This window comes from Marinococcus luteus (assembly GCF_034497705.1).
Classification (GTDB): domain Bacteria; phylum Bacillota; class Bacilli; order Bacillales; family Marinococcaceae; genus Marinococcus; species Marinococcus luteus_A.
This window is the reverse complement of the sequence record NZ_JAXRUV010000004.1, coordinates 56,074-113,468: the sequence shown is the minus strand read 5'-3', so window position 1 is coordinate 113,468 and position 57,395 is coordinate 56,074. Positions and strand designations below refer to the sequence as shown.

General features: G+C 45.7%; 55 protein-coding genes and 1 tRNA gene (2 of these 56 only partly in view). 36 read left to right on the top strand and 20 right to left on the bottom strand.

Translation table 11 applies throughout. The features are described from left to right. The 13 genes from Q9M42_RS08460 to Q9M42_RS08400 form a co-directional block, all read left to right on the top strand. Positions 1-1,118, top strand: the 3' portion of a protein-coding gene (locus tag Q9M42_RS08460; protein ID WP_322526050.1) for a carboxylesterase/lipase family protein. 427 nt of this gene lie to the left of the window's left edge; the window shows 1,118 of its 1,545 coding nt (coding positions 428-1,545); its start codon lies beyond the left edge, outside the window; its stop codon occupies positions 1,116-1,118. A 102-nt stretch (positions 1,119-1,220) separates the two neighbouring features. Continuing rightward, on the top strand, positions 1,221-4,175 hold the full coding sequence (locus Q9M42_RS08455; protein WP_322526049.1) for a CDP-glycerol glycerophosphotransferase family protein: 2,955 nt from the start codon (positions 1,221-1,223) through the stop codon (positions 4,173-4,175). 293 nt (positions 4,176-4,468) lie between these two features. Next, complete coding sequence (gene tagD / locus Q9M42_RS08450; protein WP_022793663.1) at positions 4,469-4,864, top strand: glycerol-3-phosphate cytidylyltransferase; 396 nt, start codon at positions 4,469-4,471, stop codon at positions 4,862-4,864. Positions 4,865-5,091: 227 nt separating this feature from the next. Next, positions 5,092-6,354, top strand: coding sequence for a CDP-glycerol glycerophosphotransferase family protein (locus Q9M42_RS08445; protein WP_322526048.1), 1,263 nt, complete (start codon positions 5,092-5,094; stop codon positions 6,352-6,354). Positions 6,355-6,387: 33 nt separating this feature from the next. Beyond that, entirely contained in the window at positions 6,388-7,197 is an 810-nt protein-coding gene (locus Q9M42_RS08440) for an ABC transporter permease (protein ID WP_322526047.1), read from the top strand. 60 nt (positions 7,198-7,257) lie between these two features. Next, positions 7,258-8,064 carry a teichoic acids export ABC transporter ATP-binding subunit TagH gene (gene tagH / locus Q9M42_RS08435; RefSeq protein WP_322526046.1) on the top strand — a complete coding sequence of 269 codons (807 nt, stop codon included), beginning with the start codon at positions 7,258-7,260 and terminating at the stop codon, positions 8,062-8,064. A gap of 93 nt (positions 8,065-8,157) precedes the next feature. Next, positions 8,158-8,745, top strand: a complete 588-nt coding sequence (locus tag Q9M42_RS08430; protein ID WP_322526045.1) for a GNAT family N-acetyltransferase — start codon at positions 8,158-8,160, stop codon at positions 8,743-8,745. Position 8,746: 1 nt separating this feature from the next. Beyond that, on the top strand, positions 8,747-9,178 hold the full coding sequence (locus tag Q9M42_RS08425; protein ID WP_322526044.1) for a UPF0158 family protein: 432 nt from the start codon (positions 8,747-8,749) through the stop codon (positions 9,176-9,178). 14 nt (positions 9,179-9,192) lie between these two features. Beyond that, positions 9,193-10,128: an alpha/beta hydrolase gene (locus tag Q9M42_RS08420; RefSeq protein ID WP_322526043.1), complete on the top strand. Its 936-nt coding sequence runs from the start codon at positions 9,193-9,195 to the stop codon at positions 10,126-10,128. A gap of 170 nt (positions 10,129-10,298) precedes the next feature. Then, positions 10,299-10,862: a hypothetical protein gene (locus Q9M42_RS08415; protein ID WP_322526042.1), complete on the top strand. Its 564-nt coding sequence runs from the start codon at positions 10,299-10,301 to the stop codon at positions 10,860-10,862. A 117-nt stretch (positions 10,863-10,979) separates the two neighbouring features. Next, positions 10,980-11,915 (top strand): NADP-dependent oxidoreductase, encoded by a 936-nt coding sequence (locus Q9M42_RS08410; RefSeq protein ID WP_322526041.1) that lies wholly within the window; start codon positions 10,980-10,982, stop codon positions 11,913-11,915. A 171-nt stretch (positions 11,916-12,086) separates the two neighbouring features. Further along, positions 12,087-14,900 carry an EAL domain-containing protein gene (locus Q9M42_RS08405; RefSeq protein WP_322526040.1) on the top strand — a complete coding sequence of 938 codons (2,814 nt, stop codon included), beginning with the start codon at positions 12,087-12,089 and terminating at the stop codon, positions 14,898-14,900. Between the two features lie 17 nt (positions 14,901-14,917). Continuing rightward, positions 14,918-16,558: a thiamine pyrophosphate-binding protein gene (locus Q9M42_RS08400; protein WP_322526039.1), complete on the top strand. Its 1,641-nt coding sequence runs from the start codon at positions 14,918-14,920 to the stop codon at positions 16,556-16,558. Between the two features lie 29 nt (positions 16,559-16,587). Here Q9M42_RS08400 and Q9M42_RS08395 read toward each other — a convergent pair whose 3' ends face one another. Beyond that, positions 16,588-17,661 carry an FUSC family protein gene (locus Q9M42_RS08395; RefSeq protein ID WP_322526038.1) on the bottom strand — a complete coding sequence of 358 codons (1,074 nt, stop codon included), beginning with the start codon at positions 17,659-17,661 and terminating at the stop codon, positions 16,588-16,590. 123 nt (positions 17,662-17,784) lie between these two features. Further along, positions 17,785-19,221, bottom strand: a complete 1,437-nt coding sequence (locus Q9M42_RS08390; protein WP_322526037.1) for a carbon starvation CstA family protein — start codon at positions 19,219-19,221, stop codon at positions 17,785-17,787. A 246-nt stretch (positions 19,222-19,467) separates the two neighbouring features. On the opposite strand from Q9M42_RS08390, the gene Q9M42_RS08385 reads away from it, so the two are divergent. From Q9M42_RS08385 to Q9M42_RS08375, 3 genes are all read left to right on the top strand, one after another. Next, positions 19,468-20,193 (top strand): FadR/GntR family transcriptional regulator, encoded by a 726-nt coding sequence (locus tag Q9M42_RS08385; protein WP_322526036.1) that lies wholly within the window; start codon positions 19,468-19,470, stop codon positions 20,191-20,193. Positions 20,194-20,303: 110 nt separating this feature from the next. Beyond that, complete coding sequence (locus tag Q9M42_RS08380; RefSeq protein ID WP_322526035.1) at positions 20,304-20,756, top strand: MarR family winged helix-turn-helix transcriptional regulator; 453 nt, start codon at positions 20,304-20,306, stop codon at positions 20,754-20,756. Continuing rightward, positions 20,753-23,416: an MMPL family transporter gene (locus Q9M42_RS08375; RefSeq protein WP_322526034.1), complete on the top strand. Its 2,664-nt coding sequence runs from the start codon at positions 20,753-20,755 to the stop codon at positions 23,414-23,416. The genes Q9M42_RS08380 and Q9M42_RS08375 overlap by 4 nt, the downstream gene beginning before the upstream one ends. A gap of 40 nt (positions 23,417-23,456) precedes the next feature. Here the strand turns inward: Q9M42_RS08375 and Q9M42_RS08370 are convergent, their stop codons facing one another. The 3 genes from Q9M42_RS08370 to Q9M42_RS08360 form a co-directional block, all read right to left on the bottom strand. Further along, positions 23,457-23,876, bottom strand: a complete 420-nt coding sequence (locus Q9M42_RS08370; RefSeq protein ID WP_322526033.1) for a GNAT family N-acetyltransferase — start codon at positions 23,874-23,876, stop codon at positions 23,457-23,459. A 65-nt stretch (positions 23,877-23,941) separates the two neighbouring features. Then, on the bottom strand, positions 23,942-26,218 hold the full coding sequence (metE, locus tag Q9M42_RS08365) for a 5-methyltetrahydropteroyltriglutamate--homocysteine S-methyltransferase (RefSeq protein WP_322526032.1): 2,277 nt from the start codon (positions 26,216-26,218) through the stop codon (positions 23,942-23,944). 190 nt (positions 26,219-26,408) lie between these two features. Continuing rightward, complete coding sequence (locus Q9M42_RS08360; RefSeq protein WP_322526031.1) at positions 26,409-27,881, bottom strand: MDR family MFS transporter; 1,473 nt, start codon at positions 27,879-27,881, stop codon at positions 26,409-26,411. A 57-nt stretch (positions 27,882-27,938) separates the two neighbouring features. On the opposite strand from Q9M42_RS08360, the gene Q9M42_RS08355 reads away from it, so the two are divergent. Beyond that, on the top strand, positions 27,939-28,106 hold the full coding sequence (locus tag Q9M42_RS08355; protein WP_322526030.1) for a hypothetical protein: 168 nt from the start codon (positions 27,939-27,941) through the stop codon (positions 28,104-28,106). 23 nt (positions 28,107-28,129) lie between these two features. On the opposite strand, the gene Q9M42_RS08350 is transcribed toward Q9M42_RS08355, so the two are convergent. Beyond that, positions 28,130-29,005, bottom strand: a complete 876-nt coding sequence (locus Q9M42_RS08350; protein WP_322526029.1) for a TetR/AcrR family transcriptional regulator — start codon at positions 29,003-29,005, stop codon at positions 28,130-28,132. Between the two features lie 166 nt (positions 29,006-29,171). On the opposite strand from Q9M42_RS08350, the gene Q9M42_RS08345 reads away from it, so the two are divergent. Next, positions 29,172-30,422, top strand: a complete 1,251-nt coding sequence (locus tag Q9M42_RS08345; RefSeq protein WP_322526028.1) for a YeeE/YedE family protein — start codon at positions 29,172-29,174, stop codon at positions 30,420-30,422. A gap of 55 nt (positions 30,423-30,477) precedes the next feature. Here the strand turns inward: Q9M42_RS08345 and Q9M42_RS08340 are convergent, their stop codons facing one another. Beyond that, positions 30,478-31,038: a nitroreductase family protein gene (locus tag Q9M42_RS08340; RefSeq protein WP_322526027.1), complete on the bottom strand. Its 561-nt coding sequence runs from the start codon at positions 31,036-31,038 to the stop codon at positions 30,478-30,480. Positions 31,039-31,156: 118 nt separating this feature from the next. Here Q9M42_RS08340 and Q9M42_RS08335 point away from each other — a divergent pair, with 118 nt between their 5' ends. Beyond that, complete coding sequence (locus Q9M42_RS08335) at positions 31,157-31,627, top strand: flavodoxin (protein WP_322526026.1); 471 nt, start codon at positions 31,157-31,159, stop codon at positions 31,625-31,627. Positions 31,628-31,664: 37 nt separating this feature from the next. Here Q9M42_RS08335 and Q9M42_RS08330 read toward each other — a convergent pair whose 3' ends face one another. Together Q9M42_RS08330 and Q9M42_RS08325 are read right to left on the bottom strand one after the other, a co-directional pair. Continuing rightward, positions 31,665-32,384: an NAD-dependent deacylase gene (locus Q9M42_RS08330; RefSeq protein ID WP_322526025.1), complete on the bottom strand. Its 720-nt coding sequence runs from the start codon at positions 32,382-32,384 to the stop codon at positions 31,665-31,667. A gap of 178 nt (positions 32,385-32,562) precedes the next feature. Continuing rightward, positions 32,563-32,649: transfer RNA gene (locus tag Q9M42_RS08325), tRNA-Leu, on the bottom strand. 124 nt (positions 32,650-32,773) lie between these two features. Here Q9M42_RS08325 and Q9M42_RS08320 point away from each other — a divergent pair. Continuing rightward, the gene (locus Q9M42_RS08320; protein ID WP_322526024.1) at positions 32,774-33,412 is read left to right on the top strand and encodes a hypothetical protein; all 639 of its coding nucleotides are present in this window, start codon (positions 32,774-32,776) and stop codon (positions 33,410-33,412) included. A 130-nt stretch (positions 33,413-33,542) separates the two neighbouring features. After that, a complete protein-coding gene (locus tag Q9M42_RS08315) occupies positions 33,543-33,677 on the top strand; it encodes a hypothetical protein (RefSeq protein ID WP_322526023.1) in 135 nt (44 codons plus the stop codon). A gap of 125 nt (positions 33,678-33,802) precedes the next feature. Here the strand turns inward: Q9M42_RS08315 and Q9M42_RS08310 are convergent, their stop codons facing one another. From Q9M42_RS08310 to Q9M42_RS08300, 3 genes are all read right to left on the bottom strand, one after another. Next, entirely contained in the window at positions 33,803-34,003 is a 201-nt protein-coding gene (locus Q9M42_RS08310; protein ID WP_027847408.1) for a cold-shock protein, read from the bottom strand. A 242-nt stretch (positions 34,004-34,245) separates the two neighbouring features. Continuing rightward, positions 34,246-34,446 carry a cold-shock protein gene (locus tag Q9M42_RS08305; RefSeq protein WP_027847408.1) on the bottom strand — a complete coding sequence of 67 codons (201 nt, stop codon included), beginning with the start codon at positions 34,444-34,446 and terminating at the stop codon, positions 34,246-34,248. Between the two features lie 185 nt (positions 34,447-34,631). After that, entirely contained in the window at positions 34,632-35,423 is a 792-nt protein-coding gene (locus Q9M42_RS08300; protein ID WP_322526022.1) for a PAS domain-containing protein, read from the bottom strand. A 254-nt stretch (positions 35,424-35,677) separates the two neighbouring features. On the opposite strand from Q9M42_RS08300, the gene Q9M42_RS08295 reads away from it, so the two are divergent. After that, positions 35,678-36,097 carry an organic hydroperoxide resistance protein gene (locus Q9M42_RS08295; RefSeq protein WP_298788255.1) on the top strand — a complete coding sequence of 140 codons (420 nt, stop codon included), beginning with the start codon at positions 35,678-35,680 and terminating at the stop codon, positions 36,095-36,097. Positions 36,098-36,173: 76 nt separating this feature from the next. Here the strand turns inward: Q9M42_RS08295 and Q9M42_RS08290 are convergent, their stop codons facing one another. After that, positions 36,174-36,398, bottom strand: coding sequence for a hypothetical protein (locus Q9M42_RS08290; RefSeq protein ID WP_322526021.1), 225 nt, complete (start codon positions 36,396-36,398; stop codon positions 36,174-36,176). A gap of 246 nt (positions 36,399-36,644) precedes the next feature. Here Q9M42_RS08290 and Q9M42_RS08285 point away from each other — a divergent pair, with 246 nt between their 5' ends. From Q9M42_RS08285 to Q9M42_RS08265, 5 genes are all read left to right on the top strand, one after another. Then, positions 36,645-38,090 (top strand): DEAD/DEAH box helicase, encoded by a 1,446-nt coding sequence (locus Q9M42_RS08285; protein WP_322526020.1) that lies wholly within the window; start codon positions 36,645-36,647, stop codon positions 38,088-38,090. 143 nt (positions 38,091-38,233) lie between these two features. Continuing rightward, positions 38,234-40,123: an ABC-F family ATP-binding cassette domain-containing protein gene (locus Q9M42_RS08280; protein ID WP_322526019.1), complete on the top strand. Its 1,890-nt coding sequence runs from the start codon at positions 38,234-38,236 to the stop codon at positions 40,121-40,123. A gap of 164 nt (positions 40,124-40,287) precedes the next feature. Next, positions 40,288-40,641: a winged helix-turn-helix transcriptional regulator gene (locus tag Q9M42_RS08275; RefSeq protein WP_022794628.1), complete on the top strand. Its 354-nt coding sequence runs from the start codon at positions 40,288-40,290 to the stop codon at positions 40,639-40,641. Further along, on the top strand, positions 40,641-41,195 hold the full coding sequence (locus Q9M42_RS08270; RefSeq protein ID WP_322526018.1) for a 3-dehydroquinate synthase II: 555 nt from the start codon (positions 40,641-40,643) through the stop codon (positions 41,193-41,195). Before Q9M42_RS08275 ends, Q9M42_RS08270 begins: the two co-directional genes overlap by 1 nt. 192 nt (positions 41,196-41,387) lie before the next feature. Then, positions 41,388-43,268: a cation:proton antiporter gene (locus Q9M42_RS08265; protein WP_322526017.1), complete on the top strand. Its 1,881-nt coding sequence runs from the start codon at positions 41,388-41,390 to the stop codon at positions 43,266-43,268. Between the two features lie 94 nt (positions 43,269-43,362). Here the strand turns inward: Q9M42_RS08265 and Q9M42_RS08260 are convergent, their stop codons facing one another. Both Q9M42_RS08260 and Q9M42_RS08255 read right to left on the bottom strand, forming a co-directional pair. Beyond that, positions 43,363-44,364 carry an NADP-dependent oxidoreductase gene (locus tag Q9M42_RS08260; RefSeq protein ID WP_322526016.1) on the bottom strand — a complete coding sequence of 334 codons (1,002 nt, stop codon included), beginning with the start codon at positions 44,362-44,364 and terminating at the stop codon, positions 43,363-43,365. Between the two features lie 21 nt (positions 44,365-44,385). Further along, positions 44,386-44,901 carry a cupin domain-containing protein gene (locus tag Q9M42_RS08255; protein WP_322526015.1) on the bottom strand — a complete coding sequence of 172 codons (516 nt, stop codon included), beginning with the start codon at positions 44,899-44,901 and terminating at the stop codon, positions 44,386-44,388. Positions 44,902-45,066: 165 nt separating this feature from the next. On the opposite strand from Q9M42_RS08255, the gene Q9M42_RS08250 reads away from it, so the two are divergent. The 3 genes from Q9M42_RS08250 to Q9M42_RS08240 all read left to right on the top strand — a co-directional run bounded on the left by Q9M42_RS08250 (position 45,067) and on the right by Q9M42_RS08240 (position 46,859). After that, positions 45,067-45,387, top strand: a complete 321-nt coding sequence (locus Q9M42_RS08250) for a DUF2325 domain-containing protein (RefSeq protein WP_091616031.1) — start codon at positions 45,067-45,069, stop codon at positions 45,385-45,387. Positions 45,388-45,405: 18 nt separating this feature from the next. Continuing rightward, a complete protein-coding gene (locus tag Q9M42_RS08245; protein WP_322526014.1) occupies positions 45,406-45,858 on the top strand; it encodes a hypothetical protein in 453 nt (150 codons plus the stop codon). Positions 45,859-45,959: 101 nt separating this feature from the next. Next, positions 45,960-46,859, top strand: coding sequence for a diacylglycerol/lipid kinase family protein (locus Q9M42_RS08240; protein WP_322526013.1), 900 nt, complete (start codon positions 45,960-45,962; stop codon positions 46,857-46,859). A gap of 28 nt (positions 46,860-46,887) precedes the next feature. Here the strand turns inward: Q9M42_RS08240 and Q9M42_RS08235 are convergent, their stop codons facing one another. Then, on the bottom strand, positions 46,888-48,006 hold the full coding sequence (locus tag Q9M42_RS08235) for an NADH:flavin oxidoreductase (RefSeq protein WP_322526012.1): 1,119 nt from the start codon (positions 48,004-48,006) through the stop codon (positions 46,888-46,890). Between the two features lie 218 nt (positions 48,007-48,224). Between Q9M42_RS08235 and Q9M42_RS08230 the strand changes: the two genes are divergently transcribed. The 4 genes from Q9M42_RS08230 to Q9M42_RS08215 all read left to right on the top strand — a co-directional run bounded on the left by Q9M42_RS08230 (position 48,225) and on the right by Q9M42_RS08215 (position 51,907). Continuing rightward, a complete protein-coding gene (locus Q9M42_RS08230; protein WP_091616040.1) occupies positions 48,225-48,545 on the top strand; it encodes a DUF3870 domain-containing protein in 321 nt (106 codons plus the stop codon). Positions 48,546-48,643: 98 nt separating this feature from the next. Beyond that, positions 48,644-49,804, top strand: coding sequence for a DUF819 family protein (locus tag Q9M42_RS08225; protein ID WP_322526011.1), 1,161 nt, complete (start codon positions 48,644-48,646; stop codon positions 49,802-49,804). Between the two features lie 16 nt (positions 49,805-49,820). After that, complete coding sequence (locus Q9M42_RS08220) at positions 49,821-50,906, top strand: dipeptide epimerase (protein WP_322526010.1); 1,086 nt, start codon at positions 49,821-49,823, stop codon at positions 50,904-50,906. Beyond that, the gene (locus Q9M42_RS08215) at positions 50,903-51,907 is read left to right on the top strand and encodes a C40 family peptidase (RefSeq protein WP_322526009.1); all 1,005 of its coding nucleotides are present in this window, start codon (positions 50,903-50,905) and stop codon (positions 51,905-51,907) included. The genes Q9M42_RS08220 and Q9M42_RS08215 overlap by 4 nt, the downstream gene beginning before the upstream one ends. A 37-nt stretch (positions 51,908-51,944) precedes the next feature. Here Q9M42_RS08215 and Q9M42_RS08210 read toward each other — a convergent pair whose 3' ends face one another. After that, positions 51,945-52,127, bottom strand: a complete 183-nt coding sequence (locus Q9M42_RS08210) for an SE1832 family protein (protein WP_322526008.1) — start codon at positions 52,125-52,127, stop codon at positions 51,945-51,947. A gap of 145 nt (positions 52,128-52,272) precedes the next feature. On the opposite strand from Q9M42_RS08210, the gene Q9M42_RS08205 reads away from it, so the two are divergent. Then, entirely contained in the window at positions 52,273-53,097 is an 825-nt protein-coding gene (locus Q9M42_RS08205) for an ABC transporter ATP-binding protein (RefSeq protein ID WP_322526007.1), read from the top strand. A 57-nt stretch (positions 53,098-53,154) separates the two neighbouring features. Here Q9M42_RS08205 and Q9M42_RS08200 read toward each other — a convergent pair whose 3' ends face one another. From Q9M42_RS08200 to Q9M42_RS08190, 3 genes are all read right to left on the bottom strand, one after another. Further along, the gene (locus Q9M42_RS08200; RefSeq protein WP_322526006.1) at positions 53,155-55,182 is read right to left on the bottom strand and encodes an iron ABC transporter permease; all 2,028 of its coding nucleotides are present in this window, start codon (positions 55,180-55,182) and stop codon (positions 53,155-53,157) included. A gap of 2 nt (positions 55,183-55,184) precedes the next feature. After that, positions 55,185-56,207 (bottom strand): ABC transporter substrate-binding protein, encoded by a 1,023-nt coding sequence (locus tag Q9M42_RS08195; protein WP_322526005.1) that lies wholly within the window; start codon positions 56,205-56,207, stop codon positions 55,185-55,187. A 102-nt stretch (positions 56,208-56,309) separates the two neighbouring features. After that, entirely contained in the window at positions 56,310-56,669 is a 360-nt protein-coding gene (locus tag Q9M42_RS08190) for a DUF1499 domain-containing protein (protein WP_322526004.1), read from the bottom strand. Positions 56,670-56,826: 157 nt separating this feature from the next. Here Q9M42_RS08190 and Q9M42_RS08185 point away from each other — a divergent pair, with 157 nt between their 5' ends. Further along, positions 56,827-57,395: the 5' portion of an MBL fold metallo-hydrolase gene (locus Q9M42_RS08185; RefSeq protein WP_322526003.1), read on the top strand. It continues 103 nt past the right edge of the window; the window shows 569 of its 672 coding nt (coding positions 1-569); the start codon lies at positions 56,827-56,829; its stop codon lies off the right edge, out of view.

The window sequence follows — 57,395 nt, the reverse complement described above, 5'->3', positions numbered from 1 at the left end:
AAAACATTTGCGGACCGGAACAGGCCTATATGAAAAATCTCGGCCTGTTGGACCAAATGGAAGCACTCCGCTGGGTCCAGGAAAATATTGAAAGCTTTGGCGGAGACCCAGACAACGTCACCATCTTTGGAGAGTCAGCCGGCAGCATCAGTGTAACGGCCCTGCTCGCGGCCCCTGCCGCCCGTGGGCTTTTTCAGAAGGTCATCGCCCAAAGCGGAGTGATCACCGGACTTGCGCGTTCGGTGGAGGATGCGGTGAATATTTCGGATCAGCTTATTTACAAGCTCGGCCTTCATTCCATGAATGACATCTGCACCACTCCGGCAGAAAACCTTGTAAAAACCACGGTGTCGTTCGTGAACAAAAATTTCACCTCCAACGGACCGTATAACGGCTCCAGAGTGTTTGCGCCCACACCAGATGGAGAAATTATTCCGTTTGACGTAGGTCGGGCGATTCAGGAAAGCGCGGGAAAGGTGCAGCTGCTTCACGGCTCCAATGACAACGAAATGCATTTTTTCAAGCTGCTGATTCCAGAGCTGCGCCAGAAAAAATCGGTGGATACGTATGTACTGTTTTATCTTCGGAAATACGAACATATGTCGGAAGAAACAACGATGGCTGTTTATCATGACTATAAGAAAAGATACCCGAAATGGAGCCGCTCGCAGATTTTTATGCAGATGTTTACAGACCGGGCGTTTCGTCTATATCATACAGAACTCAGCGAGCTGTATTCCCGGGCAGGAGGGAAAGTGTATCAATACCGTTTCAGTGTGGAAGCCCGCTGGCTGAAGGCCTGCCACGGACTGGAGCTCGGGTATTTGTTTAATACGGTTAAAACAGCTTTTTCGCTCCGGAACCGGACGCTTTTGGGCATAAATGAAAGCCCGGGCCTCACCCGCCGGATGCAGGATGCCTGGGTTCGGTTTGCCAGGGAAGGAGATCCCGGGCATGGAAACATACCGGAATGGAAACAGTATACAAAGGAACGGCCGGAAACGATGATTATCGGGAAAAAATGGCTCCCAAGGCGCCATGACCATGCGGAGGATGATTTTGCCTGGAGAGCCCGACTGGCCGAAACATACACGCGTCCATTCTCGTATAGAAGCTGATAATACGCATATGCTATACTAATATGAAACGTAATGCGGACCTTTCAGAGCGTCCGCATTTTACATAGTGAAAAGAGTTTGACAACAGAGGAGAGCGTCGAGATGAAGGCACCAGCGATAAAAACGCATTACCGGACACCGGTGCAGCAGTTAAAGAAAAGACAGTCCCCGTGGAAGGAAAAACAGTACAGCTGCCGGACGAAGGAATGGCTTGGAGACGACCATGGTATAACAATCCGCATTGAAATTGGAAATGACCGGCTGCCAAAGCGAATTGAAGAGGAGTACTCTTTTATCGAATGGGCAGGAGGACCGGAATGGGAAAACCGGATCAGGGTGCCGCTTCGTTTTTTTGCGTCTGACACGAGAAACGGGCGAAGCTTTTCAACATTTGAAGGCTATGTGCCCTACGTACTGCTTGAAAAGCTGGCAGCTGATATTCCTTTTAAAGCGGTCGGCTATGCGGTGCTTGCGAACCGGCGGGAAGGAATTCGTTATCGTCTGAAAACTGGAAGGAGCGGGACGACCTGGCTGCAGAAGGGGACAATTAGTGTAAATGAAAAAGGCTGTTTGTTCAGGCCGGTGATTAATAAATTTAACAACCTGGAACTGAAAGTTACCAGGCCGTCGGGAAAAAAAGTGAAGCTCTTCCCTGCATATCTGATGGATGTAGAAGCAGTGGATCACGGCTGGATACTACTTGGCACGGCTTCAAAGCATCTGCTTGAAGCAAACGGCTGGCCGTCAAAGCTTCAATTGATTCTGAAAAAGCGTGGAGAGCCAAAAAAATATTACTATCCCGTGGAATGGAAGAATCATAAATGGTGGTCGTCGACTGTAAAGCTTGAGGCTTCAAGTCATTTTACAGGTGTATGGGATTTTTATATCGCAGATGCCAGTGAGAAGCCGTTATGGCGTCATCGTCTTCATATGCCGGCCAAGGATATGGCGAAAGCATCCAAATGGTATGCTCCTCATTATGAAAAAGGGGCTGTCAGCTTCCGGCTTTACCGTACCCAGAATTTTTCCGCTTCGGTTATGATTCAGACAGAAAACGTCAAATTGTATACGGTCCGGGCAAGCTATGAACAGGGAACCATTCATTTCCGGGGCACGCTTTACTGGAATCGCTACGTTCCGGACACCTGGGAGCTTGTATGGAAAAACAGAGACACCAATGAAGAAGCCTCCGTGCCGGTTCACGTGTATAAGCTGCATTCCAAACAGGCGCAATACGTTTTTCACGGAGAAGTGAGAGATTTATTTAAAAATAAAGCCGGGAGAGGAAATCACCCCTACCGGCTCGGGCGTTCGGATCTTTACCTGCGTGTCACCAGAAATGGAGAGGAGATTGATTACCGGCTGCGTTCCAACAGCAGGAACCTGGTGAAAAACACGAAGCTCGAATGGTACCACCAGGACAAGATCTACCGTCACCAGTTTTATCGGACGACAAGTAAACGGGTAGCCTTCTCTATAGATGAAATCGACATTGCCAAGGACATTACATCAATGAAGGTAAAAAACGGGAAATTCATTATTGAAGGGCAGGCCCGTTTTACAACATTGACACGTAACCTGCGGCCAAGACAGCGGATTACTGTAGTGGTAAAAAACCGGGAAACGGAAGACGAGCATCACTTTTCCATCAAAAACCAGTACCTGAAAGATAACTGGGTGCAATTCGAAGCGGAAGCGGCCTTTGAAGATCTCCGCTCGCTTCACGGTGATAAGGCAGTGCTGGATATGCATATCCGTCTGCATGCTGGTGAATTCATGCACGAACGAAAGCTTGGAAAAAAAGATTTTATCTATTATAAAGATGAAATCCTGCATTCCTGGGTGCTTGAAGAAGGAGATCGAGCGGTTTCCTGGTATGTGACCTACACGCCGCGCGGAAATGTGAAAATAGAGACAACAACGTATCCACGTAAGCATTTCCTAAAGCTCCGGGAAGAAAACGCTAGAATGCAAAGAGCCGGGAAAAAGCCTGCTGTGTGGGTTGTCGGGGAACGTCCGGATACGGCGCAGGATACAGGGTATCATTTTTTCAAATACTGCCGGACCGTTCACCCGGAAATGGCGGTGTACTATGCGATCGAGGAAGATTCCATGGACCGTGAAGCCGTGGAAAAGCTTGGGAACGTTCTGATTATTGGAAGCGATGAGCACGTGGATGTTTGTCTGCGAGCGACAGCCTTTTTCGGTTCGCATGACATTGATTATTTTCTTCCGTTTAAGGGACCGTTAATGGAATCCTACCGGAGCGGCCTGCGTGTCTTTCTGCAGCACGGCGTGCTTGGACGAAAGCGTGTGGAATACAACCGGGAATACTATAAATATCCGTTTCATTTGTTTTGCGTCAGCTCGAAAAGTGAAAAGAAAATGGTTATGAAAAAGATGCACTATGATGAAGAGACCGTACAGGTGACGGGACTTTCACGGTTTGATAATCTACTTGAGGGGCCGCCTCCGGAGCGGAAAATTATTTTTATTCCGACCTGGAGGGAGTGGCTGCATTCCAAAGAAACCTTTTTGGAATCGGAATATTACCGCCGGTACAAAAGCTTTCTGGAAAATCCGAAGCTGCACCGGTTTTTAGAGAAAAATGACGTGGTGCTGCAGTTTTATCCGCACTACCGGATGCAGCAGTACACGGACGCTTTCGATAAAATTAACAGTGATAAAATCGAAGTAGTCAAACTGGGTAAAAAAGCGGTCCAGCAGCTGTTGAAGGAAAGTATGCTGATGATCACTGATTACTCGAGCGTCTCATTTGATTTTACGTATATGCAGAAGCCGGTCATCTATTATCATTTCGATACGAAACGATTTTTCCAGGGTGGGAGTCTCCGGCCGCTTGAAGAGACTTTTCTTGGAGATGTTGTTCATTCGGAAGAAGAGCTTTTGAAAAGCCTGCGGCGTCATTTGAAGCGCGGCTGGACTGAAAAGAAAGCAGTAAGCGAAAACAGGGAAATGATTTTCAGCCATTCAGATAAGCAGAATGCTGCGCGCATTTTCCGGGCTGCAGCAGAGCTTGAAGAAGAAAACAAATGACGGGGCAGGACCATTCTGCTCCGTTTTTTGTGGTATGCAGCAGCCCATAAACTATATTGAAATATCTTTAAATGTGTGAAAAGATGTGAAGCTTGTCACAGTTATCACATAGTTTTATAGAAAGTTCATCCCACTTCCCATGATTAGACGACATGTTTGGCAGGGTATATGTGTTACAATTAACGCGTCAAGTTGATAAATGTAAATTTTTAATGAAGAATTTGTTGAGAAAATTATTTGTGTAGAAGAATAAAATACAGAGTAAAATTAACGGAATATAGGGGGGCACTACTATGAAAAAAGTATTGACTTACGGAACGTTCGACTTGCTGCATTGGGGGCACATTAATCTTCTTCGCAGAGCTAAAGAGCTTGGAGATTATCTGGTGGTAGCAATATCGACAGACGAATTCAATGACTTGAAATCCAAAAAAGCATACTACACGTATGAACAGCGTAAGCTGATTTTGGAAGCGGTTCGCTATGTAGATGAAGTCATCCCGGAAGAAAACTGGGAGCAGAAAATCGACGACGTACTCGATCACGATATTACTACCTTTGTAATGGGTGACGACTGGCACGGAAAATTCGATTTCCTCCGCCCATACTGTGAAGTGGTTTATCTGCCGCGTACTGCTGACATCTCGACGACGAAAATCAAAAAAGAATTACTGCTCGTAAACTATTAATCTTCACTCAAAGAGGCTTCGCCTGCCTAAGCGGAGAACCTGAGCAGCCGGGGAGGGAGAGATGTTCTCTCCCTTTTTTTGTTGCCATCAAAATTAACAATGATTTACAAAAACTTAAACCTGTTTTGTAAGTTTGTCGTTTTTGTTAAGCTCTTTTTTGATAGAATGGAACAAGATGCGCTGCAAAGCATCCAAAATACGAACTTTTAAAAAATTGAGGGACGATAATGGCAAAAAAGAAATGGACGAAAAAATACAAAAAGAAATTTAAGCGCTCATGGAAAAATGCGAAAAAACGGGTAACGAAACGATGGAAAAAAATTAAAAGGCTGCGTAACGGCAAAAACTTCTATAAAGCGGTCCTTTCAGTGCTCGGAAAGCTTCCAAAAAATGAAAACATTATTGTTTTTGAAAGCTTTTTTGGTAAACAGTATAGCTGTAACCCGCGTGCGATTTATGAACAAATGCAGCAGGATTATCCCAAGCTGCGGTTTTACTGGAGCATTGACCACCGGTATAAGGAGCTTTTTGATGAACGGGGCCTGAAGACAATCAAACGCTTCTCTTTCCGTTGGTTTATTGTTTTGATGCGCGCCAGGTACTGGGTGTTTAACAGCCGGCTGCCGAAATGGATTCCGAAGCCGGACAAAACAGTGTATATTCAAACGTGGCACGGCACGCCGCTTAAAAAACTCGCCAAAGATATGAATGAAGTGACGATGCCGGGCACGACGACGGAAAAATATAAAAGGAACTTCCTGTATGAAGCCGGGCGCTGGGACTATCTTGTAGCCCCGAATCCTTATTCCGCCCAGATTTTCCGGAGGGCATTCGAATTCAAGCATAATCTGCTTGAAACCGGTTATCCGAGAAACGATTATCTTCATCATTATTCACATTCAGACGCCTTGCAGGTCAAGGAAGCTCTCGGTATTCCGGAAGACAAAAAGGTTATCCTGTATGCTCCAACGTGGCGGGACAATGAATACTATTTTATTGGGAAATACAAGTTTACCCTTTCGATGGATCTGGAGGAAATGCGCAGGCGCCTCGGAGATGAATACGTACTGCTTCTGCGTCTGCACTACCTCGTGTCTGATCATCTGGATGTTACCGGGTACGAGGATTTTGCGATTGATGCTTCTGCGTATGAGGACATCCGGGACCTTTACGTGGTCAGCGATGTGCTGATTACAGATTATTCCTCTGTGATGTTTGATTATGGCATTTTAAAGCGTCCGATGATATTTTATACGTATGACATCGACAGCTACCGGGATAAGCTGCGCGGGTTCTATTTTGACTTTGAGCAGGAAGCCCCGGGCCCGCTTGTGATGAACACTGAAGAAATCATCGAAGAAGTGAAAAACAGCGATACCATTCGGGAACGTTATCATAAAGAGGTTGCTGATTTTGAAGAACAGTTCAATCAGTGGGAAGACGGCTACGCAGCCAAGCGTGTGGTGGAAAAAGTGTTCAACGCAAATTAATTAGTTGGGCAGAGGATAAAAGAGGGAAACAATATGAATGCAGTACGAACCGTAGCGAAAGAATTATGGACGAGCATTCCGCTGATCAACCGGCTGGCGGTATATGAAACAAAAATTAAAAACAAAAGTAATTACCTTGGCTCCTTCTGGGAAATTATCAGTCCGCTTCTGTTTATCGCCATTTATTGGTTTGCTTTTGGCTATGGGATCCGCCAGCGGAGCGACGTAGATGGCATTCCTTTTCTGACCTGGATGCTTGCGGGCATTATTCTGTGGTTTTTTATCCAGCCCGGGGTAACCAACGGGTCAAAAGCTATTTTTTCAAAGATAAAAATGATTTCCAAAATGAATTTTCCGACGAGCATTATTCCAGCCTACGTGGTGATCTCAAGGCTCTTTCCACATTTGGCGCTGCTTGCGATTACGATTGTTTACATGCAGTTTGCCGGACATCCGATCAGCTTGTATTATCTTCAAATTCCGTATTTTCTGCTGGCAGCTATTCTGCTTGTGCTCAGTGTGGTTATGATCACCTCTACGCTTACGGTAATTGTCCGGGATTTTCAAGTATTTATTCAATCTTCCATCCGGGTGTTTTTGTATTTGACTCCGATACTGTGGCCGATGGATAACCGGCTGCCCGACTGGCTGATTCCTGTGATGAAAATCAACCCGATGTACTACCTGGTGGAAGGGTACCGGGCAAGCTTTTTTTACGGGGAATGGTACTTCATTACAAATGCCAGCTACACCCTTTATTTCTGGGCGTTGGTTTTTGTGCTTTTCAGTATTGGAGCTGTATTGCACGTGCGCTTCCGCCGGCACTTTGTGGATTTTCTGTAAACCGGCTAGTGCGGATAGTTTTATAAATCACACAATGAGGATAGAGACGGGGGAGAACAAATGAAAAAATCCGTCGTAGTCAAAAATGTTTCAAAAAAATATAAGCTGTATGATACGCATGCTGAACGGCTGAAGGACCTGCTTCTGCCAAAAAGCTACGGGGAAGAGTTTTATGCTCTGCATAATGTTTCGTTTAAAGCTGACAAAGGGGATATCATTGGACTCGTAGGAGTCAACGGTTCCGGAAAATCAACTCTTTCCAATATTATTTCCGGGACCATTCCGCCAACGAAGGGATCGGTAAAGACGAATGGGGAAGCTGCGATGATCTCTGTTTCCACGGGACTGAATGGAAAGCTCTCCGGACGGGAAAATATCGAGCTGAAATGCTTGATGCTCGGATTTTCCAAGCGAAAGATCCGGGAAATGGAGCCGGATATAATCGAGTTTTCCGAGCTTGAGCAGTTCATTGACCAGCCGGTAAAGTCATATTCGAGCGGTATGAAGTCAAGGCTTGGCTTCGCAATATCGATCACAGTAAATCCGGATATTTTTATTGTAGATGAAGCTTTATCCGTAGGGGACAAAGCCTTTGCGCAAAAATGCCTGGATAAAATGCACGAATTTAAGCAGCGCGGGAAAACGATGTTTTTTGTCAGCCATTCGCTGACGCAGATGAAAGAATTCTGCAACAAAATACTATGGCTTGAATTTGGAGAAGTGAAAGCTGAAGGAGAAGCCTCCGAAATTTTAAAACAATATGAAGCTTTCCTTAAAGAATACAATGCTTTTACCCCGAAAGAGAAAAAAGCATTCCGGAACCGGGGCTTTGAAAAGCAGAGTGCTGTCCGGGCAGTAACACAGTAAGCAGCATCCCGGGAGGTGCTGCTTTTTACTTTTGGCTTAAGGCCTGGAGTGATATGATAAACACATCCGATTAGAGGAAATGGAGCTAATACATTGCGGTTAACAGGAGAGCAGTTTGATTTGGAATTGCTGGAGGAAAAACATACAGACTCATTGTTTGAAATCGCCTCAGAGCCTTCCAATTGGACATACATGACGAGAAAGATGCATAATAAACACGATATGAAAATGATCGTCGAAGAAGCTCTGGAGCTGTATCAGCAGGGAGATACGGTGCCGTTTGTTGTGAAGCGCAAAAGAGACGGCGCCATTGTCGGATCGACCAGGCTTTACGATATTTCCCCGCAGCGGAAAACAGCAGAGATTGGATCTACGTATTATAGTGAAAGGGTGCGTTCCACCGGCGTAAATACGGAGTGCAAATATTTACTTCTCACATATGCGTTTGAAACCCTGGGGGTTGTTCGTGTACAGTTTAAAACAGATGAACAGAACAAAGCTGCCAGGAAAGCAATTCAGAAGCTGGGAGCTTTTGAAGAAGGCATTCTTCGTAATGAGCGTAAGCTGCCGGATGGACGTGTGCGCAATGCGGCTGTTTACAGCATTATAAAAGAGGAATGGCCGGAGGTAAAAGCGAAATTAATGGAAAGAATTGAAATCAAGAAAAAGGGGCACGAATAATATGGCATTGATGGATGATTTAGTAGAAGCATACCTGCAGCAGTTTGATGAGTTTATGTTCGTTTTGGATAAAAAGCTCGGACTGGTATTTGTCGAAACAGTATCAGAGGATACGCCGCTTTCCTGGAGTTCGGAGGAAAGCGCGAATCTTGTGGCTATCCCGACGATTACGAAAGCAGAAAGTACACGGCTGATGCAGGACTTTGCCTCGAAGCAGGCGGATGATAAAGAGGAGTCCCTTAAAAAAGCACTGGAACAAGAGGACCGTTTTTTATCTTTCGAAAAACAAGTGGAAGAATTCGGGCTCGAAAATGAATGGGAACAGTTCGAACGGGATAATGCCAAAAAATACGTGCAGGATTGGCTGCAGCTGCTTCAGCTTGATTACAACGAACTGAATGAAAAGCACGCCATCCATGCAGCAAATGAGTAAGCGGGGCAGATAAAATGGCTGTGCATGAAGAACTGCAGGCAATTTTAGAAGAACAGGAAAGCATGATGCAGATGCACGAGCTGACGCCGGTCGAAGCCCGGGGCCAGTTCAATGACAGCATCGACGTTATTACGTCCCACGTTAACGTCGATGAAGCCGGAGGCATCCGGGATATAATGACTACCGGAGAATACGGGGAAATACCGCTCCGAATTTATTATCCGGATACCGAGATGGACCGCTACCCCACCATAGTTTACTATCACGGCGGCGGATTTGTGATTGGGAATATTGGAACACACGACCACATCTGCCGTGCCATCGCCAAAGAGTCGGATTGTGCAGTCGTGAGCGTGGATTACCGGCTTGCGCCTGAGCATCCTTTTCCGGCAGCGCCGGAGGATGCGTACAATGCGCTGCTATGGCTGATGGAAAATGCGGAGCCGCACCAGCTGGACACAGAAAGGACCGCTCTGGCCGGAGACAGCGCGGGCGGCAACCTGGCAGCTGTGACCGCTATACGAGCGCTGGAAGAAAACGGCCCGAAGGTGGCTTCGTTGCTGCTTTTTTATCCAAGCGTCAGCGGGGAGCACGATTTTCCTTCGGTGGATATGTTTGCTGGAGGATACGGTCTGCCGCTTCGGGATCTGGAATGGTTTATGGAACAGTATGCTGATGGAGAAGATGAAGAGGATCCATATCTCGCTCCGCTTGTTTTTGAACGCCTTGGGGAGCTTCCGCCTACTCATATCGTTACTGCCGAAAACGATGTGCTTCGTGACGAAGGAGAGGCATTCGCCAAAGCTATTGACCAGGCTGGCGGGCAGGTAAGCCTGCGACGGGCAGAAGGTATGATCCACGGTTTTCTGCATTGGACAAGAGCGTTTCCGGAGGTTGATGAAGAGCTTCTAGCCGCACTGGAGCCAGTGAAAGAAGTTCTCGCGGAGTAACTAAATAATAAAAAGAAATTCCTCTTGTATAAAAAGTATACAGGGGGATTTTTGCATTATATGTAAATTTAATTTACATATAATGCAAAAAAATATTGTTATTTTACAAATTATTGCCTAAGATAAAAGTAGGGGAATAGGTATATGTACTTAAACGAGGAGGAATTTGTGTGTCGAAAAAATGGTTGGTAAGTCTATTCGGCGCAGGAGTAATTTCATTGGGCATCACTGCCCCCGTATCAGCAGACGATGAAAACTGTTCGGATTTTAGTGATGGGGAAGAAGTTTTGGCCTTTTGGGAAGACAATAATTACGGACCAAATGATGACCCACATAACTTAGACGCAGACAACGATAACTTGCCGTGTGAAAATTTGACGGAAGGCATGGAAAGTGAATTTGACGCTGCAGTCTCCAATAACGATGGAACAACGGAAACTGCAGATGACAGTTCCTCCGCTGACACTTCAGAAGATACGACTTCTACCACTGAAGAAGACGTGACAGAAGAAGAATCCTCTTCCTCCGAAGAAGGCAATACAGAAGAAACGACTACTGAAGAAGAGGCTGCTTCCACAGAAGCTTCTGATGATAATATGAATGAAGAATCTGCAGAAGAAGGCGGCGAAATGCCGAAGACAGCTACAAATCAGCCAGCCTGGGCTTTAGCGGGCACAGTAGTAGCCAGACTGGGAGCTCTTTTACTTGTTCGCAGACGGGCAGCGTCCCACTAAAAAATATTCACATATCCTGTTCCCTGACCGCTGCGCTCTTAGACGCAGTGGTCATTTTATTACGTGTTTCATTTAAAGGAGTAAAAGGTATGAGGAATATAGGAGAGGAGGCTCATAATGAAAGCAATTGTCATTGAACAATACGGAAGTGCTGAACAACTTGTGGAAAAAGAAATGGAAACGCAAACACCCGGGGACAGACAGGTGCTCGTGGATGTGTATGCCACTTCCATCAACCCAATTGACTGGAAGCTGCGGGAAGGATACATGAAAGATGACATTCCTTTCGAATTTCCTATCATTTTAGGATGGGACGTGGCAGGTGTCGTCCGCTCAGCAGGAAAAGATGTCACTGCCTTTGGGCCAGGTGACAGAGTGTTTGCGCGGCCAAAATTAACGGCACGCGGTACTTATGCAGAACAGACAATAGTGGATGAAGATCTGTTAGTAGCCATTCCTGAGCCTATGTCCTATGAAGAGGCAGCCGGGATCCCGCTCGCCGGAATGACCGCCCAGCAGTGTTTGCTCGAATTTGGAGAAATCACTGAAGGCAGTAAAGTGCTTATTCAGGGTGGCTCCGGCGGTGTCGGCCATTTTGCGATACAGGTGGCTAAAGACATGGGAGCCTATGTAGCAGCCACAGCAAGCGGCAAAAACCAGGAGTTTTTAAAGCAAATGGGTGCGGATGTAGCGATCAATTATGAAGAAGAAAATGTAGTGGATATACTTTCGGACTATGATATGGTATTAGATGCAGTGGGAGAAAGTGTCCATGAGGAAAGCTTCCGCGTGCTTCGCACCGGTGGAAGATTTGCCTCGGTTGCTGCCCCCCCTTCCCAGGAAAAAGCTGAAGAAGCCGGTATTACTGCCGGGTTTGTATGGCTGCAGGAAGAAGGCGAAAAGCTCCGGCGCTTAACATCGCTTTATAATAAAGGTGCTTTGCGCGTGGAAATTAACAGCAAGCACAAATTTTCAGAAAAAGGTCTGCGGGCAGCACATAGAGAGAGCGAAGAAGGACGTGCTCGTGGTAAAATAGTTATTATGGTCCGCTAAAAATTTAATGAGGCGTTTCTGTTTCCAGTAGGAAACGGAATCTCCTCTACATAACAGGGGAATAGCAGAGAAAAATAGGACTTTAATAAAGAAAAAATTTTCCTGCTATTGAAATATTAGTTCATAATATAGATAAGAGCTTTGGAATCATCGACAGACAGGGGCGATTCGATGTCAAACGGACAACACAATCGTTATACGCGTCTTGCTAGGATTACACGACTGATCAATGCCAATTTAGACATTAAAACACTTCTTGAACACGTCGTAACAGCTATATCAGAAGAAATTATCCAATGCGATGCGGTTGGTATTTATCTCCCGGAAGACAGGGAGCGTTACAGAGGCTACGTCAGCAAGCCGGAAGTGCTGAGTGGGATGACTATAGACCAGCACGTCGTTGATCCACAGGTGGATCATCTGGCCCGCGAGGTGATCGAGTCCCGGCAGTCCATTTATATTGCTGATACGTCTAAAGACGACAGGCCGGATGCCAGAACAATTGATTTCTTTCAGATCCGATCGGTGCTTACAGTTCCGATTTCCCACGGGGACGAATTATTCGGACTCGTATATTTGTTTGACTACGGGGTACCGATGAATTTAACAGAATCTGAAATTGAAACAGTGGAAGCCTATGTCCACATGGCTGCTGTTGCTATTCGAAACAGCCAGGCGATGCACAACATTGAGGAGCTTCTGCATGAAAAGCAGACCCTTATCGAGGTGATGGAGCAGCTTGCCCATTCCCAGACGTCCGATTCGGCGATTGATGTCTGCTTTAGTCATATAGGCGACGAACTAAACAATCATAATGTGAGTCTTCATATTATTGATCCTGTTTCCAAAGAAACAGTCATGCCTTCAAAGCTCAGCCGTAAAAGCGACTTTGAACAGAGTGAGTGGTTAAGCATTCATGAGCGGATGCAAATGGACCAGACGAACGACAAGCTGTTTCAGCAGGTCGTTCACACAAAGCAGCCGTTATTTGTTGAGGATGTTGCGCGAGAAAACAGAATATTTCAGGAAATTTGTGATGTGTTTAATATTAAGAGTATTTTTATGGTGCCGATGATTTCTGTCGGCCGTGTTCTCGGCGTAATTGTAGTCGCCCATCTCGGCGAACAGCCAGCCGAGTATACAAAAGCACAGCAGCGCCGGGTGGAATCCATCGTTAATGCTACTGCGCCTGTACTGATTCATTTATACAACCTCGAAAGCCAGGAAAGCATCATTGCGCGCAGGACCGAAGAAATACAAAGCAAGAACGAAGAGCTCCAGCGGCTGATTTTGGAGATGCGCAAGATCAACACGGAAAAAGAGCTGATTATGAATACGGTGGATGAAGGTATTATCGGCTTTTCGCTGGAAGGCACCGTGATGTTTTCCAATGAAGCAGCTGAAGATATGCTTGAAACAGACACCCGGCTATTTCACAGCATCCAGTCCTACGATGAAATTCTCGAGCATATTGAAAATGAAGAGGGCGATCTGTCCGATATTTTTGCATCTTACCTGGCTTCTGATTCCATACAGCCGGTGAGCGGCGAAGCGTATATGAGCCATCCTGAAAAAGGACTCGTAACGCTTGAATATACTCTCTCGAGCCAGATTGAAGAAGGTATAGTAGTGGGGTATGTACTAACGGTCAGAGACGTTACGGTTCGAAAAGAGATGGAGCAGCGTATTGAATACTACGCATACTATGATGGAACGACCGGTCTTCCGAACCGGATGCTTGTCCACGACCGTCTGAGTCAGACGCTCCGGGAAGCCAAAGAGCATGATCAGGAAATGGCTGTATTATTTCTCGACCTGGACCGTTTTAAACAAATCAATGACCGCTTCGGCCATGCCGGGGGAGACGAATTATTAACGGAAGTCGCCTACCGCCTGCAGGAAATGGTGAGCGGTGCAGCGACAGTGGCCCGCCAGGGAGGAGATGAATTTATTTTAATCCTTCCGCGGCTTGATAATATGGCGCAGGCTACAACGACCGCAGAACAGATTCTGCGCGTATTCCGCAACCCGTTTTATCTTGAAGGGGAAGAAGTGTATGTAAAACCAAGTATCGGTATCAGCTTCTTCCCGCTGGACGGTCACCTGGCAGATGACCTGATCCAGAATGCTAACTCGGCCATGCATAAAGCGAAAGAAATGAATGGCAACACGTACCGGGCGTTTTCGTCCGAGCAGATGGGGCCGGACATGAAAAAAATCCGGCTTGAGAATGATTTATACCGGGCGCTCGAAAACAATGAACTTGAACTTTTTTATCAGCCACAGGTGCGTTTGAGTAAAAACCTGGTTACAGGGGTAGAAGCACTTGTACGTTGGAACCACCCGATCCACGGAAAAATATCTCCTTCAGAATTTATCCCTATGGCTGAAGATACCGGCTTAATCACGTCGATCGGTGAATGGATTTTGGAAGAGGCCTGCTCTCAGGCGAAAAGCTGGCAGGAGCAAGGACTTTGCAGCTTGCGTGTAGCGGTAAATATCTCCGCGCAGCAGTTTCAGAGGGAATGCCTGGTGGATAATGTAAAAGAGGTACTCACCAGAACGGGGCTTGCACCCGAATTTTTAGAAATTGAGATTACAGAAAATACACTACTGTTGAATACTGAAGAGACGGTCACGACCATGAAAAGGCTGAAAAACATTGGTGTCCGTATTTCAATAGATGATTTTGGCACGGGCTACTGTTCGCTGCAGTACCTCAGGGAATTTCCGATTGATACACTGAAAATTGATAAAGTATTCATTGATGATATTGAAACAGAAAAAAGCTCCGCCCCTATTACAACTACGATTATTGCTCTTGCTCACAGCCTGAACCTTCACGTGATCGCCGAAGGGGTGGAAACGCTTGAACAACAGAAGTTTTTGCAGGCAAATAAATGTGATTTAGTTCAAGGTTTCCTGTATAGTAAACCAATACAGGCAAGTAAAATTCCTGAATTTGTAATGAATAGTAAAAATTAGTGGGGGGATAAAACAGAATGAAAGCAGCTCAGTGGATAATTGATTATTTGCGACAGGGTGGCCTGGACTATGTATTTGGTATTCCGGCGGGGTCGGTGAACGCTCTTTTTGATAAAATGTATGAGCATGGCGATATTACGCCAGTTATTACAAAGCATGAAGGGGCGGCCGGTTATATGGCTTCCGCCTACGCGAAGCGTTCGGAAAAGCTTGGGGTATGTATAGCAAGCAGCGGACCCGGGGCGACGAATCTTCTCTCCGGGGCAGCGAATGCAATGAGAGAGCAGACCCCTGTGCTTTTTATTACCGGCTCTGTGCCGACATCGACCGTTGGCTTGAATGCTTCCCAGGAGCTTGACGTAGTTCCGATGTTCACTCCAGTGACCAAGTACAGCCGGCGGGTGGAAAGTATTCATGAAGTGCGTGATGTGTTTAAAGAGGCGGTATGCAAAGCATTCGCCGGCATACCCGGGCCAGTGCACGTAGCGATCCCAATCAATATTCAATTATCCATGCTCGAAGGGGGCACTGAACTGCTCGAATACCCGGAGAAGCGCCGGCTATCTCCGGTGGAAAGCAATGTATCTAAAACCACCCGGGTACTTTCCAGTAACCGTCAGGGGATCATTTTCCTTGGCCAGGGAGCAAGAGATGCCCTGCCTGATGTTATGAATCTCGTGGATCACCTGGACTGGCCGGTCGTTACTACGCCACAGGCTAAAGGGCTTGTACCGTCGAACCATCCGAACGCATATGGTGTTTACGGGTTTGCCGGGCACGAAACAGCCACGGAAATAATGGAAGACAGCGATAATTCCATTATATTCGTTATCGGATCCAGTCTGGGAGAAACGGCTACGAACAACTGGAATCCGGCTTTGGCGGCTGAGCGCTTTGTGATCCAGCTCGACCATGATCCAACGGTATTCGACCGCAAATATAAAGTGGATATTTCCCTGCTCGGAGATGTGCGCACGACGATTGGGGAAATTAACAGGCGTCTTCGCCTTCCTGAAGCAGGAAAAGCCGGGCGCCAGCGGACAGGCGTTCAGAAAAAAGCAGTAAACGAAAAATATGAAACCCAGAACGTTCTTCAGCAGCTCCAGTCCCATATGCCGGAGGATACGCTTTTTACGGTGGATATTGGAGAGTTTATGAGCTATGTGATTCACTACATGGAAGTAAAAAAACCGGATACGTATGATATCAACGTTCATTTTGGTGCTATGGGTTCGGGAATTTCCAATGCGCTTGGAGCAAAGCTTGCCGAACCACACCGTCCTGTCACAAGTATTACAGGAGATGGATGCTTTTTTATGCATGGGATGGAAGTACTGACGGCCAAAGAGTATCAGCTGCCCATTCTTTTTATCGTTATGAATAATGCAAGGCTCGGGATGGTGTATCATGGACACCGGCTTCAATACGGAAGAATGCACGACCGTTTTGAACAATCGATGGTGCCGGTGGCAGCTATCGCTGAACAGATGGGAGTAAAGTACGCCACGGTCCGCTCCATGGATGATATTACCCCCGGGCTTTACGAAAGTCTCTGTTCAGATAACTGCCCGGCTGTACTGGAAATCCAGCTTATTGATGAACAGACGCCTCCAATGGGAGACAGAGTGAAATTTTTATCCTCCTTCAGTAAAATTTAAAAAAACTGATAAATACAACGCCCCGTGCCTTATGAAGGCCGGGGCGCTTGCTGTTGCTCGGACTGTTCGGGAAAATGAAGTTCTTCGAGCTCTTCGAGGACATCGTGAATAGACAGGAGGGCGAAGATAATAATAACGTCTGTAGAAAAATGATGGTGATATTTTTTTATGTTCGGCCGTGATGCGTGCTGGCGCTTTTTCCAAAAGCACCGGTCCAGACGTTCAATCAGCCTGAACTGTTCGTCAGATATGCGTTCCCCGAAGTGATGAATCGTTTGTGACATCGCCGGAATGATGTCGCCAATCAGCTGAACCTCTTCTTTCGTAAAGGTGCTGTCATCTGTTTCGAAATTAAATAAACGATTAATATGATAGCTTATGCGCTCTAAAAAATGAAGCTGGCGCTGCTCCCGTGTGAACCTTCTTGCCTCTGTATCCTTTTTCTTATGGTATTTCCATTCTTCCTGCTGGTAATAAGAAAGCTGGATAGCCCGCTCGAGGTCACTTTCCAGCTGATGATATTTTTCCATTACCTGTGCAGAAGGAGATCGGCCGTTCATTACTTCCTCGAGCCGCATCTCAAAAATTTCGGCGGTTTCCACGAACATTTTACGATTCTGTTCTGCGAGCAAAGAAGAAAATTTTGGAGGTAGAATCGTTAAATTAATTAATGTAGAGATCGCAAGGCCGATAAATGTGGTGCCGACACGTTCTACAAAAGTTAAAAAATAATGATCGCTCGCTGTGGGGATCATCGCCACTGCCGTAATCGTTGCAACGAGCATCCCGTCCCGGAGCCGCAGCATATTACAGAAATAGAGTGTCAGCACAGAAGCAATCATATACGTTGCCGGGGTTGGCCCGAATAAATAAACGGTAATCATCGCGAGAGCCGCCCCAATGACGGTGGCAGGAAGCCGCTGGGCTCCTTTACGTATGGAAGCAGCGGCTGTTGGTTCAAGAGTTACAATGGCTGTAATAACGGCAAAAGCCTGCGGGAGATCGAAAATGTCGCATATAAAGGCAGTGAGCAGAACAGCTATACCGGTCTTGATTAGTCTGCCGCCGATCAGTCGCCGCTTAATTTTTCTCCAGTAGTGCATGATAAGCCGCCTTCTTTATAAAAATTTCACGTCTTTATTTAGTTTAGCATGAACGTGCAGCGTTTTCATCAGCCTCTCCTTCAGTGAAAAAGGCTGCCCGCAATAGCAGACAGCCAAAAGCATTTATATAGATTTTTCGACCTGGTCGTATGCGGCCTGCCGTTTAACGGAGATTACTTTCCAGATGTACCATGCAAGCACAAACATTGTCAGTACAGCCCCGATCGTCATGGAAAGACCGTACGGAAGACCGAGTCCTTCCGGGGCGTAAAAAATGTAGGAACAGACGACGGCTGTCATAAACATCGCCGGTACGCCGCAGATGAAATGGTTTTTGCCGGCATAAAGCAGGTACATGCAGCCGGTCCACAGCATCACGGTAGCGACGAGTTGATTGGTCCATCCTACATATCTCCACAAAAACGAATAATCGATCATAGATAAAAACAGGGCCGGGATAACGACCGGAATAATCGTCAGAATTAAAAGAGGCTTTCCTTTTAGGGAAACAGCGTTTGCCACGAGCTCTGCAAGCATCATCCTTGAAGAACGAAGAGCAGTGTCGCCTGTCGTAATAGGAAGCAAAATAACGCCAAGAACGGCAAGTATCCCGCCGAGTGTACCAAGAAGGCTCGTAGAAATTTCGTTGACAGCGCCTGCAGGGCCTCCGGCGGCTATGGCTGCCTGAAGCCCGCCGGTGCCTCCAAAGAAGGCCATGCCGGCTGCTGCCCATATAAGGGTGATGATACCTTCGGCAATCATAGCCCCGTAAAACACTTTGCGTCCTTCTGATTCTTTTTTCAGCGTGCGGGCGATAATTGGGCTCTGGGTGCTGTGAAAACCGGAAATAGCCCCGCACGAAATTGTTACCATCACCATCGGCCATACCGGGAGTTCATCGGGGTGAAGATTGGCAAGCGTAACATTTGGAATCGTTACATCTGAAAATACAAGCGCGCCGGCAATACTGACCGCCATAAAAATAAGCACTGCGCCAAAAAGAGGATAGATCCTTCCAATGACCCGTTGAATTGGAAGCAGGGCAGCGAGTAAAAAGTATGCAAAAATAGCAAAAATGGCGGTAAGAAAGCTTAGAGGGGTGAGGCTTGCAATCAATTCAGCCGGCCCAGCGATAAAAGCGGCGGCTACGAGGATCATTAAACAAATGCTGACAATATTAATGAAGCTCTTCATCGGACGGCCAAGATATTTACCTACGAGGGATGGAAACTGAGCGCCGTTGTGGCGAAGAGAAAGCATTCCGGAAAAATAATCGTGTACGGCACCTGCGAAAATGGTGCCGAGTACGATCCAGAAAAATACAATAGGCCCGTACAAGGCTCCGAGCAGCGCCCCGAAAATCGGCCCGAGACCAGCAATATTTAACAGCTGGATAAGGCTGCCACGCCACCAGCTGAGAGGAGAGTAGTCGATATGCCCGTCGTTACGGTAAGCAGGCGTTTTGTTGCGGTCATTGACGCCGAACGTTTTCTCCACAAAGGACCCGTAAACGATGTAGCCGGCAATTAACAGGATAATAGCGATAAAGAAAGATAACATAAAACGTTCCACCTTTGCTGCAAAGTACTAGAGAAAACCATTGTTATAAATTCTAACTTGTTCCTTCCAAAATGACAATCGTCTATATGGAAAAAACAAAACTTTTTTCACATAGCAATGAAAATATATAAAATTAAGCAAAATCCACTCATGTGATGACCTTATCTATAACAAATGCAAAACGTAGTATGTGCATTCTATGGGTGGTACAATAGCGGTAAATAGTGAACGGAAGGAAGAGCGGCGATGACAATGGATCGTATTGAAACGAAAAAAATAGCTGAAGTAGTCAGGGAAAAAATCGAGGGCATGATCAAGAAAGGCGAAGTAAAGCCTGGAGAGAAGCTGGACTCTGTCGTCGCTCTCTCGGAAAGATTTGACGTCAGCCGTTCGGCCGTCCGGGAAGCATTAAGCGCTCTGCGTGCTGTGGGAATTGTAACCATAAGGCAGGGCGAAGGAACATTCGTGAATCAGTATGATTTTTCCACTATCACAGAAATGATGAACAGTCGCACCCTCATCTCGAAACAGGAGATGAAGGAGCTGTTTGAAGTACGACATGTGCTTGAGAAGGGGGCTTCCGAGCTTGCGGCAGTCCGGCGGTCAGAGGATGATCTCGTGCAAATGCGCACTGCTCTGGAGCAGATGACGCAGGCAGCAGGCAGGACCGATGATCTCGGGGAACAGGCAGATGTCCGTTTCCACCTTGCGATCGTCGAAGCTTCCGGAAATACGTTATTAAAACAGATGATGGGCCGCCTCTCCGACACGATGCAGAAAACGATGTATGAAACGAGAAAAGCATGGCTCTTTTCGGAAAAGCGTTCCTTTCGCCGACTCCTTGACGAACACCAGCGGATTTATACTGCTATAAATGAGCAGGACCCGGAAGCAGCTGCAGAGGCAATGAGCGCTCATTTAACGAACGTAGAAAAGGTCCTTTCCAAAGGTATTGAGCATATGAACGACTGAAACGTCCGGCTCCGGGCGTTTTTTGTTTTAAAAGGGATAGTTTAAACCTTTAACACTTGACGAGTAAAAGTTCAGGGGGTAAACTACTATATAGTTCAGGGGGTGTACTAATGAAGGATAAAAAAATGGAAGAAGCGGTGGAGCTGTTTGCCGAAGTAATGATTCTCGGCAGAAACCGTATAACTAATGAAATACCTGATAATTTATTAAATCAAATTTCCCCGGAACAGGTGGAGCTGCTTGATTTTTTAATGAAATACGGAGCGATGACGTCGACAGAAATACAAAACAGAATGCTCGTCGGAAAGAGCGCTTTATCCAACCGTCTGAAAAAAATGGAAAACAACGGCTATGTGAAATTTGTCCCCAGCAGTGAAGACCAACGGGTGAAGTACGTAGAAATTACCGATGAAGGAAAAAAATCTCATGAGCGGCATACGCGTCTCGTAAATGAATATGTGTCCGATCTGCTTCAGGACATAAACGAAGAGGAAGTAGAGCAGTTTATCCAGACTTTTAATAAAATACGGAGCATACTACAAAAAGGTGGACAGCAAAGATGAAAACAATACTACAGTTTCGCTGGTGGATAGCTTCATTAATACTTATTTTTACAGTAGTGCTTACGGTCGTCTCGCCTAGTCTATCCAATTTGGCAGCCGACAAAGAGACACTGCAAATACCGGAGGAAGAAACGTCCTCGCAGGCTCAGGAAATACTAGATGACAACGGTGAGGGTGGTAACACCATCAGCGCGGTAATTCAAACAGAAGATCAGGTGGATGAAGAGGAACAGGACAATATTCAATCGCTGATTACTGCCATCGAAGACGAAAACATTGAAGGAATTTCCGGAATTACAAATCCATTTGAGAGCGAAGAAACAGAAGAACAGCTTGTTGCCTCTGAGGAAAATGTCATCGTCATTCCAATCTCCATAGAAGGAGATAATGATACGGCGGTTAATGCCGCTGAAGAGATTCGGGACCTCAACGAAGCTTCGGACGTGGAAATGTATGTCACCGGGGAATCGCTTTTAAACCAACAGGTAAATGAAGCGAGTCAGGAAGGGCTTGAGCGTACGGAAGTGATTACTGTAGTGTTAATTCTTGCACTGTTGTTTGTCGTTTTTCGTGCGGTTATTACTCCTTTTGTTCCGCTTGTGGCGGTCGGCCTTACGTATCTGATCAGCCAGTCGATTATCGCTTATTTAGTAGACTGGTTTAATTTTCCGGTGTCAAACTATACACAGATTTTCCTTGTCGCAGTGCTGTTTGGGATCGGTACAGATTACTGTATACTTCTTTTAAGCAGGTACCGCGAGGAGCTGGCTGCCGGGCTTGATTACAAAAAAGCGATCATACGAACGTACAAAACAGCTGGTAAAACGATGGTTTACAGTGCCCTTGCCGTGCTTGTCGGCTTTACGGCAATCGGCTTCGCCAACTTCTCTGTTTTTCAGTCCGGCGTCGGGGTGGCGGTCGGCATTGTCGTGTTAACGGGCATTCTTTGGACGATTCTGCCATTCTTTATGCTCACATTGAAAAGCGCTTTGTTTTGGCCGTCGAAGCTTCATAACGGCCATGCCGACAGTAAAATATGGAAATGGCTGAGCCGTATTTCGGTTTTCCGTCCGCTGCTTGCCATTCTCCTAGTCGCTGTCGTCACAGTACCGCTATTATTAACATTCGATAACTCGCGGTCTTACGACACGATCGATGAAATCGACCAGGACACGGAAGAAGTTACCGGTCTTAACTTAATTGAGGAAGGTCTCGGTTCCGGTCAGGCACTTCCAATGCAGATTGTCATTGAATCAGATGAATCGGTGATGGAGCCGGATACACTTGCGCATGTAGAGGACTTGAACCGCTCTGTTGCCAATTTGGATGAAGTAGAGGCAGTACGCAGCGCTACGCGGCCTGCCGGGGACGTTATTGACGATTTTTATGTAAACAATCAGCTCGAAGATGTAAGCACGGGTATTAGTGACGCCCGTGACGGGATCGAAGAGACTGAAAGTGGCCTGCAGGAGGTCGAAGATGGTCTGGGCTCAATCCAGGACCAGCTGGGAAGCAGCGATACAGAAAACTCTTCCCTGCAGGAAGCCGCTGACGGTCTCGGAGAAGTGAATACAGCACTCGAGCAGGTGAACACGCAGCTGGCAAATGCTTCCTCTCCGCAGGAAGCGGCAGCAGCTTCGGAACAGCTGACCGGGATCAGTCAGCAGATTACAGAGATTCAAAGTGGTCTCGAAGAAGGGCAGCAGGAGCTTGACCAGCAGACAGAAGAGCTGGCACAGCTTGCTGAGACGCTCGGAGAACTCGAAAATGGAGTGGCAGATTCCCGTGACGGGCTGACTGAAATCAGTGACGGCCTCGAAAGTGCGGAAACCTTTACCGGAGATGTGTCTGAAGCAAATTATGTTGAAGGCACCGGCGTGTACCTTCCGGAGGATACCATCGAGAATGAAGACTTCCAGGACGGCGCATCCAATTACGTATTCGACAATGAAAATGGGATGACCATTGAAGTCGGATTGAACGCAGACCCTTATTCCAAAAAAGCCATCCAAAGTGCAGAAGAAGTTAAAGAGGTTGTAGAAACGAACACGCAGGGCACGCCGCTTGAAGAAACGACGATCGAATACGGAGGCGTACCTAGCGTGAACAGCGATCTGCAGTCGGTCAGCTCCAGTGATTTTGACCGGACCGTATTAATCGTTCTTGTCGGCATTTTTGTGATACTGATTATTCTGCTCCGTAATATTATCCAACCGCTTTACATTATCGGCGGACTTGTACTAGCGTATTTTACAGCAATGGCTGTGACAGAATTGATTTTTGTAAACGGGCTTGGATATCCGGGTATTGCCTGGCCGGTACCGTTCTTCGGGTTTGTTATGCTTGTAGCACTCGGGGTGGATTATTCCATCTTCCTGTTAAGCAGGTATAATGAAGAAGCAAAAGCCGGCGTGCGTACAGGCATGCAGACGGCGATGATTAAAATGGGTACGGTAATTATTACAGCAGCTATCATTTTGTCAGGAACGTTCGCAGCAATGCTTCCGTCGGGAGTGCTTACGCTTCTCGAAGTAGCTACGGTCGTCATTACCGGACTGCTGCTGTTTGGACTGATTGTACTGCCGTTGTTAATACCGGCGCTGATCAGCTTCAATTCGGAAGAAAAGAATCCAAGGAAAAAACAAAAGCAGCAGCGATAAAAAGAAACTCTGCCTTTCACGGGGCAGAGTTTCTTTTGCGTTATAAAGTGTGACGGAAAACGTAGCTCGACGCCTTATAATCGAGCCGCTCATAAAAACGATGGGTGTCAGTGCGCTGCAGGCCGGAGGCTAGAATCACTTCTGTGCATCCGTGTTTTTCTGCATGCTGGTGAACGGCACGGAGCAGGGTTTCGCCATGACCTTTGGATCGTGCACCCTCTGAAGTCACAAGTTCATGAACCCATGCGTGTTTACCCCAGGCGAGACTTTCCAAAAGTTCAAGTCCAGCTACTGAGACGACCGTCCCCTCTTCTTTTAAAGCAATCAGCTGGTAGGAGGGGTGACGGGAGAGGTAATCATTGAAGGCTTCCCAGCTGAGAGAGGGGCGCAGGGATTTGATAATTTCATATGCTTTTTTGTAATCGGAGCGTTTATTTAAAAATGCAGTAGTGACAGTCATAAGTGAGATATCCTTTCCGTACGAAAATAAGGCCCGGAAGGCCGGGCCTTATTTCTTAGTGTTAATTATGCGTGCTGCTCTAAGTTTTTTCTAGCTTCTTCAGCAGCACGGACCATATTTTTAAGGGCTTCAATCGTTTCCGGTACGTCACGTGTTTTGAGTCCGCAGTCCGGGTTGACCCAGAACAGGTTGCTCGGAAGCACGCGCAGGGCCCGGTCGATCATTTGAGTCATTTCTTGAACATCTGGTACACGCGGGCTGTGAATATCATAGACGCCAAGGCCGATGCCTTTGTCATAAACAGCTGTTTCAAACGTTTCAATAAGCTCCCCGTGGCTTCGGGACGTCTCAATCGAAATGACGTCGGCGTCGAGCGCCCGGATCGATTCAATCATATCCTGAAATTCACTGTAGCACATGTGCGTGTGGATCTGGGTAGTATCTTTAACAGAAGACGTGGAAAGGCGGAAGGCGTGAACGGTCCATTCCAGGTACTCATCCCATTCTGCTCTCTTTAGCGGCAGGCCTTCACGAATTGCAGGCTCGTCCACCTGGATCATTTCAATACCTTCGTTTTCGAGCGCAAGGACTTCATCATTAAGAGCCCGGGCGATCTGGAAGGCTACTTCTTTTTTCGGAATGTCATTACGTTCAAAGCTCCAGTTCAAAATCGTTACCGGACCGGTGAGCATACCTTTCATCGGTTTTTCGGTCAGCGTCTGGGCGTATTTGGTTTCCTTTACGGTCATCGGCTCCTTGAACTCCACATTTCCGTAAATAACCGGTGGTTTGACGCAGCGGGAACCATAGGACTGCACCCAGCCGTTGGAAGTGAATGCAAATCCGCCCAGTTTTTCTCCGAAGAATTCTACCATATCGGTACGTTCAAACTCTCCGTGCACGAGAACGTCGAGTCCGATTTCTTCCTGGATATCGACCCATTCCTGCATTTTATTTTGAATGTACGTTTCGTATTCTTCTGCGGAAATTTCGCCTTTTCTCACCCGGCGGCGTTCCACGCGGACTTCACGCGTCTGCGGGAAGCTTCCGATTGTCGTGGTCGGAAGCTTTGGCAGCTGAAACTTTTCCTGCTGAAGTGGACTTCGTTCTTCGAACGATAGCGGACGGGAGGAAGGAATGTCTGCTGCAGCGTTACCAGCCGCTTCCTGTCGCCACGGAGCGTTTTTAACACGATCAAGCTTGGCAGTGTTTTGCTCGAGCTCTGCCTTCGTATCCTCACCGTTTAGTGTGCGTGTTATGAGATCGATTTCTTCAAGCTTTTGATCAGCAAAAGAAAGTGCGTCAAGCAAAAGCGGATCAAGCTGCGTTTCGTGTTTGGTTGTAACCGGTGTATGCAGAAGGCTGCAGGACGGCTGAATTTCAATATTTTCACTGCCTGTTTCTGCCTGAATATCTTTGGCAAAAGCGACAGTGGCATCTACGTTTGCTTTCCAGATGTTGCGTCCGTCAATAACACCTGCGCCCAGTACTTTATTTGAAGGGAAGCCGTGGCTTTGTACATTTGCCCAGTTGCCTTCCCTGCCGTGAACAAAATCAAGACCGAGACCTGCAATTGGAAGAGAGATAATGTCTTTATAATGAGAAACGCTGTCGAAATAAGTTTGCACAAACAGATCCAGTTCAGGTACTTCGCGGTTGAATAGTTCATATGCTTTCCGGATTAACGGAATATCTGTTTCCGGAAAAGACTGAACAAAAGCCGGCTCATCAATTTGAACACTTTTTGCTCCTGCAAGCTGCAGCTGCTGCAGCACTTTTTTATACAGTGGCAGAAGGTCGTTAAACAGCTGTTCAAACTGGTGGTCTTCATAGCCTTTGGAAAGCTTCAGGAAAGTATACGGGCCGATTAGGTATGGACGCCCTTCAATACCTAATTCAGTTATCGCTTCCTGATAGGCTTTTAACGGATAGTTATCTACCAGTCGGGGCTTTGCGTTTTGAAGCTCCGGCACAATGTAGTGATAGTTGGTATTAAACCATTTTGTCATCTCGCTCGCCGGCGATGCCTTCGTACCACGGGCTACAGCGAAATATGTAGATAGGGAGGAGTAGCCTTCGGAAGCGTCAAAGCGCTCTGGCACAAGCCCGAACATCACGGACGTATCGAGCACGTGATCGTACAAAGAGAAATCACCGACAGGAATTGAGTCCACGCCGCGTTCCTTTTGTTTTTTCAAGAATTCCAATCGGAGTTCTCGGATTTGTTGTTGAAAAGAACCCTCTTCAAGCTTTCCTTTCCAGTATGATTCCAATGCTTTTTTCCATTCGCGTTTTTCACCCAGTCGTGGGTAGCCCAGGTTGCTGCTGGTCCATGTCGTCATTAAATTATTTTCTCCCTTCCAATAGTACTCGAATGACCTCCTGATTTTTACGTGAGAGGTGTTCATGTAGCTAAACTGTATCTTTTTCTGAGTTAAAGTTCAAGGTATTTTACAGAAAATTTTCACGGTTAAAACAGCAAAAAACACCCTCAGACATTGCTGAGAGTGGTTTTGCAGAAAATAATAGTGTTTACGCTTTGCTTTCCCTTGTGCTGCTTTTACTTCCGCGAATATCGCGTTTTTCCATCGTATCCGGTCTTGTGTTTTTAAGAAAGAAAGAAAGTACAAGGCCGATAATGGCAGAAACCAAAGCGACAAAGAAAGCCACGTTAATGCCATGAATCAATGCGCCGCTCTGGCTTGACACCTCGCCTGCCCGCGCTGCACCGGAAGCACTCTGGGACATAACGGTAATCAGGACGGCTGTACCAATTGAACCCGCCACCTGGCGCAGCGTATTCGTCATTGCCGTGCCGTGGGCGATTAATGAGTTTGGAAGCTGATTCAGTCCTGCAGTTGTCATCGGCATTAAAACCATAGCGACACCGAGCATCCGGAGTGCAAACATTACGGTTAAAAAGACGATGGAGGTGTTTTCAGTTAAAAACATGTAAGGAATGGTGCCGACTGTTAATAGAGAAAGTCCGGTAATTGCGAGTCCTCTTCCGCCAACCTTGTCGAAAATCCGTCCAGTGAAAGGACTCATAATGCCCATTAGCAGAGCCCCTGGCAAAAGCATCAGCCCGGAATCCAGAGCGGAGAGGCCGCGTGCGTTTTGCACATATAGAGGAATCAGTGTTTGAGAACCGACCATGGAGACAAAACAGGCTATGGCAACCAGAACAGTGAGCGTAAAAACAGGATTTTTTAAGACCCGGAACTCGAGTATTGGTCTTTCCACATGAAGCTGTCTCCATATAAACAGGAATAGGGCCACCGTGCCTACAGCAAGAGTAGTGATTACTGTAGCACTTCCCCATCCACTGTTTCCGGCAGCGCTAAATCCGTACAGTAAACCTCCAAACCCGGCTGTTGATAGCGAAATTGATACTAAATCAAGCTTTGGATGTTTAAGCTCTGTTACATTTTTCAGTAAAAGGTACGCTAAAATAATGTCTACGATGGCGATTGGAAGAATAATATAAAATAATGTATTCCAGGAGTACGAATCCACGACCCAGCCGGACAGAGTAGGACCGAATGCCGGTGCGAAGGCAATAGCGAGCCCGGCGAGGCCCATGGCCTGGCCACGCTGGGAAAGAGGAAACATGGTCATGATGGAGGTCTGCATTAATGGAATCATTATACCGGCGCCGACGCCCTGGATAACCCGGCCGGCCATAAGCAGTCCGAAGGTCGGTGACAGGGCTGCAAACAATGTCCCGAGGGCAAAAGAGGACATAGCAAACAAAAACAGCCCCCGGGTAGTGAATTTTTCAATGAGGAAGGCGGTGATCGGAATCATAATTCCATTAACGAGCATAAAAACGGTGGTTACCCACTGGGCTGTGTTGGCACTCACGTTTAAATCAGCCATAATGCTCGGTATGGCCACAGCCAGAAGGGTCTGGTTTAAAATAGCGATAAACGCTCCGGTAAGAAATACCGCGATGATTAAATTTCTTGTTTTCGCAGGTATTTGTGTAGCTGCTTCTTCAGGCATGAGAAGCCCTCCTTCGATGTAATGCATTTCACGGTTATCAATTATTTATAAAACGAAATGGTTTTAAAAGTACTTATTAGTTTTCATCAGCATATAATAACGCCAGCTACAGGAAAAATCAAGAAACTTGTTTTGAAGAAAAACAAATATCTGACTTTTTGCGCTGACGGTTTGAGGCTTGGCTGTGCAATTTTAAGAGCCGGTATAGCAAGAAAACCGAAATAAATGAACAATACCGGATCCTGAAGTTACTGAATAATCTCCCGCAGGATATTAATATTAATTTGCAGATCTTCATTTTTCTCGAGAAAACAAAACAGCGACTCCATTACAATCATTTCAGGCTCAGAGTCGTAGAATTCCTGGTTTAAACGGTCGACCGCTTCCACCCACTGCTTTTTTTCATAGGAAGGAAAGCGATAATGAATAAACGCCCGTACCTGCTGGATGGTACGGTCCCAGAGATCCTTCTGATCGATTTCCCCGTAATGACCCCGAAGATTAAATGGCTCCATATCTTCGCTCGAAAATACTGAAGCAGAGGAAGTTTTGTGTTTGATAATACTTTCAATACTGGTAACCAACACTTCAGCGAGCCGCTCGAAATCAAAATTGTACCGGTCAACTTTCTCAGCGAAAGCGATCATTTCCCGGCTCATCCCCTGCATGCAAATTGCAAGGTCCCAGACAAAAGGCTCTATATCGTCTCCAAACGTCTCGAGAAGTGTGTCTTTATGCCAGTTCACCATGATGAGCTGGCCTTGTTTTAAAAGAGCTTTAATATTATCAGACTGCTTGTTAATAGAGGCAGATTGATAAAGCATCCAGACGTATTCGCGGTGCTCAACGAGCCCCTCGATTTCCCTCGAAAGTTTGGCAATAAGCTGATCCCTCGGCTGCTTGGATTGTTCATTACAGGCGTAATTGGCACGGTGAATAATGTGGTTTAAATTATCTCTTACAATTTGGGCGAGAATATCTTCCTTGGAATGAAAGATTTTATAAATTGAAGCTTTAGACATCCGGCATGCTTCAGCAATATCCTGTACGGAGGTGTGAAAGAACCCCTGACTCGAAAACAGCTGCATCGCGGTCTGCTGAATGTATATTTTCTTTTCATCCATGCCTCTCACCACCTTAAAACGGTCAAGTTTTTTGAGTACCTTTAAGTTTCAACTTTTTCATAATAGTAGATTTTATTTATAAAAGCAACATCTTTGACTATTTTAAAAAAAATATTTAAGATAAAGAACGTAAAACTGACTAAAAAGATAGGAATGGGGGATTATAATGGCAGTAACAGTACAGCCCGTTTCGCAGCAGGAAACTGCCGAAAAAGCTTCCAAGAAACTGGGGGCTCCGCAGAATAAGCTGGTTACCGGGGGTTTAATCGTATTTGCTATTTTAACGTTATATCTTGCATTGACCCAGTCAATCGTTCAGCCGCTTCTGCTTACGATCGGCCTGCTTCTGGGATATACGCTTTTTCATGCGAGGTTTGGATTTACCTCGGCATTTCGCCGCTTAATGTCTGTAGGTAACGGCCAGGCGCTGCGGGCCCACATGGTGATGCTTGCAGCAGCGGTGACTTTGTTTGCACCGATTCTTGCTCTTGGGTCCACCTTTTTTGGCGGTGACGTGACGGGGTACGTCAGCCCTGTCGGCGTGAGCGTAGTCGTTGGCTCGTTTATGTTCGGGATTGGAATGCAGCTCGGAGGGGGCTGCGCTTCCGGAACGCTGTATGCAGTAGGCGGCGGCCGGACGAACATGTTTATTACGCTGCTCTTTTTCATCGTCGGGTCTACAGTGGGAGCATATCACCTTTCGTTCTGGACAGATGATACGCCTTCATTTGGCTCAATTTCGCTGGCTACGTCGACCGGTCTCGGGTACACAGGGGCCTGGATAGTATCTTTACTCATTTTCGCTGCTGTCATTGCAATAACATTAATTATTGATAAAAAGAAAAATCCGCCGGCAATGGCTACTTTGCCGACAGCTAGCGGCTGGAAACGAATTTTCCGCGGCTCCTGGCCTATGATGGTTGCAGCAGTAGTGCTTGCTGTATTAAACGCGTTAACCCTGCTTACGCGCGGTCAGCCGTGGGGCATTACGTCGGCGTTTGCACTTTGGGGATCCAAAGCTGCTGAGGCTGTAGGTATCAACGCTTCGAGCTGGGATTATTGGAGCGGAGAAAGCGCGCAGGCGCTGCAAACGACAATTTTCGCTGATTCCACTACTGTACTGAACTTTGGCGTTATTTTAGGCGCATTTATTGCTTCAGCCGCAGGTGGACTGTTTAAGTTTACGAAAGTGACGATTGGCAACGCTTCTGCTTCCATTATCGGCGGCCTTTTGATGGGTTACGGAGCGAGGCTCGCTTTCGGATGTAACATTGGTGCTTACTTTGGCGGCATTGCTTCCTTTAGTGTACACGGTTATGTATGGGCAGTATTTGCATTAGCGGGCACATTTCTGGCCCTGTTTTTGCGGCCGTTATTCGGTCTTTCTGTACCAAAGCCAAAAGATACGTTCTGTTAATACGAAAAAAACCTTCCTGGCGTTCAGGGAGGTTTTTTTGATGGAAAATGAGGTTTTACTCAAAAATACTAATCTTTTCTTCAATGGGCGTTCTCGGTTTGGCTTTTGGTGTTTTTTCAAAATAGCCGAGCTGCAGCATGCCGACAATAGTTTCTTCCGGATCGATGCCGAGCGATTGCTTGAAGCGGTCTGAATAGATATAATCACCAGTTTTCCAAATCATGCCGATATTTTGTTCCCAGCTTAAAAGCTGAAAGTTTTGGATAAGGGTAGAGGCTGCACCAAAATCTTCTTCCCATTTTTTCACTTTTTGCTCGGCCTGATTAACGACAAGCAGTGCCCCGGGAAGCTCAGAAATTTGAGCCCGTACTTTTTCAGGTTTTTTCGATCCCTCGTGCTCCTGGTAATCGGCGAGAGCTTCTGCTAGTTTCTCCGTACCGCTGCCAAGAAATAGCAGAAAGCGCCACGGCTCACGAACTCCATGATCAGGCGCCCATTTGGATATTTCAAGCAGTTCAAGGATGGTTTGTTTATCTATCGGCTGGTCCGTGAATTTTTTAATGCTCCTGCGGGATTGGATAGTCTGGGCTAGTGGAGTGCTGGCTATATCAGTCATAAGAAATGCCTCCTATATTGAAAATGATTATCATTTACTAGTTTAACATATAGACGACTTAAATGAGATAAGTTATAATTGATAATGATTATCAGTATCAACATAAAGGGGAGTAAATATGAAATCAATATTAATGATTTATGCCAGCATGTCTGGAAATACGGAGGAAATAGCCGATATTCTCGAAAACGAGCTGCAAAAATTTGATATTCAACTCACCCGGGAACAATTCGACATAGAAGAGCCTGACCCTCTTCATTTAAAGATGTATGACGGGGTGTTGTTTGGTACGTATACGTGGGGCGATGGGGATCTGCCGTACGAAGTTGAGGATTATTATGAAGAGATGGAAAACGTGACATTGGAAAGTTTAAAGGTAGGACTGTTTGGCTCGTGTGATTCCATGTACCCGAAATACGGGGAGGCGCTCGACATAATGAGAGATCAGTTTCAAAAGCAGGGGGCGCAGATAGTGGCTGTGCCGCTGAAAGTAGAGCTTGATCCGGAAGCAGAAGATGCCCGGGCAGCAAGAGAACTGGCGCATACTTTAATGCAGTATTTAGAGGTGAAGGTTACTCGCATTTCATAAAAAGGAGCTTCCAGCAGTAGCTGGAAGCTCCTTTTAGCTACAAATGCCTGTTTGTTTCGGTGAGCACGTTTTGAATAGAAGCTCCGGGAAATGTTAAATCTGCCCATGAATCGAGTTCTGTTTCTTCGTGGTTTACAATAACAAGCCTGGCTCCGCTTTCTTTTGCTTCCATTGGAAACAGGGAAGCAGGGGCTACCTGCAGGCTTGAGCCGAGAACGATAAATAAATCACAGGCTGCGGTCGCCTCCTGAGCCTGCTGGATAGCCTGTTCCGGAAGCATTTCACCAAATAGGACAATACCTGGTCTGAGTTTTCCGCCACAATTTGGGCAATGGGAAGACCCGTTTAAAAAATCTTCCTGTGATGCCTGCCGGCCGCAAATATGGCAATTAATTTCCCGAAGACTGCCATGTAAAGCAGAGACGTGCTGCTGGCCAGCCGCTTGATGAAAGCCATCTACGTTTTGGGTGATTACGTGCTGGAGGAGGTTCTGTCGTTCCCATTGAGCTAAAATCTTATGTCCTTTATTTGGTGATGCATCTAGCAGGGACTGCAGTCGCCATTGATAAAACTTTGTGAATGCTTCGTTTTGATGCTCGAGTGCTTCAACTGTGGCAAGTTGTTTGGGGTCATAATTGTTCCAAAGACCTGACGCAGACCGGAAATCAGGGAGCCCGCTATCCGTAGACATTCCGGCACCGGTCATTACAATACTGTAATTGGAGGCTTTAAGCCATTCTGCCAATTGTCTGCTCACCTTGATCCTCCTGACATATAGTTATTAATTAGTGCTGTAATCCCAATACCCGTCTTTGCCCACTGCTTACACTAATAACAAAAAGATGCTCTGAAGAGAGCGCCGTGCTAAAATAAAGAGAAAAAGAGCATAAAAAAACACCAGCCTGCAAAGCCTGGTGTGTTCGTTATATAAGAAATGGTGCGGATGAGAGGATTCGAACCTCCAAGAGCGTAAGCTCACACGGACCTGAACCGTGCGCGTCTGCCAGTTCCGCCACATCCGCAAGACAAATTCCATTATAACCATTAGCAGCAAATTGTGCAATAGAAAATTTGCTGTTTTTTTCATAGAATAGTACGATTAAATAAAGCTGAGAAGATAACGGTCAGGAAAGTGAGTCGTCGATAATGAGCGAAAAGAGAGACCGGGGATTCGGGCAGCGATTATACGAAGCGATTATGGTGATGCTTGCAATTCTCTCTGTGGGGACGATCTGGTACGAGACAGAAGTATCCGGTTATATTATTTGGACAACCTGGGCGTTATTTACGCTTGATTATGCTTTCCGTTTTTTTCGTGCAGAGAAGAAATGGGAATTTGTAAAATCCCACCCTTTTTTATTAATAGCAATTATACCGGCAGATGCGATTTTTCAATTTGCACGTCTGGCAAGAATTATTCACCTTTTCCGTCTTAAGACAATCACCAAATTTTACACGATGCCGCTTATTCGTTATTTAAGCCGTCAGCACCAATATTACGTTTGGGGCGGTATTTTAATATTGTATATTTGTTTTGTGCTTTGGGTGTGGGGTATTGAACCTCCGGCAGACTCGCTTTGGACTTCTGCTTTGAGCGTGCTTATGGCGCTTGTCATGTTTGGGCGCTCTAACATCGAACCGGTTACAGTACTTGGTCAGGGGACAATGGTAGTGCTGAGTTTGTTTGGGGTCATTTTATACGGCTTAATTTTAACCTATGTGTTTGAATATATTTCCGTAAGGTATTGGAAGAATAAAGTGAAGAATTGGTTTCCTTTTAATTAAAATTAGCCCTGAAAACGATGGAGATTCATTGAACCGCAGTAAGGTAGAAGATATGTTAGAAAATAACATAAACTTGTTGCAAACATGTGGCAGGGGAGTATGATAGATATATATCAAAGGAGGGGTAATCATGTGGGCTTTGCATCTGGTTCAGAATATGCGCTTTGTCATAATGGGGCTCTTATCCCTTTCGGCACTCAGCATTTTTGCTTTTCAATCGGTAGAGATTGTACATGCATTTCTTGAAACGTTTAAACGCCGCTAACACTAAAAAGAGCACCATACAGCAGGAATACCCGGTTTTTGAGTATTCCTTTTATGTAGCCGCATGTTGAAATCAACAAGAAAAAACCTCTCTCCAAAAAGGAGAGAGGTTCATATATGGCTTAATTAGTTTTTAGTAACGTTCGCAGCTTGTGGGCCACGGTCGCCTTCTACTATTTCGAATTCTACCGTTTGTCCTTCTTCTAAGGTTTTAAAGCCTTCTTCTTGGATAGCGGAGAAGTGAACGAAAACGTCGTCTGCACCTTCGCGTTCGATGAAGCCAAAACCTTTTTCTGCGTTAAACCACTTAACTGTACCTTGTTCCATAAAAATAATCCTCCTGCGTGCCCTGTGGCACAAATAATACTTATCTTGCAAACCGCATAGTTCCAAGTTCAGAAGCTAAAACCCTAACCTTGTTCAAACTAACGGATCAAAATAGTAATTTCATTGTATCATGTCAACCAAATTATAGCAACATTCTTTAATATTTAAATATTAAAGAATGATTGATTTTTTCGAAAAGAAAAAGCCATTCTCCCGAAAGAGAGCGGCTTTATATGGTTTAATTAGTTTTTAGTAACGTTCGCAGCTTGTGGGCCACGGTCGCCTTCTACTATTTCGAATTCTACCGTTTGTCCTTCTTCTAAGGTTTTAAAGCCTTCTTCTTGGATAGCGGAGAAGTGAACGAAAACGTCGTCTGCACCTTCGCGTTCGATGAAGCCAAAACCTTTTTCTGCGTTAAACCACTTAACTGTACCTTGTTCCATAAAAATAATCCTCCTGCGTGCCCTGTGGCACAAATAATACTTATCTTGCAAACCGCATAGTTCCAAGTTCAGAAGCTAAAACCCTAACCTTGTTCAAACTAACGGATCAAAATAGTATATTCATCATAGCATGTGCTCCAAACAATAGCAATACATTTTGTGAATCAATTTTAATGGCATTAATATCAACTGTGCCGTTGTTTGAAACGAATAGCGTCTTTTACTGTGCCGAAGGTCTGGAAAGTGGAAAAATCGAAGTCCATATCTTTTGATCGTACTGCAAGACTTGGTGAAATGCCGGTGACAATCAATTCAGTGCCAAGCAATTTTAGAAGATCATTTAAAGTGAAGATGCCTTTCATAATATCATCATTTAATGTAGAAAGACCGGAAAGATCGACGATGAGTGTTTCTACTTTGGAGTTGTGAATCACGTCAGTAATATTTGTGAAAATAATCTTCAGCCGCTGCTCGTCAACGTTACCGATTAGCGGCATGGCGTAAACGCTGTTAATGATTGGAACGATGGGGGTGGACAGAAGATTAATTTCATTGAAATACTCTGAGGCATCTTTTTCTGCATTCTTTTGTTTCGTAATATCTTTTTGCACTCCGATAAAATAATATTTATCTTCTTCCGGTTCATATACAGGGTCAATGTGGAGTTCGTTCCAAAATTTAGTGCCATTTTTCCGGTAGTTAATAATTTCGATGGAAAGTGGTTCGTATGCTTTTAGTGCTTCTCTCATACGCTCAATAGTGTGAATGTCGCTTTCCGGCCCCTGGAGAAAACGGCAGTTGCTTCCAAGAATTTCTCCGGCGGAATAAGCGGTTAAATTGCAAAAACCACTGTTCGTATAGATGATAGGGTTGTCTTCTATATCCGGATCAGTAATGATAACTCCAACACGGGTATGATCAACTGCTGTGAGCAGTAAAGAATTAGTAGGGGTTTTTAATGGAAAGTCCTGATTCATGATTTTGCTGACTCCTTTATTGTGGATTTGCTATTTTAAAATGGAAAGCCCTCTGACAGTTATTTTTACTTAATCTTCAATGATTCTATAACAGCTTCTATCCGGGGGGCAACTGCCGTATTTACTATTTCTTCAGCTTATGTGAAAAGCATTCCAATAAATTAATTTGGAACGCTGAATGTTTAAAAAGTGGAGCAAAAGTGTATAGTAACTATTGGAATCAATCGTTATTAAGTTGAATGGAGGAGTTATGTATGGCAGAAACAATATTTACTTCAAAAGCCACGGTAGAAGGCGGCCGTGAAGGACATGTCCGTTCTGAAGATGGAATGATTGATGTGAATCTCGAACAGCCAGGCTCAGGTTCTTCCAAATCAGGATCCAATCCGGAGCAGCTCTTTGCATCGGGTTATGCAGCCTGCTTTGACGGCATGCTGAACCTTCAGGCAAGCAAGAAAAATAAAGACGTTTCTTCTAAGACAACTGCAGCTGTAAGTCTGCAAAAAGACGAATCCGATGGCATGTTCCAATTGGCTGCTGAACTTACAGTAGAAATCAGCGGTGTGTCGAAAGAGGAAGCAGACGAATTAGTGGATCTTGCCCACCAGTACTGCCCTTATTCCAAAGCTACACGAAACAACATTGAAGTAAAAGTTCAATCCGAAGTGAAATAAACACGTAAAGAGGGCCCGCAAAAAACGGGCCCTCTTTATATGTATACCGCTGCTTTCAGAGAAAGCAGGGCAGAGGTTAACGTGAAAGGTTTTCTTTAAAATCATTCATTGGAGAACGGAGGGTGATGATACACTCTTTATGGTAGTACTCTTTAACACCCTGGAGGAGCTCCTGTTCAGAATCGCAATAATAAATCTGCCCACGGCCTAAGTCCATTTGTTCGATATCTTTGAGTGTTCCCACCGTGACTTGCCTTCCGGAACGGTCAACAAAATATGCAAATTTGTTCCCCACAGCCATTTGCCCGTCCTCCTCACATAATTATATGCGTAATTAAATGAAAATTTTGTAATTTAATTATATCGTCATTTACATAAACTGTTCAATGTAGTTTATGTTACATTTTCATTACAATTAAATAACCAGTGTGAATTTATAGTTAATTGCTATGGAATATGAAAATTAGATAGATTTTTTTTCATGAATATGGTAATGTTAATTAGTTCATACGAAATGATCGAATAAGCATAAAAGGGGAATATATACTTGACTTTATTTTCAGAACTAAGATTGGAATCACCTATTCTTCAAGCTATTGAAGAGATGGGATTTGAAGAAGCAACACCCATACAATCGGAAGTTATTCCAAAAGCGAAGAACGGAACGGATATTATTGGCCAGGCGCAGACTGGTACAGGGAAAACTGCAGCCTTCGGCATACCGCTTCTTGAAGCAGCCGATAAAACAGCTAACGCTCCGCAGGGCATTGTGCTTGCACCAACAAGAGAGCTTGCTGTGCAGGTATCCGAAGAATTAAACCGCCTCGGAAAGCACAAACGTGTTACAGCAGTAGCCGTTTACGGTGGCCAGGATATTCAGCGCCAAATCAAAGCGCTGAAAAGAAAACCGCAAATTATTGTAGCAACACCGGGCCGTTTAATGGATCACGTGCGGAGAAAAACGATCGACCTCGGAAAAATGAATACAGTTGTGCTTGATGAAGCTGATGAAATGCTCAGCATGGGATTTGTGGATGACATTGAAGAAATCTTAAAGGATATCCCAGAGCCTAGACAGATGCTTTTATTCTCAGCTACAATGCCTCCAAAGCTGAAGCGAGTAGCAGATAAATTCATGACTAACCCTGAACAGGTTCAAGTGAAAAACAAAAGCATGACAGTGGCGAAAATCGATCAGTATTATATTGAAGTGAACGAACAGGAAAAGTTTGAGACTCTTTGTAATATGCTCGATTACACTCCGCCGGAGCTTGCGATTGTCTTTGGACGTACGAAGCGCCGCGTAGATGAACTCGCTGAAGCTTTATCAAGACGCGGTTATGCAGCAGAAGGCATTCATGGCGACATGAAGCAGGCTCAAAGAGACAAAGTGCTTCAGAAATTTAAAAAAGGTACGATTGAGCTGTTGATCGCGACAGACGTAGCTGCCCGCGGTATTGATGTGAGCGGCGTTACACACGTCTATAACTTTGATCTTCCACAGGACCCGGAAAGCTATGTGCACCGGATCGGACGTACAGGAAGAGCAGGAAACGAAGGCGTAGCGTACAGCTTCGTACCGTCGAGAGAAATGACGCACCTGCGTCTTATCGAAAAGACCGTACAGGCTAAGTTGAAAAAAGCGCCTAAGCCGACAAGAAATGATGCAGTTGAAGGGCGTGCCCAACAGGCTGTACAAAAACTGGTCGGATCAATGCAAGACGATGATAACGAATACTGGGAGCGTACAGCAGAAGAACTGCTTAACGAATACGAGGCAAAAGAAATCGTAGCAGCAGCCTTGAAAATGAACTCACGCGAGCTGAAAGAAGAGCCGGTAAAACTTACTTCGGAAGCACCGCTTCGTAATAAAGGTTCCAAAGGCCAGGGCAAGCCTTCTTCGAAATATAAGCAAAAGCGCCCCCAGGGCCACGGCTCCAATAAAAACAGCCGTCCGCCAAGAAACAAAAAGAAAAAAATGGATCTTTCCTAAATCTAATTTTTCGCATAAGAGCACTTTCCCAGCCTGATGGGAAGTGCTTTTTTGTTTTCTGGGACTTTAAACAGCCTTGTGTTTTTCAGGAGCACGAGCAAGTATGCTAAGATAGGAAAGGACGAGAAAGGAACGGTGAGAACATGAGTCTGCTTGTAGCAGAAAATCTATACCAGACAACTGGCACGAAGGTGCTGTTTGACCATATTTCATTTACGATCGAGCCCGGAGACCGTATCGGGCTGATCGGCGTTAACGGTACAGGGAAATCTTCGCTTCTCCGCGTGATTTCTGAAATTGATTCTTCGGAAAAAGGAAAGCTTCAGCACTCCAAGCAGCTGAGAATTGAATACCTTCCACAGGATCCCGAGCTGCCAGAGGAAGAAAATCTGATTGATTATTTGTATGAAGGCTCTTCCGACATTATGAAAGCAGTGAAAGATTATGAAAAAGCTCAGGCCCGTCTGGAGCAGGAGCCCGAAAGTGAAGCTGCACAGGAACAGTGGATGAAGGCTCAACAGAAAATGGACCAGCTCGGGGCATGGGAAGCAGGCACTGTAGCCCAGCAGGTGTTAAATAGACTGGGACTGACTGTCTATAACCAAAAAATTAATGAACTTTCCGGTGGCCAGCGTAAAAGAGCTTCCATTGCCCGGGCGCTCATTCAGGAATGTGACATTCTTATTCTTGACGAGCCGACGAACCACCTCGATGATGAGTCCATTAACTGGCTTGAAAAATATTTGTCTAACTATAACGGCGCTTTAATATTAGTCACGCACGACCGTTATTTCTTAAACAGAGTAACGAATAAAATCTTTGAGTTGGAACGCGGCCGTCTATATGAGTATGATGGCAACTATGAACTGTTTCTGGAAAAGCGGGCCGAGCGCGAAGCAAATGAAGCGCATGCCGAAGCGAAACGGCAGAACACATTGAAGCGGGAGCTGGCATGGCTTCAGAAGCAGCCGAAAGCTCGCGGTACAAAACAAAAAGCCCGGAAAGAGCGGGCGGAATCTTTGAAACAGCAGGAGGGGCCGCCGAAGAAAGAAGAGCTTCAGGTTCCGGTAGGGTCTACGAGACTAGGAAAGAAAGTAATAGAAGCAGAGAATTTGGAAAAGTCCTACGGAGAGAAGAATATGTTTTCTCAGTTTAACTATATGTTTACCCCGGGAGAAAAAATAGGGATTGTCGGTCCAAACGGAACTGGAAAAACGACGCTTTTAAACATTCTTGCCAACCGGATCGATCCCGATGCCGGGGAGGTAGTGTACGGACCGACCGTAAAGCTTGGCTACTACTCACAGCAGCAGGAAGAATTGGACGAATCCAAACGTGTGCTCGAATACATTCGCGATATTGCCGAAGTTATATATACTGTTAACGGTGAAAGTATTTCGGCTGAGCAGATGCTTGAACGCTTTCTATTCGAACGGGAAGATCAGTGGACGTATATTTCCCGGTTGTCCGGAGGAGAAAAAAAGAGGGTGTACCTGCTCAGTATTTTAATGACCGAGCCGAACGTATTGTTTATGGATGAGCCTACGAACGATCTGGATGTGCAGACGCTTAGCGTACTCGAAGAATACCTGCAGCAGTTCCCAGGCGTAGTCGTCACCGTTTCCCACGACCGCTATTTTCTTGACCGGGTAGCTGAAAAGCTGTTTGTATTTAATGAATCATCCCAGATTACCTTATTCGAGGGAAATTACTCAGAATTTATGAGTTCAGAAAAGGATGCTTCCCGGCCAGCGCTAAGTAAAGAGAAGAAGCCGGAGCCATCAGCTTTCAGGAGCGCGGCTGGGGAGAAGAAAAAAATGTCCTATAAAGAAAAGCAGGAATGGGACCAGATCGAAGAGCGTATTGCCCGTCTTGAAGATGAACTGGCGGAAGCAGAACGACAGATGGAGCAGAGCGGCAGCGATCTCGCGGCCATCGAGAAGTGGTCCAGTATCCAGAAGGAAATCAATGAAAAGCTGGACCAGGCGATGACACGCTGGGCCGAGCTCTCAGAAATAGCAGAAGAACAGTAAAAGCCAGCAGTCTCTTAAAAGAGGCTGCTGATTTTTTTGAAGAAACAGGCTCTAAACGTTTATTCACTTAACTTTAAGGCTATAATACCTACATATAATATATCTGCACATACTTATATTCGAATATATAGTAGTGTCTTTTTTTAGATTAAAGGAGTGAAAGAATGACCATAGAAGAAAGAGAAAATATTAAAATTACGCTCGATAAAGTATGCGGGAAATGGAAAGCCGTCATTCTGATGGAACTGGTCGGAAAAACGCTCCGTTTCAGTGAGATTAAACAGCAGCTGCAGCAGATCAATCATCAGACATTAATCAAGCAGCTCAAGGAGCTTGAGCATGACGGCTTAGTATTGCGGCACGCTTACGCGGTAGTTCCACCGAAAGTGGAATATTCCCTGACAAGCTACGGGGAGTCACTCGAATCCCTCCTTCGGGAATTGGAAAAATGGGGGAGAGAACACAAAATGAAAATGGAGGAAGAAGGCAAAAGCTCCTCCGGGAGCAGTGGGTGCTGATGAGTATGATGGAAAATGACGTATGGAAGCTTGGTATTGTGGAAGCAATAGAGCCGGTGGGAGAAGGCTCGCGTGTCTGCATAGACGCAGCAGATATTTTATCTCCAGCCGAAGGTCTGCTTGTCGGAGACACAGGGTACGGGTACGTTTATACGCTTTCGGAAAACCGTACGACCAGTACGTATCCAGCCCGCGTATTTCGTATCAACGCCGGCGCTGTGCACCAGTATATTTTCGAAGAAGAGAAGACAAGGTATCTCGCAGAAATAGAACATGATGAGCCGGTAACTGTGTACGAAGGAACAGCTTCCCGCCAGGTGCCGGTAGGCAGGGTGAAAATTGAAAAACGCGAGCTCGTGAGAATAAAGGTCCGCGCAGGGGAAGTAAATTTGTCAGCTACTCTGCAGTGGGCAGACAGCGTTTATTTGATGACGGATCAATACGAGCCGATGGCTTTAAAAGACTGCCGGCCCGGAGACCGGATCTACTGCAGAATCGATGAGCCGGGACGCCATCTCGGGCAGGCCATTCAAGAAGAAATAGAGGAGCGGTAACGGAAAGCATGCTTTGTGTAAAAGCGTGCTTTTTTATGAAAAAATATATTTTTATAAACTGCTTTGATTGAAACGATAGGGTTTAGTATAGTATCTTTTTATTTCAAGTGATTAAAAAATGAAAGGAATACGAATTACATACAAGATTAAACCCAAAGATAAAAAATGGGAGTGGAAAGAAGGGAAAATAGTATGCTGGACTCTCTATTGTTTCAACTAATGCTGATCGGTGCCGTCGGAATCGGCTCTCAGTGGCTTGCCTGGTTCTCCAGGCTGCCGGCCATAGTCGTTATGTCTGTTGCCGGGCTTTTGATCGGGCCAATATTTGGCCTGATTAATCCTTCCGAAGCATTTGGCGATCTATATGGTCCCATCGTATCGATTGCCGTAGCTATAATTTTATTTGAAGGAAGCCTGAATCTTGATTTCAGGGGACTTCAGGGGCTTCAAAAGCCTGTATATCGTATCATCACAATAGGAGCTCTTTTGGCCTGGATATTTGGTTCATTAACAGCCCACTTTGTGGCTGGGCTATCATGGGAAGTATCCTTTATTATCGGTGGTTTGCTGATCGTTACGGGCCCTACTGTCATTCTTCCGCTCCTCCGGCAGGCCAAGCTGAAGCCGAGGCCGGCGCGAATACTTAAATGGGAAGGGATTGTCGTTGACCCGTTTGGTGCTCTCCTGGCAGTGTTTGCGTTTGAAATTATCCGCACCTTTACTTCCGAAGAGTCCACCTTCGTCTCGCTCGTCAATTTCTTTATGGCCTCGTTGTTTGCTGTCTTTCTGGGGATTCTTTTCGGAAGAATTATCGGATGGACCTTTGAACGTGGACATGTGCCGGAGTTTCTAAAATCTCCGGTCGTTCTGTCGATGGTGATTGCAAGCTTTGTCATTTCGGATGTGGTCATGCATGAAACGGGACTATTGGCCGTCACTGCGATGGGAATGACGCTTGCAAATCTTCATATCAGCTCCATCAGCGATATGCAGCACTTTAAAGAAAATATTTCTGTGCTGCTGATTTCGGGTATATTTATTATGCTGACAGCCTCACTCGACCGGGCTACGCTGATGCAGATTTTCGATCCACAAATTATTGCTTACGTTCTTTTGATGCTGTTTTTAGTTCGCCCGCTTTCGATCTGGCTGTCGACCATGGGAACCGATTTAACATTCGGGGAGAAAGCTCTTATCGGCTGGATTGCTCCGCGGGGGATTGTGGCTTTGACGGTAGCAGGGTATTTTGCGAATGTGCTTGAAGAATACAACTACGCCGGGGCTTCCATTATTACCCCGCTTACGTTTGCGCTCGTGTTTGCGACTGTATGCTTCCATGGGTTTACGATTGGTCCGCTTGCCAGAAAGTTAAACCTTTCAAAAGAGGGACTTCCGGGAGTTCTGTTTGTAGGAGGAAGCTCCTTCACGACAAGCCTTGCCCAGAAGCTGAAGGAAATGAATGTGCCGGTATTGATCGCCGACTCTTCATTTGAACATTTGTTTAACGCCCGTAAAGCAGGAATTGCTTACTACCGGGGAGAGATTCTTTCCGAGCAGTCGGAGTATTCACTGGACATGACTCCGTATAATAAGATTGTCGCCGCTACCGACCGGGATTCCTATAATTCGCTGGTGTGCACCACCTTTGTTCCTGAATTCGGAAGAAAGGACCTGTTTCAGCTCAGCTGGCATCAATCAGACCGGAATGAACCCGATGAGCTGATGAGAAAAGTCGGTGGCCGTGTTCTGTTCGAAAAAGGCGCGACGTTTGAAGAACTGAACTGGAAAGTAGACGCGGGTTACGTGTTTAAACTAACGTCTTTAACAAAAGAATATCCGTACCAGTCGTATTTAAATGACCGGGCGGAGGATGTAGTGCTGATTGGCATCCAAAAACCGACCGGACGTCTGGAATTCTTTGCTCTTGATAATGCAATAAAGCCTGAGGCAGGAGACAAAATTCTCAGCCTGAGTCCCCCAAGCAACCATGAAGTAAAAAAGAAAGAAGAACTGAAGGAACAGTCGAGAGGAAAAGAGACTGTTCGGAAACCTTTGGGCCCATTCTTAAATTAATGAGAGTATAAAAAAGCCGCCTGTCCAATTTATGGGCAGGCGGCTTTTTTGTAATGCACCAACTGCGGTGTGTGAAAGCAGCGGAGTTTTGGCTTTATTGGGAAACATCCACGAGCAGCTTGCCCGTGTTTCGGCCGGTGAACAAGCCGATAAATGCTTCCGGTATACGGTCAAAGCCGGTGAGAATTGTTTCTTCATACTGCAGGTCCCCGGAAGCTACCCAGGCTGCAAGCTGTTTGGTTGCTTCTTCAAATTCATCAGCGTAATCGCCTACAATGAAGCCCTTCATCAAAGCGCTTGATTTAATAAGCTTGAATTGGACTCTCGGCCCATAATTGTCCGGATCATTATAAGTAGAGATCGCTCCACACTGGACCACACGGGCAAATTTATTTAAATGATCGAGCACAATATCGCTCATTTCGCCTCCGACGTTATCGAAATATACGTCTACTTTGTCGGGACACGTCCGCTTGATGGCTTTTGTTAAATCCTCTGTTTTGTAATTAATCACTTCATCAAAGCCAATGCTTTTCATATAATCCAGTTTTTCATCAGTACCCGCAATGCCGACCACCCGGGCGCCCTGCATTTTGGCAATCTGGCCGGCAAGTGAACCGACAGCGCCGGCCCCCCCGGAAATGACGAACGTTTCTCCCTGCTTAGGCTGACCGATGCTGAGTGTGCCGAAATAAGCAGTGAGTCCAGGCATGCCGACAGCGTTTAAATACGCAGAAACCGGGGCTGCTTCCGCCTGGACCTTCCGTACATCCGAAGCACTCACGTTAACGTATTGCTGCCACGGCAGGTTGCCGGTCACGTAGTCACCTTCGTTCAAAGAATCGTCGTGGCTTTCAACTACCTTCGCAATGGCGCCGCCGGCAATTGGTTTGTGAAGCGGAAAAGGAGGGACGTATGATTCGCGGTCGTCCATTCTTCCTCTCATATAAGGATCCACAGAAATATAAATCATTTGAAGAAGAACTTCTCCTTCAGCTGGAGCACCTATTTCTATATGCTTAAATGCAAATGTGTTTTTATCAGGCAGGCCTTTTGGTCTTTCGTGTAAAAGTATTTGTCTTGTTTTCGTCGCCATTTTATACTAGCTTCCTTTCGTTTATGAAAAGTTTTTCCAATAAGTAAATAGTGGTCCGTCTAAGCCGAAAACGGGATCGGAATCGGGTAGAGGAACGCGGTAAATATTATTAATTTTTTCCGGGCGCTCGGAAGGGTCACCGGTACACATATCATAATCCGAGCCGCCTGGATAAGCACCAATAACTGCAAAGTCTTCACTCTGCTCAATGAGCTTATGGCCGTATCCAGCGGGAAGAATCAATATGTCGCCGTCTTTTACATTAAGCTGCCGGCCCTGTTCGCCACCTATGTGCAAAAGGGCGGAACCACTTACGCAGCCAAGCACCTCATGCGAATTACTGTGATAATGATGATATTTAAATACACTTCCTTTCCATGCTCCCAGCCAGTTATTTTTATTAAAAAGTTCTTTAACATCCTCAGAGCCGGGGACAGTTTGTTCATAAACGAGCACAGGAAAACTAGGATGATTAGGTATTGTACCGTCATCTTCCACGGTAAATGTTTCTATATGAACTTCTTCGCGGCTTTTCATGCAAGTACCTCCCTTTTTGACTGACTGGCGGCATACTCTCTCAAGTATATTCCACATAAAGACAGAATAAAAACTTCGGACTCAGGAATAAACATTGACATTGAGAATCGTTTTCAATAAACTATACATAACAAATGAGAATAATTTTCAAATAGGAGGATAAACATGGACGGGTTGATGATCATTGGAGCGGACAGACTGGGGGCCATTCCCGACCGGTTAAAAGAATTAGGCTTTCAGGATATCAAGCATGTCAGCGGGCGCAAAGTAAAAATGGTGCAAAAGGAAATTCCGCCAAATATTGATCTGGTGCTTGTGCTTACTGATTTCATCAATCACAATGTTTCCGCCAAGTTAAAGGAACGGGCCAAAAATCAAAATGTACCTATCTGTTATGCGAAAAGGTCCTGGTGTTCTATTTATAAAGCATTGAGTAACAGTGACGAAGTGTGTGCAAAGTGTCCGATGCTTCAAAAATGTGATTAATGAAGGAGCGGTAAAGAAATGAAAAAACAGCATCATGCGAAAAGAATAGCGCCTGAAATTGACGATTTATTTATTTCTATTATTCAGAGTGCAATGAAAGAATTAACAGGAGCACAGATTGAGAGTCAGCTGGATGTAGTAAAGTGTGTAAAAAAACACTGGAAAAAAATCGGTATTTCCTCGCCGGAACAGGAGTCGCAAAAAGTTGTACTGTATGCAGCTTTGATGGATGAATGCCTGAAGGCTTACCGGAACATAAAAACCCTGCAGGGAGCACAGTTTATTTCTCTCGAAAAAGGAGGGGCCTGGCTTACCGGAAAAAACCCGAAGGAAGTACATGTTTTGACATATACGGAAAGCGCAAGCATGAAATCGGTATGGAGACGCCAGCCCTGCCCGCCCGAAGCAGAACGCATGTATTGGTCAAATTTATATAGTGGCACGAGAAGGATGATTCTGCATTGCAAATAGCAAGCATCTCCCTTGTTTTTTTCTCTCTGGAAATGGGAATATACGGTTAGCGTCTTCTAAATATGAAGCCGTGTATTTGACAGGATAGGGGAGACGTTCATATGTATCAAAAAGCTTTACTTATTATTAACGGAAACAAAGACGTTAATGAAAAACAAAAGCAGTTAAATACATTTATCCAGGTATGGGGTACTTCCATTGTGGAGCTGGTCATCAGACAGGCACAATCCAAAGACGATGTGCGTGAAACATGCGCTTCGATAGATGAACAGGTAGAGGCGGTATTTATTGCCGGCGGTGATGGGACAATTCATGAAAGCATCAACGGATTGATGAAGTCACCGTACGCCCCTGATGTAGGTGTGCTCCCGTACGGCACCTGTAATGATTTCTCAAGATCTCTCGGTTTGGCACAGAATCCAAAACGGGCTATGACAGATATGCTTGAAAAAAATACGAAAGAAATCGATATAGGATCCATGAATGAGCGTTTCTTTGCTAATTTTTACGGGATAGGCTTGATTGTGGAAACGTCGGAAAACATTGATGAAAACTTAAAAGGCGCTATCGGAAAGTTAAGCTATTTTATCAGCACGCTGCAAACTGTTCAGAATCCGGAAGTTTTTTCTTATCAAATGAAAATTGACGGAGAAAACTACAGTGGGGAAGCGGTAATGATTCTGATCATGAATGGTCATTCCATCGGTACAAACCAGGTACCGGTAGGCGACACTTCGATGCAGGACGAGCAGTTTGAAATCTTCATTATCCCGGAAGGCGGCAACAGCCTGATGAGAGAATTTTTTGCAACAATGGGGACTAAGGAAATTGACAATGAAAACAGTCCTATTGAGCACGTGCTTGGCAGAGATATTGAGTTGACTACTGATCCAGTAAAGCAGGCAGACACCGACGGAGAGGTTTATACGGAAACGCCTGTAAAAATTAAGCTAGGGGAGAAAAAAATACGATTTCTTGTTTCTGCAACCCCTGCACAATAGGAGAGGCCAAGCCGGCCTCTCCTTGTTTTTATTCTTTGAAGATGTTTTGTTCAAGCTCTGCTTCCTTCACATTAGCAAGCGGCTGCATAATAAGAGAAGGATCGAAGCTGTTCATTGACTGACCGTGGAGTATGCGGTGGGGAGCGTCGGGATTAGCCAGGGCAGTTCTGCCGAGAGAAACAAAATCAGCAGCACTTTCATTAATGGCATGGGAGGATTTTTCGGGATCTCCCAGATTTCCGTTGGCAACGACGGGCAGGCCACTGTATTCTTTAGCCGCCTGGGCCATGCTTAAGGTGTCATTTCCAAAGCCGTCGCCGAGGCCGTCGCCGTCCGTAGTATGAATATAATCGAGTGACGTCTTCCCGAGCTCGGAGAATATGACTGTGGCGTCTGCTTCCCCTCCCGGCCAGCGGTAAGAGCCATCTGTAACTTTGGCCTGCGAAATACGGATGCCAAGAACAGGCACTGGACCGATAGCCTTGCGCACAGCTTCGACGACTTCAGTAAGAAAGCGTACGCGGTTTTCTACAGGACCGCCGTACTGGTCTGTACGTTTGTTAGTGGATTCAGAAAGAAACTGATCAAGCAGATAGCCATTCGCCCCGTGAAGCTCTACACCGTCGAATCCTGCTTCTACGGCGCGGAGGGCTGCCTGTACAAACCCCTGTTTAGCAGTATCCATATCATTTTTGTCCATAGCTTTCGGGACGGGAAAAGCTCCCTGGCCGCCGTAGGAAGATACTTTTTCAGTGGGAGGCTGCACGGGAGAAGCGGAAGCTGTTTCACTTGTGTACTGATTATACTGGGACTGGGCACCGGCGTGCATGAGCTGGGCGATCATTTTGCTTCCATGCTCTTTGACTGCTTGAGTAATCGGCTTCCATCCTTCCTGATGACGTTCATTGGCGAGTCCGGGCTGATTGGCGTATCCCTGACTGTAGATTTCATCGGTGTAAATCCCCTCCGAAATAACAGCGGAAAAGCCGCCGAGAGCATAACGCTCATAGTATCTGCGCATACGGTCATTCGGCGTACCATCGTCATCTGCGCTAATCCGTGTCATCGGAGCGACAATCAGCTTGTTTTTAAAAATGTGGTTGCTTATATGCTGTTGGTTAAATAAAATATTTTCAACTTGTGACATACTACTCCTCCTAAATCTTCGTATCTTTCTCTACTATGTCTTTCCCTTTTTCAGCATTAGGAAACTGACTGAAGGTTTAAAAGCGAAAGATAAATAAAAATAAGAATTGCGTAATCCGGAAAAGTACGATATCATAATTTTCAAACATATTACTCCTCTGGTAAAAGGAACCTTTACCCAAAGCGTTCTTCTTTTAGCAATCAGGTGGTGAAAAGCATTTGTACAATAAGAATACTATTTACATTGTGGGAGAGGCTAAATCTCCTTCGAATAATCCTATCACTGAACAATACCAGGTATTTTTTATTGGATTTGTAGTGGATACTCTAACGGATGAAATCCTGGAGGCAGAATGTTCTGCTATTCTTTCTTTAACAGCCCGGTTTGTAAAAGAAATATTCGCAGGAGCTTCGATTCAGGAAAGTGAGCATCTGGTAGAGATTATTCAAAAACGTTATCATGGCTCGTCCCAGAAAGCGATGATAGTTGCCCTGCGCAACGCCAGTTTAAAGTATAAGCAAATAAAGGCTGATATGTAAGCCGTGCTGCTTTATCTTACCGGATAAAACCCAGCAAAGAGATCTTTTCTCTTTGCTGGGTTTATTTATATTCAACAATCTAAAGGAGGTTATTCAGCATGATAGAAAGCGGAGCTCTTTACATTAGTGTTTTGATTGCCATGGTTGCACTTCTCGTAGGTACGGAAAAAGCGACAAAAAGTAAATTTTTTAAGTACGTACCTACAGTGGTGCTCATCTACATCGTTGCGGCTCTGTTAAACACCTTTGGGGTATTCAGTGGCTCAGAGGCTCTCGGTGAGTTAAATTCAGGCATACGTTCCCTTTTGCTGCCGGCAATGATATTTCTATTTTTACTAAACTGTAACATTCTGCAGATTATCAAGCTGGGGCCAAAAATGCTGCTTAGCTACGTTGTAGCTGTGATTAGTATTATTGGTGGTTTTACGGTTACATATTATATTATGCAGGGATTTTTAGATACACAAACCTGGAAGGCTTTTGCAGCTTTGGCCGGCTCGTGGACAGGAGGTTCAGCCAATCTTGTAGCGCTTCAGGGAATACTGGAAGTGCCTGAGAATTTATTCGGCTATGCTCTAATTATGGATACGGTAAACTATTCGTTTTGGGTAATGCTGTTATTTTGGCTCGTGCCTTTCCAATTCGCATTCAACCGGTTTACAAAAGCGAACACAGAAAGCATTGATCAGATGCAATACAATTTGTCCCTTGAAGAAAAAGAAACAAAACCTCTGACATACGTGGAAATTATTTTATGCTTAGGATTTTCCATGCTGGTGGCTTCTCTTGCCATCGCAGTAGGCAATACACTTCCCGAAGCTGGAAATGCTGTGAATGCAACAACGTGGACGATATTAATTGTTACCGTGTTGGGTTTGGGTCTTGCTGTAACACCGGTTGCCAGGCTAACGGGAACAATGGATATAGGTTATTTGATGCTTTATACAATCATCGCTCTAATTGCCTCCAACGCAGATTTCTCAAATATTGCCGAAGTTCCGGCTTATATTATTTCCGGGTTTATGATTTTATTTTTTCACGGTGCTATCATGCTGCTTTTGGCAAAGCTTTTCCGGCTTGACCTCTTTACCCTCGGCATCGCCAGTCTGGCCAATATTGGTGGTATGGCCTCTGCTCCGGTGCTGGCAGGAGCCTTCAGCCGTACTCTGGTTCCAATAGGCGTAATGATGGCATTAATAGGCTCATTTATGGGCACAGTGGTCGGTGTCGCGGTGGCGGAAATCTTATCAAGAATTTAAGGAGGTGGGATGTTGAATGGAAATAGTTTCTCTTGAAACGAAAAGAAAAATTATTCCTTTGGACCGTCCGTTTGTTACTTCCGTAAGGACGGTTACAAGTATCGAAAATGTTGAAGTAAGTGTAACACTGAAAGACGGCACTGTAGGAAAAGGAGCAGCGCCTCCGGCTCTTGCAGTAACGGGAGAATCTCCGCCAAGTATAGAAGCTGTTGTCAACGGTCCGGCCGCAGAGGCTCTCATAAGAGTACAAAGCGAAGCTCTGCAGGAAAATGTGCGCAGACTTAAGGAGAGTTGTTACGGAAACTTCAGTGCAAAAGCGGCAGTGGAAATGGCTGTCATAGATGCGTTTGTTCAACAGAGCCACTGCAGCCTTCTGCAGTGGCTGGGAGGGACACCATCTGTTTTTGAAAACGATATGACAATTAGCATGGAAGAACCAGCACGAATGAAAAACACAGCAGAACAGTATATAAACGAAGGTTTCCGCTATCTGAAAATGAAGGTTGGAGATGATCTAAAAAAAGATCATCAAAGAATCCGCACTATAGCTGAAGTGCTTCCACAAGGTGTCATGCTGAGAATTGATGCCAACCAGGGGTGGACATCCAAAGAGGCGATAGCATTTATTCGCCAGCTCGAAAAAGAAAAAATTCCGTTAGATTTTATAGAACAGCCTGTAGCAGCGAATGACTGGGCTGGTTTAAAAAAAGTTACAGAATCCACCAGGACACCTATTATGGCGGACGAAAGCTGCAAAACATACACAGACGCACTCAGACTCATCGAACAGCATGCCTGCGACATGATAAATATTAAACTTATGAAATGTGGTGGTCTGCTGGAGGCATGGAAAATTGCTGATATTGCAGAAGCAGCGGATGTTCCTTGCATGATGGGCAGTATGATGGAATCAATCGTAAGCGCCTCGCCGGCAGCTGAGCTTGCACTTGCCCATCCTAATATTAAAATGGTGGATTTAGATGCTCCAAAATGGCTTCAGGAAACTACTGTTACTGCTGTATCTTTTGAAGGACATCATATAAAGGCTATGAATCCTGCAAAAAGAACGCATACCAAATATGAAGAGGGGGAAGTGCGATGAAGAAAATTCACGGAATTACAGTTGTTATGATTACAGTCATAGGAGCACTTTTCACGAATAGCTCTGCGAATGCAGCAGAGGTAAATGAGACGGCTTATACAGATGTGAGTGCAATGACGATGTGGACGGAACCGGATATTCTCCGGGAAATAGATCGCCCCTCAGCCTCCAATCCGGCTAGCCTGAATGAATGGACAGCGTCTATGAACGTAGATGACAAGCTCTGGCTTGTTGGAAATCTGGAAAGCCAGGCATTATTTGGTTCAAAGGTGCACGTTCTTGAAAAAAGGAATGGATGGGTAAAAGTAGCAGCGGAAGGCCAGGAAACTCCAAGAAATGAATTGGGTTATCCCGGATGGGTCCCGGAAGAACAAATAGTTGATAGTAATCGAATGGCAGAATTAGAAGATGCACCATTCGCGCTCATTACTTCTCCGACCGCAGAATTAACTTATGATAAAAAAGGCAGAAAAGATTATAAAAAGCTAAGCTATAATACCCGTTTACCGGTGGTTAAAAAGCATCAAGGAGAGGTACTGGTAGCTACTCCGTCGGACGGAAATAAGTGGATCGATGCCTCAGATATCGAAATATACGATAGCGAAGAAGCTATTCCAACACCTGAGGCAAAAGATATTATTGCAGACGGAAAAAAGTTTCTCGGCCTCCCATACCTGTGGGCGGGTATGTCTGGATTTGGGTTTGACTGTTCAGGGTTCACGCATACTATTTTTGCTGCTAATGGCATCGAAATTCCGAGAGATTCCAGTGTACAGGCAGAGCAAGGTGATCCAGTAGCAAAAGAAGAACTGGAGCCGGGTGATCTTTTATTTTTCGCCTATGATAATGGGGAAGGAAGGGTGCACCACGTCAGTATGTACATCGGCGGTGGCGACATGATTCATTCGCCGAATTCCCGGAGCACGGTTGAAATCGTAAACCTGGAGGATTCCGGGTATGCAGATGAGTATGCAGGTGCGAGGAGATATTTAGAGGAATAATTCAACGTAACAGGAAAGCGGGCCGCGACTGGCCCGCTTATTTATTGTATTCCCGGATTTGTGTATTAATCTCGTGCATTTCCTTTTCAAGAATGTCGAGTTCGCGCATAATGCCGTCTGTGTTGCCTCCGAAAGATTCTAGTTTTTCCAAATCCCCCTGTATGCGTACATAATCCGATTTTAACATGTCCAGCTTATGATCAAGTTCACGAAGAGTCATAGCAGCATCCGCCTCCATAATAAATTTGTCCATCTGTTTGCTATTTTAACTCAAAATCGTTATAATTTTAAATGAAAATCATTATCAATTTTATAAACGGCCTGGAATAAGATTAAGATTGCAGAAAAGAAAGGGGCTTGCGACGGTGGCAAGACTTCAAGCAGAGCAAGTAGACGTTTCTTACGAAAATAAACAAGTCCTGAAAAACATCAGCGTTGACATACCCGAAGGGAAAATTACTTCTATTATTGGGCCAAACGGCTGTGGGAAATCCACGATACTGAAATCCCTGTCCCGTATACTGACCCCTGAAGAAGGAGGCGTGTACTTAGACGGCAAATCCATTCATGAAATGAAAACAAAAGATGTGGCCAAAAACATGGCAATGCTTGCCCAGACTCCGGATATTCCGCTTACGTTGACAGTGGAACAGCTGGTATCATTCGGCCGGCATCCACACCGCAAGCGTACCCGGAAATTAACTTCAGAGGACCGCGAGGCTATTCAGGGTGCTATGAAAGACACTGGAGTTTTAGAATTTGCAGATCGCACGCTCGATTCCCTGTCCGGCGGCCAACGCCAGCGGGCCTGGATCGCAATGGCCCTTGCCCAGGATACAGACCTGCTGCTGCTCGATGAACCGACTACTTACCTGGATATGGCCCATCAGCTTGAGGTTCTTGAACTGCTTCAAAAGCTGAATGAGAAAGAAAGCCGAACGATTGTAATGGTGCTCCATGATTTAAATCATGCTGCCCGCTTTTCCGATCATTTAATTGCCATGTGCAGCGGAGAAGTACAGTGTATTGGCTGCCCTAATGACGTTATCTGTAAGAATGTACTCAGGCAGGTATTTGGCATTGATGCCCATGTGGTAACCGATCCAAAGAGCGGCAAACCGCTTTGTATGACGTATGATTTAATCGAGCGCGCCCCTGCTTCTGCAACGGACTTATCACAGACAAATTAAAACAAGTAAAGCCAAGAGCTCCTTTTACGAGTTCTTGGCTTTCTTTCTGCATGGTTATTACGATTTAGAGCTTCTGTGCATCAGCCATAAAAAGAATGGAGTGCCAATCACAGCAGCTACGAGCCCCGATGGGATTTCATCAGGAGCGAGCACGGTGCGTCCGATCGTATCGGAAAACACAAGAAGAGAACCGCCGATAAACAGGGCTACTGGAAAAATGCGCATGTAATCCTGTCCGACAAGCATACGGGCTAAGTGAGGCGCTACAAGCCCGATGAAGCCAATCGTACCAACGGCAGCTACTGCCATTGCAGCACAGAAGGTGGCAAGCAGTACGGCGGCCCAGCGGGCAAAGGTTAAACGTTCGCCAAGAGCGATCGCTGTCTGGTCACCGAGCGCAAGCACATTTAAGGAAGGCGCTAAATACCAGGCAAGCGGTATGCTTACGGCAAGCGGAAGCAGCAGAAACTGCTGAAGCTCTTCGTAGCCAGTCGCATACGTACTGCCGGACAACCATGTTAAAGCAGCGGCAGCGTTTAAATTAAAACGGGTTATCATAATTTGTGAAAGGGCGCCGCCCACAGCGGACAGGGCGATACCGAGAAGTGCCAGGACGGCGGGGTGAAATTTAGTTTTCCAGGAGAAAAACAAAATCACACCTACCGCTGCGAAAGCCCCGGCAATAGCGCCAACCGGAATAAAGGCAGCTGGAATGTCTCTGAAAAGAAAAAGCACAAACAGAGCACCCGCGCCTGCTCCTGAAGTCACCCCGAGCACTGAAGGATCTGCGAGGGGGTTGCGCAGAATACCCTGATACAGCATGCCGCTTAGTGCAAGCAGCATGCCAGCTGTAAGCGCCGTTAAAAGCCGTCCGAGCCTTAAGTCGAATATAATGTACCGCTGGCCGCTGCTTTCTTCTGTGAAGAGGGCCTGCCAGGTGTCCACAAAGCTGAATCCCGTGGCTCCACCCGCTAATCCCACATAAAAAACAAGAGCGGTAAATGTTACAGCACCTGCTAAAACGACAGGGTACTTCAGCTCCCGCCTTTTACGCCCACCCCCAATAGCACTTTGCTGCTCTGTGCCGAAAAAAGAGCCCCGGTGCTTTAAAATCAGCCACACGAGAAACGGAGCACCGACTATCGAGGTAACAGCACCAACTGGGAGCTCGCTGAGGGAAGGGTCGACTGCTCTTCCAAGCACGTCGGCCCCGATGAGGAGCACAGCCCCCCAAAGCATGGAACCAAACAGAAGATTGGAATGAAGCTGATAGCCCATCAATCGTGTCAAATGAGGTGCTACCAGGCCGATAAAGCCTATGGGCCCAACAACACTTACGACGATGGCAGTAAGGCCTACGGCAAGAAAAAACATCAATGCCTGCGTAGCCCGTACGTTTTCTCCAAGTGTAGCCGCCTGGTTTTTACCGAGAAGCAGGATATCGAGGCGGGGAGCGTAAAAGAACACCAGAAACAAAAGCACAATCAGTACAGGAAACACAAAGCGGACCCCGCTCCAATCCTGCTGCACAAGAGTGCCATTTCCCCATAAGAATAGGCCGGCTGTCTGCACTTCAAAGAATATTTGCAGAACAGCAGTAAATGATGAAAAGGCGATAGAAAGTACGAGCCCGGCCAAGGCCATCCGGACCGGTGTAGCTTCAAGGCCGCCGGCCATCGTAAACACCATTAATGCTGCCAGACACCCGCCGACAAATGCAGCAATGAATCCGCTTAGGCCCAGCCAGTCCGGCAGTATTGTAGCAAAAGCAACGATAAAAAAATAGGCTCCAGCATGGACGCCTAAGGTACTCGGCGCTGCCAAAGGATTTTTTGTGATAGTTTGAAAAATAACGCCCGAAGCAGCCAAAGCTATACCGGAAAGTATGCCGATAACGATCCTCGGCAGATACACAGTCCGGAAAATACTGCTTTCTGTAGATTCGGTATTCTGAAGAAGGTCCCACCAGGAACGAACTGAAAAAGTACCGGTGCTCTGCACAAGATGCAGATATACTAGCAGCAAGAGAAGAGCTGCTCCGCTAGTATACAGCAGAACAGCTCTTGAAACGAAAGGCGAATTCATAATTACTCCTCATTTGTTAAAGCGTCTGCAACCTCTTCAGCGAATACTTCGGATGAAAGCGGACCGCCATAAGGCCAAGTAGAGCTCGGGAGACGGTGAACATCATCGTTTTCGACGAAAGAAAGGCTGTTCCATACTTCATTATTATTCAGCGTTTCTTCAATGTTATCACGATCGTCTTCCGGTGTGGGGATATCTATAAACGTTTCGTTCTGATAATCCTCGAGAGCGTCGACGCCAGTTTCTGTATAGCCATATTCTTCAAATTGTTCAGATTCATATGCATTTTCGACGCCAATCTTTTCCATCGTCTGGGCAGCAAGCGAATTGTCGGCGAACAGACGGAACGTTACATTTTCGTTAGCCAAATAGGAAAGGGAAAGCAGTACTTCTTCATCATCCTGGCCGGAGTCTTCAATTTCCGTGGACAGGTCTTCGTAAGTGCTGTCAAGATCATTTAACACCTGATCCGCCTGCTCTTCTTCTCCTACAGCTGTGGCGATACTTTCAAAAGTTGATTCCATCTCTTCGTACTGATTGCCTTCTCCTTCTGCAGGATATGGATTATACATCAGCGTCGGTGCAATTTCTTCAAGCTCTTCTTTAATACCTTCATGGCGGTAGCCGGCAGTTATAATCAAATCGGGTTCAAGTTCGGCAATGCGCTCGAGGTTAGGCTCCTGTCTAGTGCCGACGTCCTGGACGTCTTCAGAAGGCGAAGGTTCGATGTCACCCAAGTAATCGTTATAGCCGTCCAGGTCAGCGATACCGGCAGGCTGCATGCCCAGAGCTAGCAAGTCTTCCGCATAAACCCATTCAAGGGCGACTACATCTTCCGGTGTTTCATCAAGTGTTACTTCGTTGTCATACCCATCTGTTACCGTCACAGATTCGCTGTTTTCAGAAGATTCCTCATTGTTGCCGGAGTCCTCTGAGTCACCGCTGTCGTCTGAAGAACTGCATGCAGCAAGTGAAAGCGATAAAGCGGGTATCGTTAAAAATGTTAAAAAAGTTTTTTTATTCATATGTATATCCCCCTAATTGAAAAAGATTATCAATATCAACAAATCCGACTTTACTATAAAAGGGGGAGAAAATCAATAAAAACACGAAATTCTTCTTATATATTATTCATTATTTTGGTCATAAAATAGGGCAGTAATTTCTTTCATTCTATTTTTATTTTTACCCATATCACCTTTGCCGAGCCTTGAAGCCGAACGGAAATGGACATGCCCCTCATTTCCGAAGTAAAAAACGACATCATCCTTGAATTTAAGTACCGGTGTTGTAAACACAGCCGAAATATAGTTCTCATCCTCATGAACAATTTCCGCATACTTCTGCTGCTGAATGATATGGCGGATAGTGCTTTTCGCTGTTTCCGGGCTGCCTGAGTACTGTATAGGAGCCATGTAATGACGTTTATCCTCAGGGGAGCTCATAGTGGAAACACAATTTGGGCTGTTAGGGCAGGGGGAGAGCATAAATAACATCCTTTCGCGGTAGAATTTTATATACAATATTGTGTACACTGTAAACAGATAATTAGATTTAAATCAGCGTTATTCTCTTTCCCGAAAAAATAAAGCGTTAATCGGAAGCAGGAAGGGAAGGGAAAAGGAAGAAAGGAGTGGATCGCAGATGGTGAAAGTAAGCCAGGTGAGTGAAAATATTATTAAGGTGCACATGAAAGTAGGAATTACTATCAGCGCCTGGGTCGTGAAGCACGAGAATGGATCAATCATTATCGACACGGGCATTCGGCCAATGGCGCCAAGAATTTTAAAAGAAGCAGCGCGTTTTGGACGGGTTCAGATGATTTTATTAACCCATGGTCATCCGGATCATGTAGGCGGACTCGCTTATATTCAGGATAAAGTAAATGCACCTGTTTATATTCATGGGCTCGAGATTCCTTACATAACGGGGGAAAAACCTTACCCTAACCGCAAAAAACCGACGGATTATACAAAAGGATTTTCTGTAAAGCAGCTGCCGGGGGACAGCCGTGGCGTTTTTCATTCCATGATGGGAATTGATCCATATTTTACGCCGGGACACTCGCCGGGCCATACCGCTTATTATCATAAAAAAGATGACGTTCTGATCACTGGCGACATGGTTACTTCTAAAAATGGGCGTATAGGGCCTCCAATGAAACAGTTTACTGCTAATATGGACCGGGCGATGCGAAGCACGAAAACCATACA

Bases quoted from the DNA above. Each gene is read 5' to 3' on its own strand.
- Q9M42_RS08445 (WP_322526048.1), top strand. From the start codon at position 5,092: ATGGCAAAAAAGAAATGGACGAAAAAATACAAAAAGAAATTTAAGCGC.
- Q9M42_RS08235 (WP_322526012.1), bottom strand. From the start codon at position 48,006: ATGTCACAAGTTGAAAATATTTTATTTAACCAACAGCATATAAGCAAC.
- Q9M42_RS08200 (WP_322526006.1), bottom strand. From the start codon at position 55,182: ATGAATTCGCCTTTCGTTTCAAGAGCTGTTCTGCTGTATACTAGCGGA.
- Q9M42_RS08380 (WP_322526035.1), top strand. From the start codon at position 20,304: ATGAAGGATAAAAAAATGGAAGAAGCGGTGGAGCTGTTTGCCGAAGTA.
- Q9M42_RS08385 (WP_322526036.1), top strand. From the start codon at position 19,468: ATGACAATGGATCGTATTGAAACGAAAAAAATAGCTGAAGTAGTCAGG.
- Q9M42_RS08305 (WP_027847408.1), bottom strand. From the start codon at position 34,446: ATGGAACAAGGTACAGTTAAGTGGTTTAACGCAGAAAAAGGTTTTGGC.
- Q9M42_RS08290 (WP_322526021.1), bottom strand. From the start codon at position 36,398: ATGGCTGTGGGGAACAAATTTGCATATTTTGTTGACCGTTCCGGAAGG.
- Q9M42_RS08275 (WP_022794628.1), top strand. From the start codon at position 40,288: ATGACCATAGAAGAAAGAGAAAATATTAAAATTACGCTCGATAAAGTA.
- Q9M42_RS08350 (WP_322526029.1), bottom strand. From the start codon at position 29,005: ATGGATGAAAAGAAAATATACATTCAGCAGACCGCGATGCAGCTGTTT.
- Q9M42_RS08260 (WP_322526016.1), bottom strand. From the start codon at position 44,364: ATGGCGACGAAAACAAGACAAATACTTTTACACGAAAGACCAAAAGGC.
- Q9M42_RS08270 (WP_322526018.1), top strand. From the start codon at position 40,641: ATGAGTATGATGGAAAATGACGTATGGAAGCTTGGTATTGTGGAAGCA.
- Q9M42_RS08340 (WP_322526027.1), bottom strand. From the start codon at position 31,038: ATGACTGATATAGCCAGCACTCCACTAGCCCAGACTATCCAATCCCGC.
- Q9M42_RS08405 (WP_322526040.1), top strand. From the start codon at position 12,087: ATGTCAAACGGACAACACAATCGTTATACGCGTCTTGCTAGGATTACA.
- Q9M42_RS08190 (WP_322526004.1), bottom strand. From the start codon at position 56,669: ATGCTCTCCCCCTGCCCTAACAGCCCAAATTGTGTTTCCACTATGAGC.
- Q9M42_RS08320 (WP_322526024.1), top strand. From the start codon at position 32,774: ATGAGCGAAAAGAGAGACCGGGGATTCGGGCAGCGATTATACGAAGCG.
- Q9M42_RS08225 (WP_322526011.1), top strand. From the start codon at position 48,644: ATGATAGAAAGCGGAGCTCTTTACATTAGTGTTTTGATTGCCATGGTT.
- Q9M42_RS08390 (WP_322526037.1), bottom strand. From the start codon at position 19,221: ATGTTATCTTTCTTTATCGCTATTATCCTGTTAATTGCCGGCTACATC.
- Q9M42_RS08195 (WP_322526005.1), bottom strand. From the start codon at position 56,207: ATGAATAAAAAAACTTTTTTAACATTTTTAACGATACCCGCTTTATCG.
- Q9M42_RS08280 (WP_322526019.1), top strand. From the start codon at position 38,234: ATGAGTCTGCTTGTAGCAGAAAATCTATACCAGACAACTGGCACGAAG.
- Q9M42_RS08215 (WP_322526009.1), top strand. From the start codon at position 50,903: ATGAAGAAAATTCACGGAATTACAGTTGTTATGATTACAGTCATAGGA.
- Q9M42_RS08315 (WP_322526023.1), top strand. From the start codon at position 33,543: ATGTGGGCTTTGCATCTGGTTCAGAATATGCGCTTTGTCATAATGGGG.
- Q9M42_RS08295 (WP_298788255.1), top strand. From the start codon at position 35,678: ATGGCAGAAACAATATTTACTTCAAAAGCCACGGTAGAAGGCGGCCGT.
- tagH (WP_322526046.1), top strand. From the start codon at position 7,258: ATGAAAAAATCCGTCGTAGTCAAAAATGTTTCAAAAAAATATAAGCTG.
- Q9M42_RS08210 (WP_322526008.1), bottom strand. From the start codon at position 52,127: ATGACTCTTCGTGAACTTGATCATAAGCTGGACATGTTAAAATCGGAT.
- Q9M42_RS08455 (WP_322526049.1), top strand. From the start codon at position 1,221: ATGAAGGCACCAGCGATAAAAACGCATTACCGGACACCGGTGCAGCAG.
- Q9M42_RS08425 (WP_322526044.1), top strand. From the start codon at position 8,747: ATGGCATTGATGGATGATTTAGTAGAAGCATACCTGCAGCAGTTTGAT.
- Q9M42_RS08300 (WP_322526022.1), bottom strand. From the start codon at position 35,423: ATGAATCAGGACTTTCCATTAAAAACCCCTACTAATTCTTTACTGCTC.
- Q9M42_RS08240 (WP_322526013.1), top strand. From the start codon at position 45,960: ATGTATCAAAAAGCTTTACTTATTATTAACGGAAACAAAGACGTTAAT.
- Q9M42_RS08250 (WP_091616031.1), top strand. From the start codon at position 45,067: ATGGACGGGTTGATGATCATTGGAGCGGACAGACTGGGGGCCATTCCC.
- metE (WP_322526032.1), bottom strand. From the start codon at position 26,218: ATGACGACATGGACCAGCAGCAACCTGGGCTACCCACGACTGGGTGAA.
- Q9M42_RS08245 (WP_322526014.1), top strand. From the start codon at position 45,406: ATGAAAAAACAGCATCATGCGAAAAGAATAGCGCCTGAAATTGACGAT.
- Q9M42_RS08355 (WP_322526030.1), top strand. From the start codon at position 27,939: ATGGTTTTAAAAGTACTTATTAGTTTTCATCAGCATATAATAACGCCA.
- Q9M42_RS08310 (WP_027847408.1), bottom strand. From the start codon at position 34,003: ATGGAACAAGGTACAGTTAAGTGGTTTAACGCAGAAAAAGGTTTTGGC.
- Q9M42_RS08420 (WP_322526043.1), top strand. From the start codon at position 9,193: ATGGCTGTGCATGAAGAACTGCAGGCAATTTTAGAAGAACAGGAAAGC.
- Q9M42_RS08265 (WP_322526017.1), top strand. From the start codon at position 41,388: ATGCTGGACTCTCTATTGTTTCAACTAATGCTGATCGGTGCCGTCGGA.
- Q9M42_RS08440 (WP_322526047.1), top strand. From the start codon at position 6,388: ATGAATGCAGTACGAACCGTAGCGAAAGAATTATGGACGAGCATTCCG.
- Q9M42_RS08400 (WP_322526039.1), top strand. From the start codon at position 14,918: ATGAAAGCAGCTCAGTGGATAATTGATTATTTGCGACAGGGTGGCCTG.
- Q9M42_RS08360 (WP_322526031.1), bottom strand. From the start codon at position 27,881: ATGCCTGAAGAAGCAGCTACACAAATACCTGCGAAAACAAGAAATTTA.
- Q9M42_RS08335 (WP_322526026.1), top strand. From the start codon at position 31,157: ATGAAATCAATATTAATGATTTATGCCAGCATGTCTGGAAATACGGAG.
- Q9M42_RS08410 (WP_322526041.1), top strand. From the start codon at position 10,980: ATGAAAGCAATTGTCATTGAACAATACGGAAGTGCTGAACAACTTGTG.
- Q9M42_RS08345 (WP_322526028.1), top strand. From the start codon at position 29,172: ATGGCAGTAACAGTACAGCCCGTTTCGCAGCAGGAAACTGCCGAAAAA.
- Q9M42_RS08255 (WP_322526015.1), bottom strand. From the start codon at position 44,901: ATGAAAAGCCGCGAAGAAGTTCATATAGAAACATTTACCGTGGAAGAT.
- Q9M42_RS08375 (WP_322526034.1), top strand. From the start codon at position 20,753: ATGAAAACAATACTACAGTTTCGCTGGTGGATAGCTTCATTAATACTT.
- Q9M42_RS08370 (WP_322526033.1), bottom strand. From the start codon at position 23,876: ATGACTGTCACTACTGCATTTTTAAATAAACGCTCCGATTACAAAAAA.
- Q9M42_RS08220 (WP_322526010.1), top strand. From the start codon at position 49,821: ATGGAAATAGTTTCTCTTGAAACGAAAAGAAAAATTATTCCTTTGGAC.
- tagD (WP_022793663.1), top strand. From the start codon at position 4,469: ATGAAAAAAGTATTGACTTACGGAACGTTCGACTTGCTGCATTGGGGG.
- Q9M42_RS08395 (WP_322526038.1), bottom strand. From the start codon at position 17,661: ATGCACTACTGGAGAAAAATTAAGCGGCGACTGATCGGCGGCAGACTA.